This is a genomic window from Streptomyces sp. cf386, from assembly GCF_900103585.1.
Taxonomy (GTDB): Bacteria; Actinomycetota; Actinomycetes; order Streptomycetales; family Streptomycetaceae; genus Streptomyces.
Window position 1 is genome coordinate 1 of sequence record NZ_FNHV01000029.1, and the last position, 57,671, is coordinate 57,671.

The following is a 57,671-nucleotide window of genomic DNA, read 5'->3' on the forward strand; positions in this document are numbered from 1 at the left end:
CCCGCGGAGCGGGTAGAACCCTGCTGCGCAGGGTTCAAGAGAACCCCCGCGCAACGCGCGGGGGTTGACGGAGGGCCACCTCCCCGCTACGCGGGGAGGTCCGGCTCTGCGCTGCGCTTCGAGCCGAGAGTCCCTTCCGCTGCGCTTCAGGGACTTGTGAGCCTGCTGACGCAGGCTCACGCGGCCCCGGTTCCCGTGGCCTTGAGGGACCGTCCGCTGCGCTCCCGGCCCCGGCCCGCTTCGCGGGCAGCTGGCTATGAGGAGTTGGGTGGGGGTGTTTCCTTGAGGAAGAACTTTCTGGGAATCCGCATTCGGGGGTGGTGCCTCCCGGTCGGGAGATCACGGGGGTGTGGGGCCCAGACGGTGAAGGAGCCCGCGAGGTGTCACGCTGGGCGGCTGTCCGGTGTCGGCGCGGTGGGTGCGGCCAGCAGGCGGTCCATGCGGTCCTGGTAGCGGTGGAGGTCTTCGGCCCAGCCGGGGGCGAAGAGGTACCGCACGGTGCTCAGTGTGATCGCGGCTTCCCCTAGTCGGCTGACGGGGGCGATACCTCCGGCACGGACCCACTGGTCCCACATCACATCGTTCATCAGCACGGTCAGCATCTCAGTGTCGGCGCGTTCCAGGAGCAGTTTCATGAGAGTGGAGGAGGCCTTGGTGCAGGCGCGGACCGCTTCACAGAGCAGGTGTGCGTCCGCTTGCTCGAAGGCGCGGACCAGGCCGGGCAGTCCGTGCGCCAGTGGGGAGAGGGTGTGCAGGTCGGTTCCGGCTTTGTCGGCGGCGATGTGGGCGGCGGTGATCCGGTCGAGCTGCTCCGGTGGGCCGGTCCACACGCTGCGCCAGGCATCGGTGAGTTCTTCGGGGCTGACGTCGGCCATGCCGCCGGTCAGCAGCCGGGCGCCGATGCGGATCAGCGTGGGGTTGAAGGGGTTGGACACCGTGCGGGGTTCGGGAAGGGTGATGCCTCCGGTGCCGGCGTGGGTGCGCAGGAGGCCGTCGAGGTCCCGTCCGATGGCGCGCCGCCCCCGAAGCAGCTGCTCGGCGAGGTCCTGGCGGGCTTCGAAGGCGGTGTCGCTGTCGCCCTGCGGGATCTGGGCGAGGGTGATGCCCGCCTGGCGCAGGGGCAGTTGGATGGTCCGGATCAGGGCGTTGCGCAGCAGTGCGGCGGTCTGTTCGGTGTCGTCGATCGCCCAGAACGTCCAGCCGATCCAGCTGATGCCGCGGCCTGGCCTGGAGAGGGCGCCGAGCCATGCGGCCCGGTGGACGATGTCGGGGCGCAGCGCGCCGGTTGCGGGGTTGGTCCACTGGTCGGCCGGGGCCAGCCAGCGCTTGGCGCGCCAGCGTTCGAACTGGTGGGGGGTGGCGGTCAGTCCGCAGCGGTTGACCTCGGCGGCCAGGGCGAGTTCCGCGGCGGTGGGCGGGGTGCGGGTCACAGACGCCTCCGCGGTCCGGGCCGGCGATGGCGTAGAGGGCGGTCACCGTGGTGACGGCGCTGGTCCACTGCTGGCTCTGGGCGGCCAGCACGGCGGCGGCGGTCACCAGCAGCCACAGCAGGGCCCGACGGGCGGTATCCGGTCCGGGCTGTTGTGTTCTGTTCACGGTCGGACTCCTTTCGTGCCGGCTTCCCGGGGCGGGGGACGGCGCTTCTATCTGGTCACACGGGCCGGGCGTAGACGGGAAGAACTTCGCGGGGCATCCCCCGCAGGCGGGGCTGTGGCGTAGTTCGCAGTACGGCGCCGTGCTCTGCGTGAACGGTCCTGGTGGCGGGCGGGAGTTGCATCGTGCAGGGGTGGGGCGCAGGGCGCTTCCTTTTCGTGCAATCTTGTCGTTCTACGCGCGTTCTCTATACGACTTGTCCTACTTACTGGGTGCCTGACAGACTTTCAGGGCACGTCAGTGGTCTCGACGACCTGCCAGCCCCGTGCCGCCGTCGGCGGAGAGGGCGTGAGCCGTGCGCTGCGGATGACCCTCGTTTCTGGGGGGCTCTGGTGGCGCGCCCAGCCTCCGGTGGTGGACTCGAAGGGGCAGACGGTCTTCGCCGGTGCGCGCTCGGTGTGCGTGACGGTGACGGCGGCCCGTGCGGGTGCTCCCTGGAGAGGAGTTCCTGTGTCTCGGGTGCGTGTCGCACCCGGCAGGACCGCCGGATGCGTTCGTTCGCACCCGGGGTCATGAGGGCTTCCGGGAGAAGGACCGTCTGCTTCTGATGTCTGCCAGTAAGGCCCCTGAGGGGCCCTTCCCGTACCCGACCACCTCTGAGTGGGCGGAGAATCTCTACCAGGCCATCACCAACACGTGCGCGGCGGAGGGCTTCGCTCCCGTTCCCCGGCAGGCCGTGCTCGAGGCGCTCGCCCCGGCGCTCGGCCAGGGCGAGGCCAAGCGCGTCATCGAACGCCGGCGCGACGGCCGTGTCCTGCGCGCGACCGCCTACCACGTCGAGCAGCGCGGCACCGACGGGGCGCTACTGCTGCTGAATGTGGCCCTCCACGGGGCGGCGACGCTGCCCTGGGCCAACAACGACCGCACCCGCAGCGAGTGGCTGCACCCCTCGCCCGACAACCTGGCCCGCATGGAGGAGCTCGTCGACCAGCAGCGGGCGGTGGCCGAGTGGACCATGGCCCGGGAGCGGGCGAAGGGGGCCCAGCGCGCTCTGGCTGCGGCCGCGCCGCGGGCGGAGAAGGACGCGGCGGTGGCCGCGGTGAAGCATGCCGAGGACGAACTGGCCCGTGCGCAGCGGGAGCTGAAGGTGCGGGAGCAGGCGCTGGGCGGCCGGCGTCCGCTGCCGGTGGTGCGGGCCGTCGTCGAGGACGGGAAGCCGGCTGCCGCGCTCACCACGGAGGAGGTCCGTGCCGAGGTGGCCGGCGAGGTGCAGCGCTACGCCGTGGAGATGCTGCAGCGGCGGGCGCGGCTGCGTTCCTACGACCTCGCGGAGTCCCTGGTGCAGGAGGGTCAGCGGGAGCCCACCGTGGTGGTGCTGCAGCGGACCCCGGTGGTCGGCCGGGACGGGTCCCGGCGGCACATCTGGCGGGGACGCCAGGTCACCGGCAACAACCGCGCGGATGCCCGCCTGCTGGTCCACGGACTGGTGGCGCACCAGGTGCTGACCGGTGTTCCGCAGTACCTGCTGCGGCTGGAGGAAGAGGAGGAGAACCGGCGGCTGGTCCTGCTGGGTCTGGGCGAGATCCTGCGCCGGGTCAGCACGCTGCTCAACACCGAGTACGCCGACCCTGAACGTGACCCGGAAGGGCGGGCGGAGCGGGCGCTGCGGACCGCGCAGGTGCCCGCCCGTGTCGTGGTCGGCGCCAGGACGCCGGAGCGGCTGGAGGAGTCGCTGCGTCAGCTGAACGTGCACGACCATCTGCGCGGCCAGCTGAACTACGGCGACATGGACCGCAGCCTGGGACTGTGGTCGACCCTGGTCAAGGCCTACCAGGCCAAGGGCGTGCTGCGCGAGCTGCTCGCCCAGGAGGTCGCCCAGGGCCGCATCGGGGCCGGGGACCTGGACGAGGATGCGATCGCCGACGCCCTGGTCGGGGCCCGGCCCCTGGACGAACTCGCCGTGCTGCTGACTCCGGGCGATGAGGTGAGCCCTCTGACGCTGCGTGATGTCGCGGTCCGCTGCGCGACGGTGATGGTGTTCCCGCCGGTGCCGCCGCGCCCGGAGAACCTGCCGCCACGGGCCCACATGCCCACCGGCCGGTACTGGCCGGTGGTGCGCACCGCCCTGCAGGAGGCGTCGTGGGCCCTGTCGAGCACGGCCCGCACCGACCGCCGCACGGACGTGTGGGCGGCCGTGGTCGCCCAGCACTTCGCCCACCGTGGCAACCCGCTCGCCGCCCGGGGGCTGTTCACCGCGCGCGACGTGCAGCACGGCGCACGGCCGGACACGCGCAGCCTCGCTTCGCTGCTGACCGCCTGCCGCAAGGGGGACGCCGAGGCCTGGGAGACCCTGGTGCGGCGGCACCTGGTGCCCGGACTGATCAACTCGCCCGAGCCGTTCGTCACCGCCGGGCAGGGCTCCGAAAAGGGCGAAGACCGCAAGGGTGTGCGGCGGACCCCCGTCAACGCGGTCCAGGCACTGGTGAACGCCTACACCGCCCCTCCCCAGGGCGTGACCCGCGAGTTGCTCATCGCGTTCGCCGAGGCGGTCCTGCAGGCCCCGGAGCTCGCGCGTGGCTCCGGTCTCCTGCCGGGTACGTTCTGGGCGCCCGACGCGCACGGCAACCCGCGCGAGGGCACGCTCGCCGACAAGGGGTGGTACGACACGACCTTCCCCAAGATCGCGTCCTCCAGGAAGCGCAAGAGGGCTGAGCCCCCCGTGGACGACTCCGCCGGCGACGAGAGCGACAAGGGCGAGGAGAGCGGTACGACGACCGAGGAGCTCGATGAGGAGGTTCTCGAGGACGCGGTCACCCGCATGACGCGCCTGCGTTCGGCGCTCAGCTCCATGGTGAGCAGCAGCGCGGACGCCGTCGCCACCGCTACCGAGCAGATCGGCCTGCTGCTGGCGACCATCGAGGACGCGGTGCGGGCCCGTGAGGAGGCAGGCGCCGACGAGGAGCCGGCCGAGGTGCAGAAGTCGTACGTGAAGGAGCTGCGCGAGATCAAGAAGCAGTGCGGGGAGATCGTGGAGCTGCTGGACTCGGCCACCGTGGAGGTGACGTCGCTGTGAGCCTCGACTGCTGCGCGGAGCCCGTCGCCGGGCCGGTGGTCGATACGCGGGTGCTGCGTCACACGTGGACGGCGCTGGGCCGCCTCGCGCGCGGCGGCTGGCCTGTCCCGCACGGCCTGGAGTCCGGCCGGCGGGCGCAGACGCTCTCGGTTCTGGACGAGGTGCTCGCCGGGCTGTACCTGGTGGTCGACGCCGGTGGCCGGCTGAGGTGGCTGGGCAAGGCTCACCGCGACGGCGGGGTCGGAGCCAGGCTGCGCGTCCATCTCTCGCACCCTGAGCGGGCTCGGGTCTTCGCCGCGGTGTTCGTCGTCGAGGCCGACCCGTTCAGCCCGCCGAAGGCGATCGAGGCGGCCGAGGGCCGGGCCGCCGATGTGATCGGGCTGCGTGGCCGGATGGGCCCGCGTACGTGGCCCGTGGTCACCGAGGCGCAGTGGCTCGCCCTGGTCACTGCGCGGCCCGCTCAGCGGGTCGTCCGGCCCCGGCCGGACGGTGCCGACTCCGGTGGCCGGTCGGCGGGGCGAGCCTGACCAACCGTCTGGGCGGGTGATTCCTGGCTGTAGTCAACGACGGGCCGGAAAGCGCCCGCCCGGGCGGGCGGGGATGTGAACCGCCGCCCCGGTACGCACTGGGCTGGTGTGCCGGGAGTCCCTGTGTGCAAGGGACGGGGCCACTGGTGTGCGGCGCATGGAGAACGAGGGAGTCGGGACGGCTTGGTGCTGCCCGATGAGTGAAGGAGGCGGCCCGATGGCGCTGGATTGGGATCGGATCGGTACGGGGGACAGTGAGGCGCTGCTGCGGCCCCGGGACATCTACGCGGGGCTGGCCAGTCGGCCGTGGCCGTATCTGCGGCATGAGCAGGGCGAGGTGCTGGACACCTGGTTCGACCATCGGCGCGATGACCGTGATGTGGTGATCAAGCAGAACACCGGTGGGGGCAAGACGGCCGTCGGCCTGCTGATCGCGCAGAGCACCCTGAACGAGGGCATCGGCAAGGCCGTGTACCTGACTCCGGACAACTACCTCGTCAAGCAGGTCCGCGAGGAGGCGGACAGGCTCGGCGTGGCCACCACGGACGATCCGTACGACCCCGCCTTCATCGCCGCCCAGGCCGTGCTGGTGACGAACTACCAGAAGCTGATCAACGGCAAGTCGGCCTTCGGTGTCGTCGGGGACGGCAAGGAGCCGCTCGGTCTGGGCATCGTCGTCGTCGATGACGCGCACGCCGCGCTGGCGCGGACCGAGGACCAGTTCCGGCTGCGGGTGCCCGCCGGCCACGAGGCGTACGGCAAGCTGCTGGAGCTGTTCGCGCAGGACCTGCGCCACCAGTCGGCGAACGCCTGGGCGGAGCTGGAGGACAAGGACCCCACCGCGTTGGCGCCTATCCCGTTCTGGGCATGGGCCGGCAAGCAGGACGAGGTGCTGAGGATCCTGCGCCCGCACCGGGAGGAACGGGCCTTCAAGTTCGTGTGGCCGCTGCTCGCCGAGGTGATGCACCTGTGCACCGCCACGGCGACGTCGGCGGCGATCGAGATCAGGCCCTCGTGCCCGCCGATCGACCGCATCCCCTCGTTCGTGCGCGCCCGCCGCCGGGTCTACCTGACCGCGACGCTCGCCGACGACAGCGCCCTGGTCACCGACTTCGGTGCCGACCCGGCGCTCGTGGCCCAGCCCGTCACACCGGGCAGCGCGGCGGATCTGGGTGAGCGGATGATCCTGGCCCCGGTGGCCCTCAACCCGGACCTGGACGACGAGGCCGTCCGCGTGCTGGCCCGCCAGTTCGCCGACGGCGACCAGGACGGCGACGGTGTCGCCGAGGCCGAGCCGGTCAACGTCGTCGTGCTGGTGCCCAGCGACCCGGCCGCCGCAGCGTGGCAGCGCTACGCCGACCACATCTGGCATGTCGGCGACCTCGAAGCGGGCGTGAAGCATCTCCAGGCCGGCACCGTGGGTCTGGTGGTGCTGGTCAACAAGTACGACGGCGTCAATCTCCCGGCCGGTGCCTGCCGTCTGCTGATCCTCGACGGTGTCCCCCGGCCTCTGGACGGGGTGGAGCGGCGCGAGGCCGTCGCACTGGCCGACAGCACCGTCCGCCTGGCCAGGGAGATCCAGCGGATCGAGCAGGGCATGGGCCGCGGCGTGCGCGACGGCGAGGACTACTGCGCGGTCCTGCTGCTGGGCGCGAAGCTCGCCACGGCCATCCACGAGCCCCGTCACCTGGCCCTGTTCTCCCCCGCGACCCAGGCGCAGCTGAAGCTGAGCCGGGACATCGCCGGCCAGATCAGGGGCGAGGGGCTGAACGCGGTGCGCCAGGCGCTGCGGGCCTGCCTGGGGCGGGTGCCGCAGTGGCGGGAGCGCAGCCGGCGGGCGCTGGCGGAGGTGCGCTACGCCGAGCACGGAACGGTGCGGGACGAAGCCGTGGCACTGCGCGAGGCGTTCGATCTCGCGGCCACCGGCCGCACCCCGGCCGCGGCCGAACGGGTGCAGAAGGCGGTCAACGCCCTCGGCGACGGCGACACGGCGCTGCGGGGCTGGCTGCGGGAGCAGAAGGCCGCCTACCTGCACCTGACCGATCCCGTGGCCGCCCAGCAGGCCCTGGCCGGGGCGCTGAACGACAACACGTTCGTCCTGCGCCCCGTCAACGGCGGCGCCCCCGTCCAGCTCAAGGCGGCCGCGGTGCAGTCGCGCGCCGCCGCCGAGTTCCTGGCCGTTCAGTACCGCGACGGCACCGGCCTCAGGCTCGGCGTCCAGTCGCTGTTCGAGGACGTGGTGTGGGGCGAGGAGGAGCGCTCCGATGACGCCGAGCGAGCCTGGCAGCAGCTCGGACTGCACCTCGGGTTCGCCAGCACGCGCCCGGAGAAGCAGTACGGCACGGGCCCGGACAACCTGTGGGCGCTCTCGGCGGCGCGGCAGGCGGTCGTCGAGCTGAAGACGGGGTGCACCACCGACACCATCGCGAAGAAGGACATGGACCAGCTCGGCGGCAGCGTCCGTTGGCTCAACGACCACAACCCGGAGGTGGAGGCCGTGGCGGTCATGCTGCACCCCAGCCAGGTCAGCGACGCCCGGGCCACCGCGGTGCCCGGCATGCGCGTCGTCACCCCGCCCTTGTTCGAAAAGCTGAAGGAAGCCGTGACGAGCTACGCGGCCGCACTCGCCGGCAGCCCGGACCGCTGGGCAGACGAACAGGCCGTCCGCGACCAGCTCGCGCACCACAAGCTCACCGGCGACCGGTTCTTCACCACCTACGCCGAACCTGTGCGCACCTCGTGACCGCCGCCGACGTCGCGGACCCGCGGTGGCCTGCCGAGGCCTTCTGGCAGGACACCACCGGTTCGCCGGAACACGGCAAGGGACGCGCGGGCCGTCTGCTCTTGTGTGAACCCCCGTAGCCGTAGGGATGGCGTCGGCCGGAATCACGGAGGGCCGTGGACGGGGTGACAGCCTGTCAGCGGCATCTGGTGAACTGGCTGCACAGGGGCCGGGGGTGCTCTCTACGGGTCGCAGGGGGTGGGTGCATGGAGATTGAGGCGTTTTTCAGCAGCGGGGACGGCTGGGCCATGCCGTGGGTGCTCGATGTCGAGCTTATCGAGTCGCTGCGGTTCGGCCCTCCGGCCGGCCGCACCGACCTGGAGGTCGCCGTCGCGCTGACCCGGCTTCTGCACCACGACTTCGTCTCCCACGGCACCGACGGCAAGGGCAGGCACCTTGATGACGAGAACGTCCCCGTCGTCATCAAGGCCCACCGCGCCGTCCTGGAACGCCTCGCCCTGAAACCGCCCACCTGGCCGTTTCGGACGTTCGATGGGCCACGCGGCTTCGGCACCTACTGGCGCGACAACGACATGCGGGGCAGCTGGCAGGCCCGCCGGGACTGCATCGAGCAGATCCTCGGCCCGACCCGCGACGCGCTGGAGGACCTACAGGAGCTGGAGTACGAACGCCGCTTCTCCAAAGGGCCGTCGGGCACCTTCAAGAACCTGATCTTCGCCGCCGACGGCGCGAAACCGCAGATCGTGCTGCGCGACGCGGTGAACAACGACGTGGAGATCGTCCGCCACGCCGACACCTGCCTGGTCTACACCGAGCCCCTGCCGCCGCACGGGCTCACCTGGCGGCAGATGGTCGCCTGGTGGACGAACAACCAGCAGCCCGATGCCGACGAGAAGAGTGCCGCCGACGCCCTCTACCGGCGCCTTTACCGGTCGCTGGACTCGCCGCCCGAACAACTCCTCATGATCACCTACTGTGCTCGCTACGCCGAGGAAGGCGGCTTCGACCTGCCCGCGCTGATCCCGCAGGTCTACCTCCACTACGACCCCTACACACGGCGCAGCGGCAAGCAGTCCGGGGCGCTGTACCGGCAGCGGATGGATTTCCTGCTCCTGGCGCCGGACCGCTCGCGCATCGTCATCGAGGTCGACGGGGTGCAGCACTACGGCCGCCCCAACCCGCCCGACGAGCAGGGGCGGGTCTCCCATACCGCCGTGCCGAAGCTGTATGCGGAGATGGTCGCCGAGGACCGCCGGCTCAGGCTCGCCGGATACGAGATCTACCGCTTCGGCGGCTGGGAGCTGACCGGCCCGGCCGGTGAACAAGTCCTGACGGACTTCTTCACCGAACTCCTCGCCCGGCATCAGAAGCCGACCCCGTGACCCTAGCTCCGGGGTGAGATGACCTGACCGGTACTCGGCGATCTCACCGGCCCCTGCCCTCACGCGGTACGCCGATAGCGGGCCGCCCTGATGGGGCGCAGCCGCACGCCCGTTGTGTGTCCCTGCGTCGCGTGGTTCTCAGGCGGCGCGGGATGAGCAGGGCAGTCGCTTCCACGGGCCGGTGTAGGCGGCGCCGCATCCGGTGCAGCGGGCGAGGTAGAGGGCGGAGGCGGGGGTGTGGGCGGGCGCGGGCACGACCGGGTGGACGGCTCCCTCGATGACGGTGGCCAGGGCGCGCCATGGGGGCAGGCAGGTGCAGGCCGGCGGTGCAGCGGGCTCGGGGCGGTCGGTCATGAGGGCTCCGGCGCGGCCGGGGGGCGGGCGCGGCGGCTGTCGGGTGCGCGGCCGATCTCGCGGGCGACGGCGTCGATCTCACGGCCGGTGTAGGCGGTGCGTACGCCGGAGATCGACATGCCGCTGGCCTCGGCGAGGGCATCGAGTCCGTACGAGCGGCGGCCGTGGAACTCCCGGCCGTAGGCGAGCAGGTGGCGGATCTCGCGGTCGGCGGCCTCGCGGGCGGCGCGGGCGTTGCCGAGAGCGATCAGCAGGGGGTCTTCCTCCAGGTCGTCGCGCTGAGCCTCAAGGGCGAACGCGTAGTCCTCGCGGGCCTGTTCGGCCTGGGCGAAGGCGTCGGCGTAGAGCTCCTGCGGTGTGACGTCACCGGGCTGCGGCAGGGGGACGCGGATGGCTGCGAGGTCACCGATCAAATCCATGATTACGACAATCGCAAAAAATTGCGGTGAGCGCAATGGATTGAGGGGCGCCCTCTTCCGAACCGCTCCCCGTGCAGGACACTGGAGGACCAGGAAGCCGACCGTGCGGGAGGTGGCGTGCCCCGAGACCAGCGCCTGGTGCAGACCGCGGTGATGGGCAGCGCGGAGTCGGAGATACCCGCCCTGCTGCCGATGCAGGCCGACCAGGCGCGCGCGTTCCGGCAGGCCCACGCCGGGCAGACGTTCTGGTGCGGGCAGTGGCTGGGCGGCTGCCGGGGACGGCTGACGATCAGGACGCCCGCCGGCCGGGTCGCACACTTCGCACACCTGCCCGGACCGGAGCACGTGGTGTGCCGCAGGGCGTCGGTGGGCGTCTCCGGCGCCGACCACCTCTACATCAAGCAGCAGCTCCTCGCATGGCTGGCCAGCCAGGGCATCGTGGCCACCGCGCGCCTGCCCGAGGGCACCGAACGGCTGGGCGGCGAGGTCGTGTTCGAGCCGGGCGGTCACGGCTGTCTGCGGGTGCTGCTGGATGAGGACGCCGCGCTGCCCGCACCCGCGGACGGCACGCAGCTGGTGCTCGGTCCGCACGTCGCGCACGATCCGCACCGGCTCACCGTCGACGGCTACGTGCTGCGCATCCGCTGCGACACCGACAACACCGGGCGCCGCGTCATGATCGGAACCCAACTGCACGGCCACACCCAGTGGTTCAGCCTCGACGAATGCCATCTGAAGCCGTGGGGGCTGTCCACGCCCGCGGTCGAAGAGGTCCGCCGCCTGCGCAGCAGCAGCCGCCCTCTCGCCGCCTTCCCGCACCGCTCCACGCCGGCCCGCTCCGATGCCGCGGTGCGGCCGGTGGCCACGCCCCAGGCGGCGGACGACCACCACGAGGCGTTCGCGGCCCTGCGTAAGGCCGTCGAGGGTGAGCACAGCACCAGCGCACTGCGCCACTGCCTCACCCAGGCAGAGGCCGCCGCCCGCGGCGGCGCGAGCGCCGAGGAGAACGATCTGCTGCGCCGCGCCGCCGATCTGCTGCTGGCCAGGGAACGCGGGGTGGGCCTCAGCGCGCCATCCTCCCCCGCACCGCGGCGCGGCCGCCTCTCCCGTGCCGGACGCACGAGTCAGAGCCGCGCGGGGCAGGCGGCCGAGGCGGTCGCCGACCTCCTGGACACGCTCGAGCGACGCCGCAGTCACCTGCGTCCCGGCGAGCAACAGCGCCTGGTGGCCCAGCTGAAGGACAAGGCCGAGGAGGCCGGGCCCTGGCTGACCCGTCAGCAGCGCAGATGGATCAGCGCCTGGGACAAGCGCACCCAGCAAACACCCGCAGCGCCCAAGACCAAGCCGGCGACGCGGGTCTCCGTTGTGCCGGCGGGCGCCGCGGAGGCCCTCGCGCGCCCCGTGGCAGCTGAGCGGCGCACGCGCGGCGGCCCACGCCGCACGCCCGCTGCAACCGCTGCCCCCGCCGATGTCGACGCGGTGGCGGACGCCGCGCGCGACGTCCTCGAGCACACCGCCCGGCTCGGCGCGACCATCAGCTGGGACCGGCTGTGTGCGCAGGTCAAAGGACTGGCCGAGCTGACCGAAGTCCAGCAGCGCCAGGCCCTGAAGTCCGCGTCCCGCTCCCGCTCCGTCCAGCCGCTGGCAGCCCTGATCACCGCTGGTAACGGGACGCCGCACCCGCACTCCCGGCACCTCGCGGGGGTGGGCGACGGGCCGACCGCCGAGGCGGCCTGGCACAAGGCCGTGGCCGGCGTCCACGCCTCCTACCGGCCCAGCCGCCCGCCGCCAGGCGCCCGGCCGGGCGGACGCACCAGCTGACCGAGGCGCGCGGTGCTTGGTGACCTCTCGCGGTGAAGGTTGGCGGGCAGCAGGGCGCCGCGGGTCTGCTGCAGGCTCATCTGTGGGCCGCGGCTCCCGCTGCGCCGCTGGTGGCGCGTGCGCGCGGGGGTCCCGGGGCGGAGCGGGGCCCCTGCTCTAGGACGGGTGGTAGGCGGTCACCAGCAGTGTGTCGGCGGTGCGCGGCCCGCCGGTGGCGGGCAGCACGTCGACGGTGATGTCGGTGAATCCGGCCTCGTCGAGCAGCTTGGTCCACACATGCTCCTGCAGGACCCAGCGCCGCATCGTGGTGGCTTCGCCGTCCGGCGTTTTTGCCGGGATGCCGGCAGCCACCGCATCGGGCTGGGCAGGCGCCCCGCTCAGGTAGTGGGCAAGGGTCGCGAACACCAGCCGCCCGCCCGGCTTGAGCGCGGCGGCCGCCGCCGGCAGTACCTCGCGTGGGTCGGTGAAGTCCAGGGCACCGAAGACGCTGTACAGCACTTCGTACGCGCCGGTCATCGCCTGCAGGTGGGACACCGCGTCGGAGGCGACGATGCGCAGGCGGGGGGCGAGGTGGGCGTAGAGATCGGTTGCCATGGTGTGCTGAGCGGGCGAGGCGTCGATGGCGACGACCCGGCCCGGCTGGTGATGGACCGCCAGGTATGCTGCGTGCCGGGCTGTGCCGGCGCCGAGGTCGCCCACACAGCGGCCGGTCAGCTCCCCGAGGACCTCCGGGCCGGGCCCGCCGTTCTGGCCCCAGTTCCAGTAGAAGGTGCCGGGAACCGCGCGGTCACTGGTGGCGCGGGCGCGGCCGTAGTGGTGCCAGAGGTCTGCGGTACTGGTGGTCACCCGGCCCATCCTTGCGGCCGCTGCCGGGTCGCGGGCCGGTTCGCCAAAATCTCACCCGCGCGGTGCCATCGGGCCCCAGCTGTATGGCCGGGGCCCGAGGAACTCGCCGTTGCGGGGTGGTCAGTGTGAGTCGTTGCCGGGGTGGCACGGGCCGCAGTCGGCGGCGTCCGTCCACAGCGACAGGTCGACTTCCCAGCCGTCGGCGGCGACGATGTGGGCCGTCTTGATCACGGAGCCGTCGTTCTTCATGTCCACCTTGGGCACGTGGTGCAGGAACTGTCCGCCGTTGAACTTCTCGCACAGCTCGGCGTAGGCCACGGTGTCCAGGATGACCGTGTGGACGCCGATGTCGACGAGCTTGCTGGGCGCCAGTCCCAGCGACTCGCCCCGGTGGTTCATCGCGGCCAGCAGGTAGGCGTAGCCCTGGCCGAGGACCCGGGCGGCCATGACCGAGTCGTAGGGGTAGTCCCGCATGAGGAGCCCGACCTGTTTGTCCCACAGGACGGGCGGCACGACGTCGCGTGCGCAGCGGACCGGGCCGGTCGTCGGGTCGGCGGCCGGAGGGGATGCAACAGCGGCGTTGGTTGGCATGGTGTGCCTCCGATGGACAGTGCCCCGCGGCGCGGGGCGGTGCACCCAGCACAGCGCGCCGACCGGCCATGTGGTGATCAACTCTCGCTGTGTGCAAGGCGTTTGCATGGCGTGCAAACGGCCTCGACGCGGCAGGGCCGAGGCCCGTAGCGTGGAGGGCCCCTGTCTGTGCGGCGTGGGAGGGACGCGTGCCCGTTGACCCGCTCTGGAACAGCACGACAGCACTGCAGTTAGCCGCGCAGCGTCACCCCGGCGCGCTCATCCGGATCGGACGCCAGCACCATTGCTGGACGCTGGCAGTGCTCGCAGACCGGATCGGCTGCTCGCCCGCGACCGTCTCCCGTCTGGAGCGCCGCACCCGGATCGCCGACCTGGCCCTGGTGCACCGTGCCGCACGGGAAGTCGGCGTGCCCCGGCACATCCTCATGACATCCCTCGCGCCACCGCCCGCTACGGCAACGGCGGCCACTAGAGTGACGGCCAGTCAGCGTGACGTTGAGGAGGACCCCATGCGCCGCCGTACGCTGCTCACCGCCACAGCGGCCGCAGGCCCCGCCGCCCTGCTGATGGGCCTGGATGATGCCCTGGCCGACACCCCTGCCCCGCCCGGCGCCGGGCCGCTGGACGGCCGCCTGGCCAGCGCCCGCGCACTGTACGACCAAGGCGCGCACACACGGCTTCTCGCTGCACTGCCCGGCCTCATCGCCGACGCGCACCACGCCGCCGCCTCCCGCCGCAGCCTCGACCAGGCCCGGCTGTCCGCCGTGCACAACCTCGCCTCCGCCGTCCTCATCAAGCTCGGCTCCTACGACCGCGCCCGGCTCACCGCGGACCGGGCCCGCACCTGGGCCGAAATCTCCGGCTCCCCGCTCGCAGCCGCGGCCGCGGCACGGGAACTGGCCATCGTGCTGCGCCACCAGGACCAGCACGACACCGCCCAGCGCCTGATGTCCTCCACGGCCACCGACCTCGAGGCGACCGGCCTGCGCACCGACGCCACGGCCGCCGCCTACGCACAGATGCTCTGCACCCTGGCCTACACCGCCGCCCGCGGCGGACAGCGCACCGAGGCCCTGGCGATGACCGAGGAAGCCCGCCGCGCCGCCCACCGCCTGCCCCAAGCCGCTCCACCCGGCCGGCTGTTTCCCGTCAGCCCGGCCGCCGTCGACCTGTACGCGGTCGGCGTGCACTGGGCCCTCGGCGACGCCGGCGCCGCACTCGACGCCGGGAAGAACCTGCGGCCCAAACAGTTCCCGACCGCCGAGCGCAAGGCCCGCCTGGGCACCGACATGGCGCGCGCCTGGTGGGCCTGGCAACGGCCAGAACAGACAGCCCGCGCCCTGCTGGACGCCTACCGGGCCAGCCCCGGCGAGGTCCGCGACCGGCCCGCGATCCGCCGCATCGTCACCGAGCTCGGCGAGCAACACCCGCGCACCAGCGGCGTACGCGAGTTGCACGCCGCTGTGGCTCAGGCCAGCTGACGCCCGCACTTTAGGCTGCCCCGGCCGCTCGGGTACGGGTTGTGCAGATGTCCTGGTGTTCGTTACTGCCGAGCCGACCTCGAAGGAGCAGCCGGTCACACCGCCCATCCCGAGAGCCTCTCGCCGCTGCGTGGCGCTGGATCGATCCTGCTGACCACCCGGCACTGGACGGTGCGGTTCGTGTAATGGCATGGCACCCGATACCGGGTACCTGAACCTGCGGATGTTCGACCGGGACGGCTACCACATCGGCCGCCTGGCGTAGGTGGTGTGCGACGCCCACCGCACCGCCAGCATCAACAAGGCCTCCATCGACCCCAGCTACCAGCGCCAAGGCCTGGGACGGCGCATGATCCGCCAGGGTCCTGGCCAACGGCCCGGCTACAGCTCCCAGACCACCCACTCACGGCCGGCCGACGAGCCGCGCCAGCGCCGTTCTTCCTTGCCGAGCCGCTTGAGCTGGCGGCGCAGGGCCCGGTGGTTACAGAGTGGTGTCCTCCCACTCTCCGGGCTTGTCGTAAATCTGCTGCAGCAGTTCGGCGAAGCTATCGCTCTCCAGGAGAATGGCGTTGTACTGCAGCGGGATCCGCTTGTCGTTGATCACCGCGGTGGGGGTACCAGGCCCTTCGGGTTCCTTTGCTCCTCCGGCCTTCTCGTAGGCCTTCTGAGAGGCAGTAACGAAGCCGCGGTACTTCATGGATCTCACCGCCGCGTCGAACTCCGGGCCGCGCAGGCCCTCCACCTTGTCGGCCAGTCGCAGCAGGTAGGCGTCCGTGTAGCCGTCGATGCTCTCCTCGGGCTGGTTGGCGTAGAGCACCTCGTGGTACTCCACGAACTTGCCTTCCTCCAGCGCGGCGCGCAGCGCGTTGACCGCCTTCTTCGACCCGGTGCCGCCGACCCGGTCGTCCAGGAAGGAAGCGAGGGTGTACTCGGCTCTTGCCCAGCGGTCGAGCATCGCCTCCCTCAGTTGCGGACCGCCGCCGGTGGTCTCGAACTCCTCGCAGTACGGACAGCGGGGATCCTCATACAGGTGCACCTTCACCGGCGCGTCGGGATCGCCGACCGAGATGGTGATGCCGTCCGCACCGAGCCTTTCCGGCAGCACCTCAGCGCTCGCGAAGTCAGGCCCGTACTGCGCCTCTCGCTGCCCACACCCCACCATCACCAGCACTGCGGCCGCGCACACCACAGCCCACCGCCCCCACGCACCATGCGTCATCCCCTCCCCAGAGAACAGCGCGAGCCTAGATCATCCGTACGGCAATCGCACCGGCGAAACCCTTCACCAGGCCCGCCCTCGCAGGTGCTCTGTTGGCGCAGTCTCCGGCCGGACGGGCGCGCCTTCCACAGGCCCGCGCGACCGGCGCCGCCATATGTCTGGTGTGGCTGCGCACCTGGCCCTCATAGGCTGGATCACCGACTCGGCCATCCTGCTGGTCGGCGGCCAGAGCTGACGGCAAAGGCCGACCCGAAGGACGGCACCTCTACAGCGCCGCTGCAGGGGATGCCTCCTCGTCGGTCCAGTCTCCATCGAACAGCGACGCCACCAAGGCTGCGTGTTCCTGGGGCAGTTGGCCTGCGCGATGTACCGAACGGGCTTTGGCGAGCCAGGCTCCGATCCTGACCGTCTCGCCATCGACGCTGACTTCCTCACGGGCGGTGGGGGCGCGGCGCTCGCGGTGCAGGAATAGTTCGAGGATCTGCGCGGTCTGGGCGAAGGTGCGGCGGGAGCGGCGGGTGGCGGTCAGTGGGTGGGTCTGCGGGGTGAGGCCGATGGCGGTCAGCAGGTGCTGCTGCCGGAGGGCAAGGGTGTTCCAGCGGGTGAGTTGGCGGTGTAGCCAGCTGCCGATCTTCACGGTGCCCAGGACGCTGCTGTGGTTGAGCGCGGCTGGGTCGTTCCCGGCGGTTAGGTGTGCGCGCAACAGGTGGTATTTGCGGTGCCAGTCTGCGCCGTGGGGCAGCTGCCAGTCTGCGTCGATGGCTGCGAGGTCGGCGCTCCGGGCCGGGGCGAGCTCACCGCGTGCGGCCAGGGAGCGCTGCTCAGCGAGCCAGGCCCCGACGGGTGTGGTGGCGGGGGCGGCGAGGTGGCCGTGGGTGCGATGGTATTCGGCGGCGGCGGTGAGCCGGGCACGCCAGGCGGCGTCGTGCTTGTCCCACACCATGCCCAGGGCGTCAAGCTCGGCGATCCAGTCATCGTCGAGGCGGCCGGCCGTGCGGGCCTCGCGCATGGTGGCGATGAAGGAGCCGAGGGCGTAGCCGTAGGGGTCGGTGTAGTCGGCGGGGGCGTCGAGGTGGTGGTGGGTGTCGTGGTAGGCCTGGGCGGCGGCGAGTCCGGCGCGGCGGGAGCGGGAGACTGCCGTGTCGTGGGGGTTGAAGGAGGTGAGGTCGAGGGCGCGGGCGATGTGCTCGGGGTGGACGGTGAAGTCGAAGTGCCAGCGGTGCTGGATCAGGTCGCTGATCTCTTTGGGCAGGCGGTTGGCCTTGTCGGGGAGCCGTTCGAGGATGCGGTGGTCGTGGCTGGCTAGAGCGGTGCTGATGGCCCAGACCGGTTCGTAGGCGGTGCCGAGGATGTCGGTGGGGTCGGTGCCCGGGGGGATGTAGACGGGGATGACGAGGCTGGCGATCTTGCCGCTGACGGACAGGCGCAGGGCGCGGCCGAGGGCCTGGACGCAGCGGATGACGCTGCGGGTGGGGTCGGCGAAGACGATCGCGTCGACGCTGGGGATGTCGACGCCTTCGGCGATGACTTTGGCGTTGGTCAGGATGGCGCAGGATGAGGCGGCGAACTGGGCGAAGGTGTCCGCGCGTTGCGCGGAGGGCATGTCGCCGTGGACGAAGAAGACCTCGGGGCTGATGTCGGGGCCTAGGCCGGGGGCGTGGGCGCGCAGGCGACGCAGGGTGTGGGGCAGTTCGCGGGCGAAGCGCTTGGCGTCCTCGACGAGGTTGAAGTAGACCAGGACGCGCCGCTGCTGGTGGGTGGCCATCGCCTTGAGGACGGCCAGGTGCAGGGCGGTGGTGCGCAAGGCCTCGTCGGTGGCAGGCTGCTGGCCTGCGGTGGTGCCGGGGGCGGGCACGTTGAGGCGGGTGCGCAGAGTCTCGTCGGTGAGGGTGGGGACGATGATGCGGTAGTCCGCGACCCGGCCGTCTTCGATGGCCCGGGCAAGGGGGTATTCGAAGATCTTCTTGCCGTAGACCGCAGCGTTGTCCATGGAGTTGGAGCGGGCGTCGCTCCCCTGCGCTGCTGCAGTCAGGAGGCCGCGCGAGCGGGAGAGGTTCGCGGATTCGGCCAGCTCGGGCGCGGCGAAGATGCGCGGGGTGGCCGTCATGTAGAGGCGGCGCTCTGCTCGGATGCGGGTGGTGTCGTGGATGGCAGCCCACTTCTTGTCGGTCCGGCCGGCGATCCGGTGGGCTTCGTCCATGACCGCCAGATCGAAGGGCGGAACCTGATACGCGGTGTGCTGGGTGCTTTCGATCTTGTCGAGGGAGTCGTACGTGCACACCACCGTCAGACCGGGCAGCGCGTCGCGGCCGGTGCCGACGGCGGCAAGCAGGGAGGCAAGCAGGCGGTAGTCGGTGACCGAGGCGATGCGCGCCGCGCTCAGGGCGTCGTGGGCGGCCGCGTCCATGGAGGAGACAATGACGAGGGGCTCGTTGTGGCCGTCATGGCGGAGCGCCAGTGCGGTCTGCGCGGCCAGGTCGAGGGTAGGGACGACGAACAGCAGGCGGCGCGCCAGCTGATGGGCGGCGCGGCTGGCGACGAGAGTCTTGCCGGTGCCGGTCGCTGACACGTACAGGCCGCGGGTCCCGGGCCTGTTGAGGTGCTTGAGGATCTTGCGCAGGGCCTGCTGCTGGTCCGCGTGCAGGGGCAGGGGTTTGCGCCGCCTGCGGCGCGCTAGTGTGTCCAGTCCCAGAGCGTGCAGGTCCTGGGCGGTAGGTGCCAGGGGCGAAGGCGGTTGCATGGGCGGTCTCCGTGCGCTGCGCGGCAGGCCAGCGGGCAGGCGGTGTCACTTCGATTCTGTCAGCCCTCCCCCACTGGCACGGGGTGTCCCGTACGGCACAGGCGAAATCTCGGGGCGGCCGACGCGTGGTCAGGGCGTGTGCGGTGCGGGGGCCGGCTGCTGCGCCGGCACGGTCTGGGTGGCCGCGGGGGCGGTCTGTGCGGCCAGTTTGCGGTAGCCCGTGGCGGTGATGGCGTGCCAGGAAAGGTAGAAGCCGACGGCGGCCAGGACTCCCAGGATGGTTGCGGTGGCAAGGAGCAGGGGCCGGTGCTCGACGGGGTAGCGCCACAGGGCGAGATCGGTCGCCAGGGTGAGCAGGATGCTGTTGAGGGTCCAGCCGCGGCAGATCCTCAGGCGGGAGCGGGCGTAGTCGGCGCGGGCGGCTAACGCAGGGATCTCGGCCAGCTTGAGGCGGGCCTGGGCGTAGGCGGCGGAGGTCGGGAAGGACTGGGTTCGCAGGCGTCGGCGTGCCGGGGCGAGGACGGTGTCGGCGGCGCGGTCGATGAGGATGCCGAGGGCGTAGGCGAAGGCGAGGGCTGCGCCGGCGGCGAGGGGGGTGGCTGCTGCAGGGGCGAGCTGGCGGCTGTTGTCGGGGCCGGCGATGGCTGCGGCGAGGATGCCCAGGCCGGTGAGGAAGCCGATGCCGACGACGAGGACTTCGACGAACATGGCGGTGGCGGCCACGACAGCGGAGGGTTCGGGCTGCGGCGGTCGGGTCACAGGTGGACACTCCAGATCTCGGCCATGTCGCTGAGCATGGTGTCGGGCAGTTCGTCGTCCCAGACGCCTCGTAACAGCATCTTGGCGGTGGTGAGGCGCTCGAAGATGATCAGGCTTTCCGGCTGGCTGGCCAGTATGTAGCGGCCGTGGGTTAAGAAGAGCTCGCTCGTGGGGCCGTAGTCGCGGTACGCCTCTTCGAGCTGCTGACGGTACGCTTCGGCAAACTGGGCTAACTTGTTGGGATAGTCGGGCTCGTGCTCGACGGTGTCGATCAGGACGTCGACGATGTCTTCTGACAGGTCGCGCCGGTAATCGTGCGCGGTGAACGTGCGGTACAGGAACTCTGCTTCGGCCAGGAGTCGGTTCGTGCGGGTGAAGTCGGGGTGCTGCGCCAAGACGTCTACCCCCCGTTCGACCTCGAGGTCGTACAGTTCGACCAGGGCGATCAAACGGTACAGCGACCTACTGACATCGCGGGGTACGTCGGTGGTGCCTGTTTTGTAGAGCAGCCGGTGGGACATACGGGCCCACAAGTCGGTTGCTTCGGTGCGGATTTGGATCTCGCACTCGTAAGGCCGGCCGTCGCCGTCCCTGAGGTCGCACGCGGCAAGCACTTGGACGTGCAGGCGGGGGTACTGCAGCGTGTACTGGCCCTCGATGTCCTCCTGCTCTCGGTAGTCCTGGGGGCCTCCGACCAGTGTCAGGTTGTCCTTGACGACCTCGAGGGCCTTGTTGAGGAAGCCTTTGTGCTGGACGGTGATACGGACGCCTGCCTTGTCCGTGATCTCCGTCCAGGGGTCGGCGTATTTCTTGTGGTACGCCTTGGTGACGAAGCTGCCGGTCTCCTTGGCCCGTGAGGTCACCTCGCAGGTGATGTGGGCGCGCGCGGCCTTGCGTCGCAGAAGGGCCGCAGTGAGCTGTGCCGCCTTCCGGATGTTGGGGAGTTCCGCCTGGTACCGGTGGAAGGCGTCGTTGACCACGCTCACCCGGTGGAATCCGCCCTGGGCGCTTGGCCGTCTGTCTGCGGGGCGTCGGGTTTGCGGGCGCTGTAGTGGCTGCGCGTGGACGTGATCTTGCCCCTGACGGTGACCGTGGACGTGCCGTCGGGATGTTCGTCGATCTTGATGTCCTCACGCACCCGCCTGACGGGCGCGACAATGGAGATCCCGCTCGCGAAGCCGATCTGCAGTTCGCTGAGGCGCGGAGCCACCCGCTCGATGTCCTTGTCGAAGACGGTCGTTGGGACGTCCTTGCTGGCCAGGTAAGTGAGGAAGTTGTCCTGGTCATGGAGGTCGAGGTGATCAGCGGCGAAGGCGGTCGGATCCAGGGTCGCGGTGTTGGAGCGCAACTCGACCAGGACAGCCATCAGATAGTCGACGCTCTTCTCGGGATCGTCGACCCGCTTGTCGACCCAGTCCACTGCTGCCTCGTGAAACTCCTGGGTGAGGCGCTTGGGATCCTCTTTCTGCCGGCAACCGAGGAAGGCCTGCAGCCAGAACTGCGCCATCTTGCCGGCCAGTTGCTTGTCAGCCGCCCACCCCTCGATGGGCCCGTCCTCGGGGACGCCGTCGACACAGAACAGAGCAGCCTTGTAGATCTTGTTGTGCTCCGTCATCAGCAGGTCGGCGAAGTAGCTCATGTCGAAGGTGCGCTTGCCCTCGACGAGAACGTCCTCAGCCCGGAGCCCGCCCTCTTGCTCCAGTTTGACGATGAGCAGCGCCCGTTTGCCAGCCAGACGTGCGGCAGCCACGAGGAGGAGTCCGGCCGGGCTTCTCCCCTTTTGGCTCTCAAAGAGCAGTTCGGCAAGGTCGACGGAAACGTCCACCAGCTCCCGCTGCTGGGCGAGGTACTCGTAGATACGGTCCGGCACGGTCGACTTTTTCACTTCAAGCTCTTCTACGACCGGGCGTCCGTGCTTGGTGAGCACGCCACGGAAGTTGGCCTGGATCTTGCCTCGCACGTCCTCGCCGAGCTGGCACACCGCTTCGCTGAGCTTGAGCTGTGCTGGTACCGGGTCCGACCGCTTGCGCTGCGGGACCAGGTGAAAGATGGCCTCGTCTACGACAAGTTGAGCGAATTCGCCTGACATGACCCACCCCGTGAATCCTTGCGCAGAAGCCCAGTGGCTGAGCATCAACCGCATGTCCGCGCCGCGTCGGAGTCGACGGGCATGTGTGTTGTTCCTCGCGGCGTGAACGCCTGCCCGACACCAGGCTGCTGACCCTGTGTCAGGCTGATGCGGTCATCGTAACGGTGCGTGCACGACCCCGAGGGCGTTTGCCGGGCAGATATGCGACGAGTCATCAGATTGACTGAAAATAGATGAACCTTGTGCCAAATATACGCGTCCGCCTCGGTTGCCGTGAACCCGCGGATCTCCCGGCAGCACCGCGTGCCACAAGGGCCGGCACTCTCGGTCATCTGCGCACCGGAATCACTCCCCCGCTTGCCGTGGGGCGGGGTGCAAGGCTCCCGGTTCTGAGGAAGCCGGGTCAAGGAGGCGCGTGAGTACGGCGTCGTGTTCCTGGTAGAGGACGCGCCCAGTCGCCTGCAGTTGTGCGGCCAGCGCGGGATCGCAGCTGTTCGGCAGGGGGCCGAGGGGGGCGGCGGACGGCAGGTCACCTGCCGCGCGCACGAGGGCAGCGTCCATGGCGACGAGTTGTGCACCGTAGGTCTGCTGCACGGTGGCGGCGATGTGCAGACCCGCAGCATCCAGGTCTCCTGCGTAGTACAGGGGAACGCCCTGGTCGACTGCGAGTTGGAGTAGGACATGGTCGACGGCACGGAGCTGGCCGCTGGTGCAGGCCATGGGCTGGGTGCTGGCGCTTTCCATCGCGGCCTCGAGGACGGAGGGGTTCTCGACGACGGTCAGCGGGTGCGGTGCCAGCCGCGGTGGGGTGCGGGTGAGGTCGAGGAGGTTGAGGGCGACGGGGGTGATGGCCTCATTGAGGCGGCGGTCGATGGGGCCGTGGCCGAGGGCGCGGACCTGGTGAAGCAGGACGGTGGCGGAGAGCCGGTCGGCGATGATGCCGTGCTCGGCGAGCAGGGCGCGTATGTGGTCGGGGCGGGTGGGTTCCGGACGGTCGGCGAGCTCGGCGAGGGCGGTGATGAGGCGTTGTCCGGGTCCGGTGGCGGGATCGAAGTAGTGCGGGTCGCCTGCGTGGTCGTGGGCGAGTTTGGCAAGGGTGCGGGGTGGTGTGTGCGGGAGGTGGCGGGTGATGGAGGCCAAGGCGTCGATGAGGCGACGCATCCCGGGAGCGGTTTCTTCGTCGGTTCCTGAGGTGAGCCTGGCCCGTAGTCCGGGCAGGTGCGGCAGCTGCTTCTCGGCGTGGCGGACCAGTTCCTGGCGCAGTTCGGCAGCGGCGAGGCGGCCGTGCCTGCGGTTGACGACTGCGCGGCCCACGGCGTCCTCGACCAAAGCCTGCAGGGTGTCTGTGGTGAGGCCGAGGGCGTCCAGGAGGGGGTGCAGCGGCACTGTGACGCCGCGGTCGGTGTGAGGGACGCGGGTGCGGCCGCGTCGGCGCTGGGCGGATGTGTCGAGCCATGACTTCAGGGCGGCCACCGCGCCGGGCGTGAGGCCGGGCACGGTGACGGTGGCGATGTCGGCGGGGGCGCTGCCGGCGCTGAGGCGGTCGTGGATGGCCTGCCACAGCGGGGTGAGTTCCGGGTCGGCGGCGAGGATGGTGTGGTCGGCGGTCATGGGGTGTCCTGGGGCTGCGGGGCGGGCACTTCGAGGGTGAGGGGCTGGGGTTCGCCGTGGCCGTGCCACAACCAGGGGACGGTGATCCGGCGTCGGCCGGCGGTGACGACTTCGTGGACCATGGCGCGCTGGGTCTCTCGTTTGATCAGGGGGGTCATGGACGGGGCGGTGGCGAGGACGTCGAAGTCCCAGGAGCGCAGCAGGGCCAGGATCTTGCGTAGGTTGCGTTCGTCGAAGGCTGCGTCGATCTCGTCGATGGACAGCAGTCGCGGGCCGGCGTAGTCGCGGGCGGAGTACATCGACCAGGCGGCCGCCAGCAAGGGCAGCATGGTGGCCAGGCGCCTCTCGCCGGTGGAAAGAGCTTCCAGCGGGTTGGAACGGGCGGTGATTTCGCGGAACTTCTCCTTGCCCGCGGCCTCGAAGGAGGCGTGGGTAACGGAGATGGTCCAGTCGTACCAGCTGCGGTAGTCGAAGGTGTGGGCGACGCGTTCTGCCCAGGGTTCGCCGGCCTTTTCGTCCATGCGCTGGCGCAGCGCGTCATACATCTGCTCGAAGGTGTCGTCAGAGGGCGGCTTGCCGATGAGTTCCACCATGCGCTGCGCCTCGGGGTTGTCACGGACGTCCCATTCGACCTGGACGCCGACGTGGGCCACGCCCGTTCGGACGTCCTTGAGGGTGTCGTGGATCCGTGCGACCAGCTCGACTGCTGCTTGCCGGCGTAGCTGGATGTCGCGCTGGAGGCGGGTGAACAGGCTTGTCTTGAGGACCTGCTTGATGTCGACGCGCAGGTCGTCCTCGAGCTGAGCGGCGGTGGCTTTGAGGTCCTGGACGGTGGTGGGGACGTCTTGGCCTCGCACCACGGCGGGATCGGCGACGAGCGCACGCCGCCAGGGGGTGTCTTCGATGCTCTCCAGTGTGACCTGCCGGTCGAAGCCGGCCAGGCCGGTGCTGGCCTTGCGGGCCGCGGTTTCCAGCAGGGCCAGGTCGCGGTCGCGCTGCCGTTCCAGGGCGGTGCGCCGGTCGGTGCCGCCGGGGGCGTCGGTGAGCAGGCGCCTGGCCCAGGCCAGGCCTGCGGTGAGGTTGGCGGGGCGGCCGGCGGTGGTGGGCAGGTCGTCGGGGACGTCGGCGAGGCGCTCATCGACCAGGCGGCCGAGCCGGGCCATGCAGATGTCGCGGTTCTTCTCGGCGGTCTCCCGCTGCGGGGCGATCCACATCAGCGTGGCCTGGGCGGCGCTGGCTTGCTTGTCGGCTTCCTGCTGGCGGCTGCGGCATTGTTCGGCGCGGGCCTCGGCCTGCTTCAGCCTTTCGTCCGTGGCGTCCCGGCGGGTCAGGAGCTCTCGGTATTCGGCGCCGTGCAGGGCGCGCATTTCGGCGACCGTCGCGGCTTCCTCCTCGGCACGTCGCTGGGACCGGGCGGCTTCCTGCTCGGCCCGGGTGTGGCGTGTGCGGCGCTCGGTGCCTTCCTGGTGGTCACTGTCTGCCCGTGCGAGGAGGTCGGTGACGCGCTGGGCGGCCGGGGCCCAGGCTTGGATGTGGCCGACGAGTTGGACGGCGGTTTCGCGGCGGGCGTCGAGGTAGTCCGGTTCGGTGCGGAGCATGTCGCCTGCGGGCAGGGCTGCTGCGCGGTTGAGCGCGCGCAGTGCCTCGCTGACGGCTTTGGAGGCGTCTTCGTGGCGGCTGGTGGTCTTGAGGGCTTCGGCGCGTGCTCGGTTCAGGTGCTGCTCGGCTGCGTCTTCGGCCGTGTGGGCTGTCTCGGCGGCTTCGATCGCCTGGTAGGGGAAGGCTTCGTGTTCGGTGTCGGCGGCTTGCTGGGCAGCAGCGGCGCGGGCGCGGGCGTCTTCGCTGGCTTGGGCGGCGGCCGCCTGCTCGGCCGCGGTCTCTGTGGCGGCTTGGGCCGCTCCGGCGGCGCGAGTCTCGCTGGCGCGGGCGTGTTCGTGGGTGAGGGCAGCGGTGGAGACGGTCGCGGTGCGGGTGGCCGCGGCTGCCGCGAGTTCGGCCAGGATGCGCTCCAGAGCCCGGTCGGCGTCGGCCAGCGCCGTGGCGGTGCTGTGTTTGAGGGCGTCGGCGGCCGCGCGCCGGTCGGCGGCCTGGCGCCGCGCGTCGTCGACGCAGGCGGCGGGCGGGAGGCTGTCGCGTTCGGCGGCGGCCTCGGTGATGTCCTGGCGGCGACGCGATAGGCGTCCTTCCGCCTGCGTGAGGGTGCTGTGGGCAACGGCCAGGTCGTCTTCGAGGCGCCTGACGCGCTGTTGGCGTGCCCTCTCCCGTGTGGTGCGGCCGATGAAGGCGGCCCGGTATCCGGCGGGAGCGCTGGCGGTAAGGACGCCGTGGGCCAGCCGGCCGGTTGCCGGGTTGCTGCCGGGGGCGTCGAGCGGGATGGCTGAAAGGATCTCGCGGACCCGTGCGGTGTCGATGGCCGGGGTGTCTTCGACGACCAGCAGGTCGGCCAGCGTGCGCCCCTGGGCAGCGGGCATCGTGGGAGTAAGGGTGAGATCGCCGTCGCATACCCGGCCGTCAGGGGTGACGAGGGCGTCCAGGAGGCCGGCCACGAGGAGGGCCCCCTCCAGGCGGTCGGCGTCTGCGGCACCCAGGCCGGGAGCGAAGTCGACGAGTGCCCACAACGGGACGCTGTCGCTGTCCGTGCGGGTGCGCCAGGCCGGAGGCGACGGGATCGGTGCGGACTGCTGGGCCTGGTGCAGCTGTTCGGTGAGGGCGCTGACGGTTTCGGTGACGGCCTGGGCCTGCCGGGCCGCTTGTTCGGCCTGGTGTTGGAGCCGCGGTGTGGCCTGGGCGTGTGCACGCACCGCCAGCAGGGTGAGGTCGGCGGGCCGCAGGGCGTGCAGGTCGGCTGCCAGTGCCGTGGGATGGGGCAGGGGGAGATCGTCGGCGGATAGGTGGGTGAGGCCGTCGCGCCAGGCGTGTACCTGGCCCAGCCAGTCGCGGACCGACTGAAGGGCGGCCGCATCGGCTCCGGCGTGGGCCTGTTCGGCAGCGTCGAGCGCAGTCTGGGCGTCCCGGCGGGTCTGCTGGTTGGCTCGGTGGGCCTGGGCGCGGCGGTTCTCGTCGGCTTCGGCCTCTGCGTGGGCCTGTTCCAGGGCGGCTTCGTGTGCAGCACCGGCTTCGTCGGCGGCTTCCCGAGCGGCGGCATGGTCGATGCGGGCCTGGTCTGCGATGCGGGCTGCGGCTTGGGCAAGAGCGCCGTCGGCAGCTGCCTTCTGTTGGTGCCCGGGGAGATCGATGCGGGCGCGGGCCGCAGCGGCTGCGGACGCAAGCCAGGCGGTGAGCTGGCTGGTGTCGGTGCGCTCTTCCATGTCGCCCGGTTCGGTCAGCTGCGGCGGCAGCGGACCGAGCAGCGGCGCGGCTTCCTGCCACTCCTGGAGGCGGGCACAAAGCTCCTCCTCAGCGCGTCGGCGGTCACGGGTGGCCTGGCCGGCCGCCTCCCGGCGAGTATGTTCCGCATCCTCAGCGGCATGCTGTTCGTCCGCGGCGGTGCGCTGGTTGCCCTGAAGGTGCTCGTAACTGCGCAGAGCCCTGTCGACGGCCTGGATCTGGCGCTGGTGGTCTTCCGCCCAGGCCAGCGGGTGACTGCACAGCCATGCTGTGTCCAGCACGGCGTCGGCGCCCGTGCGTGCCGCGGCCAGAGCTGCCGATGCTGTCATGAGGTGTTCGCAGGCGGCCTGGGCCCCCAGAGCGGAAGCAGTGGTGCGCAGGTCACCGGAGATCCGGGTGAGCTGGGTCTGAGCGGCCTGGGCATCGGTTCGGCTGCTTGCGGCCTTGCGGTCAGCCTCGTCGGCGTCGGTACTGGCTGTCTGCGCACGCTCGGCGGCGGCTTCGGCCTGGGCGGCGAGGTCGCGAGCACGTTCCTCGTGGTGCGGCAGTTCGGCGCCGGCATGTTCGCTCAGCAGCGCCTCGTCCGCGGACAGGTGCCCCCGGGTGCGGGAGATGTCGCTCTGTACGTGGTCAAACTCCTGGGCCGCCTCCTTCGATGCCTGCTGGGCGGCATCCAGCTGGTCGGTGGCCTTCTTGAGGTCGCGGGCATGGTCGTCGAACTCGGTGTTGGCTGCCGTCAGGGCGGCGGCTTCTACCTGGGCCACAGTGCGCAGGTAGCGGCGGTAGCTGCGGTCGGTGCCATCCAGGAGCTTGGCTTCCTGGCGGGTGCGCTCCAGTTTGTCTTCGAGTTCGGAAATGCGCTCCATCGCCTCGGCGACCTGGGTGAGGTTGTCGGTGTCGAGGGCGGGCAGGGCATCGGTGAGGACCTGCCGCATCCGGGTGGGTGAAATGGCTTCAGCTGTACGCACACTGCGCAGGGAACGCAGCACAGCGAGAAGGGCCTCGAACTGGACCTCGTTGAGCGGGGCGAACAGCCGGGTGCGCACGTTGTGGCGGTAGGAGCGCTCGTCTTGAGGAGTGAGCTTGGTCAGTGAGCCTCGTAGGGCTTTGGAGTTGGTGAACATCTCGCCCTGGCAGGCGGCCAGTTGACCGGCGAGCGCGTCCAGGCCGACGGGCTCACGGTCCTGTTCCAGTATCAGGTCGGTGCCTACCCGGCCGGGGGCAAGGAAGAAGGCGCGGTGCATGTCGCCTGCGGTGGCCCGCAGCCATAGGCCGGTGGTCATGTACTGGGTGGTGCCATCGGCCTGATCGTGCAGGCCGTACTCGAGCCACCAGATGCCGGTGCGGTCTTCCCGGTCGTTGAAGTCGGTGTGGCGGCTGGTGAGGGTGCCCGCAGCCTTACCGGACACCGACAGGGCGGTCTGGGAGGTGTCGGCGTCGAGCAGGACGGTGACCAGCATGGAGGCAGTCAGGGACTTGCCGGATCCGTTGGGTCCGACCAGGGCGAGCCAGCCGTCGGAGAAGTACAGCTGTTCGCTAGCCCACGCCCAGGAGTTGACGATGCCGGCGCGCGTGGGCTGCCAGCGACCTTCGGCGGTGGGGGTACCGACGACCGGAGCGTCGGCGTTCGTCAGGCTCAGGTGCAGGGCGGGGTGCTCGGTGGTCATCCGTCGACTCCTTGCTGAGCCTGGTGAGCAGCATCGGGTGTGGAGGTGGCGTCCGCTGTGGCGGGCGTGAACAGAGGTATCGCGGGGTCGGTGGGCGCGGTGCCGGCCGGGGAGGGTGGCGGGGCGGGCTGGCGGACGCGGACTCGCCACAGGTGCACCCCGGGCGTGGGCAGCCAGGTATCGGGGTGGTCGGGTCCGGAGGCAAGCAGGCCGGCGCTGGTCAGTTCGGCGGCCGCGGCGTGGGCCAGGGCGGGCAGGCGTTCGTAGGAGGCGGCCCAGCGAGGCTGGCGGGCTCGTACCTGCGTGAACAGTTCCGTGATGTCGGTCAGGGTCAGCGGTGCGGTGGGATCGTCGCGGCCGGGAAGGGTGGCCAGAAGGGCCAGGGCTGCCTGGCGTTCCATGCGGCGGCCGTTGGGAAAGTCGATGCCGCTGGACTGACCGCTGGGGTCGGTGACCTGCCACCAGTCGCGGCGCACGGTTGCGGTGAGCCCGAGGGCGGCGACGGCGTTGAGGGCGCGTTCGCGTCCGGTCAGCGTGTGCAGGTACGGGGTGGTGTCGGTGTCGTCGTCGCGAGGGTCCGTGGCAGGGTCATCGACCAAGCGGCGGATGGCGTTCAGGCGCCGTTGCTCCAGCGTGGGGGCATCCCCTGCCGTGTGGGCGGTGTGGTCCAGGAGCGATTCGGCGGACAGGGCCGCGGCATGCTGGTGGGGTGCCAGGCCGTCGAGTTGCAGCAGGGTGGGTGACAGTGAGGAGAATTTGGTGGCGAGGCGGTCTCGGGAGGCCGTGACGACGAGGTCGCCGTCCTCCTCGGCCAGGACACGGTCAAGGTCAGCGTCGACGGTGACAGTGCCTTCGGCGACGAGGATCTTCAATGCCTCGCCCAGGCTCTGGCGGTTGTGACGCGCCTGCTGCTTGCTGACGTCATCGCCGACAACGACCGGGAAGTAAGGCAGTCGCCCGTCGGTGGTGTCGGCCGCGCAGACCTGCGCGATGGCCTGCATGAGCTCGCGCACACTCATGCGCGGGCGGCGCCACAGCTGTTCGCAGGCCAGGCAGATGAGGATCATCACCAAGGTGCCGGCCAGCGGCTGCTTCTCCCGTACCAGCCTCGGGCCTCGGTCGGCCGGCACGTCCTGGCGGCGTTTGTGCAGCCGGATCAGACCGGCGACCTCATGGACCTCCAAGGTCCAACCCAGTTCCGTGCGGAAGAACTCGGCCAGCGCCGGGTGGCCCTGCAGAGCCACCCGGTAGTGCTCAGGCTCATCTTCGATGGTGAGCCGGCCAACCCGAGCAAGCAGGCGGGCGCTCGCGCGCAGGTCGGCGTCGAGCAGCAGAGTGTCGCTCATGCCACGCTCCACTTCTGCCCGGCCGCCCCGGACTCGGCTGGGCGGTGCACAGAGGATGAGTGGCCCTGAGGGGTGACCGACAGCCGCAGGTCGGGCCCGGACAGGTGTCCTTCGGCCAGTTCGACAGTGACGGTGACGTGGGGCCGGCCGGGGCTGACGGTGACTTCCAGGCCGGCCTGGTCGACGGCGGCCCGGCCCATCCCGTCCCGCTGGTCGTACTGGCTGAGCGCGATTTCGACGGCGTTGAGCAGGATCAGCGCCGCCTCAAACGGCAGTTGGCCAAGGTAGTCGAGACCGACCTCCCCGTCGGTGGTCAGCAGCTCGGCCAGATAGCGGCGGCGCTGTCCAAGTGCCTGTGCCTTGGCGTGGGCCGCGGCCCGGTCGGCGGTCGTGTCGGGAACCTTGCGGGGCCGTCCGGTGGTCCGCCCGTGCCGCTCGTGTTCCCGCAGCGTCACCTCGACCTGGTGACGGCCAGTGCCGGACTGGGCGGGAGTGCCATGAGCGACGTCCTCCTCGCCGGCACCGATGACCGCGTGCCAGGCGGACCAGTCCCCGAAGGCAGCCGCGTAGACGCGGCGGGCTTCAGAGTCGTCCGGCTGACGGTACAAGCTGTAGGCAAGGGCCCTGAAGTCGACGCCCAGGTCGCTGCCGCGCCGGCGGGCCATGTAGCGGCGGTCGATGGCGACGAGGAGTGTGTGCACGGCGCCGCTGGCCGAGTCGATCAGCCGGTGCACGGTGCCGTCCGGTTCGAACCATGCCTCCAGGTCCTTCAGGCGGCGGATGCGCTCGTCGATCCAGTGCTGCTGGTCGGCGGCGTCCAGGAGGCCCGCATGCTCGACGGCTGCTTCCACCGTGCGGGCGAATCCGGCCGCGCGCAGCTCGGCGAGTGCCCTTTCGACGCGTGGCAGCCCGCGCCCGTATTCGCGGGGGAACTGGCGCAGGGCCTCCACCACCCGGTCGCGGTTCTCGCCGAACACGTCGTTGTCCGTAACATCGGACTGCACCATCTTTGCCAGTGCCGCGTAGAAGTCCGCCGTGACCCGCTGCAGTTCGTCGATGCGGGTGCGCACGTTCTCCAGGTCGCCCGGAAGCCGGCCGTGGTCTTCCTTCAGGTGTCCGAGGATCTCCCGCAGGGTGTCGTGCACTCCATCCAGTAACCGGCTGGGCAGTTGCAGGGCGCGCACGACGTCGACGACGGCGGTGCGCACGGCGGCCACAACGCCGCGTCCGCGCTGGGTGAGTGCCCACGCCTCCTCGCGCGCCGCCAGGCCTTGCAGGCTGCGCAGCGGAGCCGCGTAGTCGTGAAACGGCTCGGCGAACTGCCACTCCTGCAGCCGGTCCAGCAATGTGCGTAGTTCAGCTTCCGGCAGCGGGTCGTGGTAGCCAACCGCCTTCAGCTGCGCGGTGATGTCCGACAGCGTCGCCATCGGCCCCCGTGTGGACAATTCCTCCAGAGCAGCAAGCAGCGCCAGGTAGCGCTCCTTCACCAGTCCCTCGGGCATCCCGAACACGTGCCAGTCCCCCGGCACGACCTCCTGCCACCACATCCGCGAACGCAAGACCATCTCCCCCCTGCAGACCGACGCCTCTACGTTTCTTCGCTTCCTGGACCCGCTTTGAAAGCTAGACGCCGCCACTGACAACACCTGCGGCGATCTCAGGAATTCTTGGATTTCGACTACTGTCCAATGACTCGAATCCACGCCCCTGGCAGTGCGGTCGAGTATCTGATGCAAGCCTGAGACTGACGCCTCCGACTCGTTTGCCCACCTGGCTGAACGAGTGGCCGGGACTACCCTTGACCTGCCACTACATGCATTCCAGACGGACGATCGATAGTCAGAGAGCCGGAATCACAGGCTTCGGGAAACAGCATCAGCCGTCACGCCGACACCAGTCGAATCAAGTCATAGTTTCTGCAGAGAAGCGGCTACTCACACCAGAAGAAATCGAACACGCATTCCACACGGAAAGCTTCGAGTGCGTGTTCGGATTTCGGCCTTGATCACGCCTGCAGCTCGGCAAAAACAACCGGTCGTTGAAATAGCAGGTTTTACACGAGAGCCTGCCGGCAAGACCTGATGCGCCAACAGGCAGCAGGGGTACCCCCGCCATCCGCAGCTCATCATCAGGCTTGAGGCCACGGGCCTTGCTCCTTGTCCACGCATCCCGGGAGGCCAACCCTGCGCTGATCGGGCTGGAGCGGCTACGAGTCGATCGCTTGGCGTAGATCTACATAACAGCGCAGCCGGACTCCGGGCTGCCCTACATCCTGGGTCGTCTTTTCTGCTGTTGCGGTTGCCCATCGTTCGGCGAGCACCCGCTGGAAGGCCTTGGCAGTCGCGTCGTCTGCAGCCGCGACATCGACGACGATCAGACCGGGCTCACTCACGTGTATCTCGTTGATCGGATCCATACACCGCCCCACGCCTGCAAAAGCTGCCGCGGTTCTGCTGACCCAGCGCCATCACCCGGCCGAGTGAGTCATAGCCCGGTGGCGGGCGGAACGGGAGGCCCGGACCTGACTCCTGGCAGACGGCTGTTTGAGGGCCTGTCGCAGACCGGGGCAGGACCGGGCCCCCTGTGCGACTTTCGGCCCGTGCGAGTGAGTCGATGGCATATCCCTGGCACGTCGGAGATCGGGCTCGTTTCGAAGATCACTGGTGGCGCTACCGCCGTCGGCCCGTCTGTCCGCCGGCCGCCAGGCGCTGCTGATGCTGGCGCACCTACGCCTTGGGCACACCTACACGCAGCTCGCAGCCGGGTTCGAGGTGGGCGTGAGCACGGCGTACCGCTACATCACGGAAGCCATCGATCTGCTCGCGGTGCAGGCGTCCAACCTCGCCACGGCGGTGACGGCCGCCTCGGCAAAGGCGTTCGCGATCCTGGACGGGACGCTGCTGCCGATCGACCGGATGGCCGCCAACCGGCCCCTCTGCTCCGGCAAACACAAGAAGCACGGCATGAACGTGCAGGTCATGGCGGATCCATACGGGAAGCTGCTGTGGGCCTCACACCGAGGAGGGCCTGGCCTGCTGGGCGGACAAGGGGCTACCAGGGCGCGGGCGGGCACTGTGCGGGTCCCCTTCCGCGGCCGGCGGGACCGGCTCTCGGCAGGTCAACGCGCGGTCAACACCGCGCACGCACGCATCCGGGCCCTCGCCGAGCAGGCCATGGCGGCCTTGAAGACCTGGCGCCTGCTGAGGAAACTCCGCTGCAGCACCACCCTGATCACCAGCCACGTCCAAGCCGTCCTCACCCTCCACCTGACCTGCGCAAACTGAGGTTGGCAAAGGCTCAATTCCTCGATCCGAAGCGGGCGACGACCTCCGATCGAGTGCCCTATCACGCGCGTACGCTGTGCGTACGCCTAATGTACGCCATGCATACGCGATGTGTACGGTTCATGGGATAGAGTGAGGGCGGAGGTGTTCCATGTCCGAGCTGTTCGACGCGGTCGACGCGCTGGTTGCGTCCCGGTCGCCGCTTCCGCCGCCGACGGAGCGCAAGCGCCTGCGCCAGGCCCATGCCCTCACCCTGGACGAGGTGGCCGCCGCCCTGGATGTGCGGCGGGCCACGGTCAGCGGCTGGGAGGCGGGCCGGAGCGAGCCGCGGCCGCCGGAGCGGGAGGCGTACGCCCGCATGCTGAAGCAGCTCGCGCAGCTCTACCCCGCCACCGAAAGCACCGCCGAGCCGCAGCAGGACGCCCCGGCGCCGGCGACGTCCACCGGCACGCCGTCCACGGGGCCTGCGGGGGAGGCACTCGGCGTTGCGGCCGTGACCGCGTCCCGCACCGCCCCGTCCCCTTCCTCCGCCGCTGCTCACACACCGGCCGACGCATCGCCTCCGGCGCGGGCCGTACGGCCGTCACCCGTGTCGCGCCGTCCGGGCGCGGAGAAGGCCGCCCCCGCCCACACGCCCACGCCCGGCGGGTCGTACGCGCACGGTCCGCTGCTCGTCCTCGACGCCAACGCCGAGCGCAACGTCACCGGTTACGGCATCGGCGGCCTGATCCTGGACGTACCCGCCAAGTCGCTGCCCGCCCTGGTGGAGTGGGCACTCACCGAGGCACAGCTGGGGGCCGAGAAGCTGCACGGCTCGGGCAAGGACGGCGACCCGCTGCTAGTGCTCACCAAAACGGCATGCGAGCGCTACGGCCTGCCCGGAGTACTGTCCGAGGCCGAGCGGCTCCCCGGGCGGCTCCCGGAGGGACACAAGGTCATCAAGCAGCTCCAGCGCGCCGACTGGCAGCTCACCAAGCGAGGACTGGGGCCCTGGGCACGGATCTACCGCCCCGCCCAGGGCAGCCGTCGGCAGTGCGTACAGCTGTGCATCCCTTCCTGGCACGCCCTCGACGACCGCGCCTGGGGCCACGCAGCCCAGCTGGATCCGGCCGAACTCGCCCGGGTGCTGGGCGTGTACGCGGCCCGGGTGATGACACCGGTCGGCTCCACCGCCGTCACGGGGCTGCAGCTGATGACTGCGCTCAACCCACCGACCCGCGCGAGCGAGCCGGACGCCACCGGCAGACGGCACCGCGAGCACCGGCCCGGGTCACTGGGAACGGAGCCGATGGACCCGGCGCCGTGCGAGGCGACCGACGGGCACCCGGTCCTGGCCCACCTGCCCCGCTTCCACGTACGCGGCCCCGGCGAGAGGCTGTTCGAGGAGGCCTACGACTGGGCACGGGATATGACGGATGCCGAATGCATGCAGCGCTACCTGGTCGGCATCGACGTGAACCTGGCGTTCGGCGCGGCCGCCAACGGCGCGGTCATCGGCCTGGCGTCGCCACCCGTGCATGCCACCAACCCGGTCTTCGACCCAGCGGTGCCCGGCTCCTGGCTCGTCGACCTCTCCCACGTCGACCTGTCCCGGGTGAAGATCGGCAAGCAGTGGCACGACCTCGACGGCCACCTGCTGCCCAGCCCGTTCACCCCGACCGGCGAACGCCCCGAGGGCCTGGCCTGGTACGCCACCCCCACGGTCGCGTACGCCGTCGAGCTCGGTTACGACGTCGCCCCCGTCGAGGCATGGGTGCGCCGCGAGAGCGGCCGGTTCCTGGACAGCTGGTACAAGCGGCTCCGCAACGCCTACGTCGACACCATGGCGGACCTCGGTGTGGGCGAGAAGCTGTCCCCGCAGGAGTTCCTGAAGGCGATGGACGGCTACAAGCAGCGTGATCCGGAACTGGGAATCGTCGTGGACGCCGTCAAGATGACCGTCAAGGGCGGCATCGGCAAGCTGCAGGAAAAGGCGCGCGGCGGCGGCTGGAAGCCCGGGCAGGCCTGGCCCGCCCTCGCCCGGCCGAACTGGCGCCCGGACATCCGGGCAGCCGTCATCTCCCGGGCCCGCACCAACATGCACCGCAAGATGCTCAACCTGGCGGCGGCCACCGGACAGTATCCGGTCGCGGTCCTGTCGGACTGCGCCGTGTACACCGCCAACGGGCCCAGCCCGCTGGATGTCCTGCCCTACGGGGACGACGGCAAGACCGTGCCGGGCTCGTTCCGGCTGGGGGTGTCGCCCGGGATGGTCAAGCACGAGGGCACCCAGAGCGTGCTGTGGGGTGCCGACGTGCTTGAGCGGCTCGGCGCCGACGGCAAGGTCGCCAATCTCGCCCGCTACATCAAGACCGGCGAGGTCACCGCCAAGGACACCGGAGAGTAGGAGAGCAGGCGGCGATGGTCACGGTCGCGGAAGAACTCGACAAGGCGGTGCAGGGGGCGTTCACGCGTCCTGTCCCCAAGTCGGCCGGGGCGCAGATGCGCTACCTCGTCAAGCAGCACGGCGGCAGGACGAAGCCTGTCGCCGAGCTGCTCGGCGTCAGCCAGCGCACCGTCGAGCGGTACGTGAACAACCAAATCAAAACCCCCCGGCCGCAGCTCGCCGACCGCCTCGAACGCGAGGTCCGCGCCCGCTGGCAGCCGCAGATCAGGGCCAGGGCGAAGCAGGCCGCGGCCACCACAAGCGGCATCATGATCGATGTCCAGGCCCGGTTCGGCTACACCGCCGCCCCCGGCACCACCGACCAGGCCCGCGTGCGGCACCTCACCCTCGCCCTGCCGCCCCGTCACGCCGCCCGTCTCCTCGAAGCGCAGGAGGCCGGTGTCGACGAAGACCGGCTCCGCGAGATCGCCGCCGAAGCCCTGGGCGAGGTGTACTTCCGCGACAACGGCCGCCGCGCCCACGGCCTCGAAGTGGAGCTCACCGACCTCCTCGACCTTGAGTTCGAGCTGTAAGCGGTCGTGTCCCACCGCGTGGGTGTAGCGCCGCGACGCATCGGCTCCTTAGTAGGGTCGGGGACTGGCGCGGTGGCTTCCGCTCCGTTTCCAGCCCCCGCCGCTTCAAACCGTGCATGCAGTTCTCCCGCACACGGCTTTCCGACATCGTTCACCGACTGGCATGCGCCGTCGCCCAGCGTACGTTTCCAGTGAGGCGGTAGACCCCGAGCCGGGTGGTCCACTCGTAGGTAAACCGGGTGGTCCAGTTCCGGCCTCGGAGTCTGTGTTTCCGGCTGGCGAAGATGGCCAGCCGTTCGTGGACGTAGCCGGCGACCGCGTTGATTCGGAGTTCCCGTTGCGGAAGTACGCTGCCCAGCCCCGCAGCACGGGGTTGAGATCGGCGACCGCGGCGGACACGGGCCGTTCGGTCTTCGAGCGGGCGGTGGCCGCGCGGACCTTGTCCCGCAGCACGCGCATCGCTCTGGTCGAGGGCCAACGACGCAGGTAGAACCTGCCTCGCCATTTCCACGATTCGACCTTCCGGTGGTGGAAGCCGAGGAAATCGAAGCCCTGCTCACCCCGAGTGAGGCAGGTGATGCCGGATTTCTCGGGGTGCAGTCGCATCCCGAGCTGTTCCAGTACCCTCGCCGCCAACTGCCGGGCCTGCTCGGCCCGTTGTCTGGTCGGCGACAGGACCACGAAGTCATTGCAGTACCTCACCAGCACTCCCAGCCGGCGACCCTCGTCCTGCCACGCCTTGTCGAGGACATGCAGGGCGACGTTGGCCAGCAGCGGGGAGATCGGTGAGCCCTGCGCCCTGCTGTGTGCGGACGGCCCGACCCGGACGCCGGTGGAGTTGTCGCTGCTCGCGACACGACGGCGAGCTGCTCGACAGGCTCCCGGACACCTTCGCCGACGATCGTGAGATGCAGTCGTCCGCCTCTTCCGCCTGTACGTCTACAGGGGCTCTGATTCTCCTCGCCGCACGCTCGCCCATCCCGTCTCCCCCGTGCGGGGACGTCTTGCGCCGGGCTGCGGAGCCGGCCACCCCGCAGGCGGAGCTGGCGACGGAGAGTACCTGCAGCGCCGTGAGCGCGGGGTCAGCCGGTGTCATCGGCACGGCGCGGTTGCCAGTTCCCCCGTTCGCGCCACTCATTGAAGGGGGCGACCCCCGCCAGGCCAGAGTGGACTGCCGCCAGGCCGTCGGCGAAGTCGGCCGCCAGCGTGGTCAGCATGTCCATGAGTTCACCCTGGGGAAGTCGCTCCCACTCCGGGTCCGGTACCCACTGTGTTCGCGAGGCGCAGTGGATGGCCACGGCCCCGCCTTCCGCGCGGAAGGTCAGCGTTCTCTCGATGCCCTGGGAGTAGAGGTCGATCTCCACCTCCCGATGTGCCCTCAGCCCCGCGAGCAGATCCGGGAACTGCTCCATGAACGCGGACAGGTCGTACGACACGTCGAGCGGCCACTCTGGCGTGCCGAAGCCGCTCATGTGGAAACTGCCGTCCCCGGCCTCGGCGAGAGCTTCGCACGCCTCCATGACCAGGGTTTCGTACTCCTCGTCCGGTTCCGAGGGAACCGGGACGCTGGCGGGGGCGCCCCTGTGTGCGGGTGGGCGGAACGATACCGAAAAGCTCATGCCCTCAAGTTTCCTATGCCAGGTCAACGACCGGGTATGCCGTGCGGTAGAGCCCGCCCGGGCCAGGGACGAGGGTGGCCGCCCGGGCGGGGACGATGGTTCCGTCCGGCATGATCACCTGTCCGAGCCCTTCTGGGATGCGCACCCTGCGGGGGCCGGAGCCGGGTACGTGGGTGCTGCGCAGGAACTGCGCGGCGGCGTCGTTGTCCAGCCATTGGCCCTGTTGGTTGCCGGTGTTGCGGGCGCGGTCGGTCAGCTTCTTCGTGTTCTTCGCGCCTGCGCCATGGGTTTTGAAGCTGTGCCCGAAGGTCTTCACGCTCTTGGCCGACCAGTTCACACAGTCTTCGTCACTGGCGGGCCGCGCCGCAGGCCAGGTCGACCGTTTGTGGTCGGCCAAGGCTGCGGTGTACCGGACTTCGTGGACGCCGCCTCGGACCGGCTCCTCGAGGATGCCGGGGATGTGGTGGGTCGCCCCCGAGGCGCCGCGGGAGGCGGAGCAGTTCGCGCCGTCGCGTTCCTGCCGCACCTTGTCGACCAGCCTCTTGACCTCGATCGTCGCCAGGGCGCGGGCTGTGATCAGGGTGTCGGCGCGGTAAGGGACTTGATACTGAACCGGGCGGCCGCCGCTGGCCCGGGATCGGGCCCTTGCCTCGGCCTTCTTCTGCGCCTCGACCGAGGCGAAGGTGGGACCGGCGCCAGGATTGGAACAGGACAGGTTGCCGGAGACGCTGGTGCTGGTGACCGCGAAGGAGCTTTGCGGGCTGGTGCACTGGCCTGCGGGCCTGCCGTCGATGCTGAAGGAGGCGGTCATCACTGCGGTGACCTTGCCGTCCACCAGACGGCTCTTTGCGCTGGTGGTGATCTGCCCGGCGAAGCTGTTCCTGGCCGTGCACCCGCCCGAACCACAGTGCACCGTTCCCGAACCGCTGAGGTTCAGGGTGATGCCACTGTCGGTGGCGTTGTTCAGCTCTTTTGCCTGCTTCTCCAGGGTGTCGAACATGGTGTCGGCGGCATCCCCGGTGACGGGCGCCAGGTCCAGGCCGTCGGAATCGCTGCCCTGGAGTGGGCCGTCCGTCACCTCGGGGGTTTCGGAGGGATCCTCGTCCTCGGCGGCTCTCTGGGACATGGCGTGAGCGAACCGGACCGAGGACGGCTCAGTCTCGCCACCGGAGGCCCCGGCCGGCCAGGAGAGGCCGTAGGGCTCCAGGCGCAGCACCCGGTGGGGCTTCTTCTCACTGACGAGCAGTCGACCCATCGAGGTGTCCACCGCGAGGGCGGGTGTGCGGTTCACCGTGGGTGGCTTCGCAGATTCGCTGGGGGCAGGCGTCTTCTCCAGCGCGTTCAGGGCCTGGGAGAGCTGGAGCGCCAGCAGGGCCGGGGACGGCCTGCGTTCGACGATCTCCTTCGTATCGCGGACGTCGCTCTCTTCCGCGGCCGTCCATGTGTCAGAGGCTTCGGAACCTTGCTGCGTACCTTGCCGGGTGAAGGTCCTGCCACCGATGTGCAGGATCTCGCGGTCAAGTCCGCCGTTGCCCAAGCCGCTGGTACCGAAGCTGCTGCCGGAGGCGGTGACCGTGATGTCCCGCTTCATCAGGCCGGCGGCGGAGTCCTCGTATCGCAGGCCAGGAGAATCGGCCAGCACCGTCACAGCCTGCCGGAACGGTCCCAGGTCCCGTTTGGCCTCCGGCTCCTTGGAGCCCGAGGTGTTGTTCCAGACCAGCAGCCCGGCCAGCAGCGCGGCGATCAGGACACCGGCGCCGCCGAACAGCAGGAGGCGCCTGCGCCGCTCGGCGGACGGCAGTCGTTGTCCCTGCCCGCCCGGCGGCGGAAAAGGAGGGCCGTACAGAGGGCCGTGGGGAGGGTAGGGCGGCGGTGAGAAGGGTGCACCCTGCTGGGGCGGGCCTTGTGGTGGTGGCCCAAACGAGCCGGGCGGAGAGGCGTATGCGGAGTACGGAGGTGGGGCGGCCGGAGGGACTGGGAGCGGCGGCCCGAAAGTGCCGGGCGGCGGGCCGTCCGGGGAATCCTGCTGTGGCTGGCCCGTCGGGGGCCGGTGTGCGTCTTCGTGCTCCGTCAAGGTGATCCCCCGTGTGGTCTGCGGGCCGCCGTCTCTTTGAATGCGGGACCGTTGCGCCCTGACTTTCATGGCCGCCGAGCCCGGAACGGTGCCTCGGCGGCGGCAGGATTCGATCGCTGGGAACAGTGTGGAGGTGACGCAACGTCACGCGCCGCTGCTTTCCGGACAACCGGTCCTGGACGCGTCGCGGGCCTCCCCGGGGCTGGCCCGGTAGGCGTCCAGGAGGGCCACTTGCCACGCCCACCATGCCCGCGCCATGTCCGTGCCCAGGCGGGCCTTGCGCTCGGGGGTCGGGAACTGCTCCGGGCGCAGGTTCCCGGCGTCCAGGGAGGTGCCGACGTCGGCGAGCGCCCAGTGCACGCCGACCGTGTACAGGTCGACGCGGCCGGGCTGATGCTGAACAGACGCCCCGGCGGAACGGCCGGGGCAGCCGGCGGGCGACACGGCGGGCTTCCTCGGTCATTGCCAGAGCCTCCGCGCGCCCGCGGCCCGCCGCGGGCGGCGGTGTAGGCGAGGGTGCACAGCATCTGCGCTTACGCGGTCTCCGCGGCGTCGCTCCACAGCCCGGTCGCCTCCAGGTCGGCGGGCTGCGGAGCTCATCAGGCGCTGGGCAGCATCGTGTTGGTCCTGGTCGCGCAGCACAATCGCCAGTTCCCGCGCGGCGGCGGCCGCTGCGAGCGGAGAGCCGGGCGCGCCCGTAGGAGCCAGCCTTGATTAGCACAGCGGAGGTGAGGCTGTACGCAGAGGAGAGCCGGGCTTGGTCCAGCGCGCTGCGGGAGTTGGTGCCCTGGCGGGCGTCCGCAGCGAGGTCGGGCAGCAGGTCCACGAGCCGTGCGTGGGAACTCTCCGGCCCCGCCTGCCGCGGAAGTGGCATGCACGGACGAGCAGTTGGCTGCTGGCTGCTGGCTGCTGGTGTTCGACAACGCCGAGCTGTCCGACATCGCAGTCCACTCGATCGGCGCAATCGCCCCACTTTGACAAGCATTTCTCGTGAGAATCAATGCCAACGAGGCGTGAATTTCCTTTACTTCGAAGAATATTAGGCATGAATGCACAACATCCTCAGGAGCGAACACTCACCCGATTCACTCTTTCGAGTGTGACGTGCCTCACAGTCGCGATGGGTCAATCGGCCATCTGCCGTTGGAATGGGTGAAGGAAGACGTATGCCTGCGTCGACCTGACGGGTCCGCCGCCGCCGCTTTGGGAAGAGCCGAAGGCGGCGGACCCAAACTCCCCGTTCGGGTGACGCGAGTTGTGCGATAGCTCACGCCAACCGCTCTCGGGCTCAGCCTCTTTCGGCCAGCGTGGCCCGCTCAGCAGCGCGTTTCAAGCTTGCCTCTGACCTGTCAGAGGCCTGCCTTCCTTCCGTGACAGCCGTGCTGCGCTCTTGCAGACTTCACCCAACCCGGGTCCAAGCAACGGCTCTTCCCACCACGCGGCGGACCCATCAGACACGACGCAGGCAAGAGGTAACGCCCATGGGCGATAAGCCCCAGACGGACGCAGCGGCTCAGGCCGCATGCGTAGAACACTCACGACCGTGGAAGCGCCACGGTCGTCGCGGAATCAAGATCACGATCATCGTGATCGAGGTCCTGCGGGTCATCCACGGCGACGCGCAGTGGGATTCGCCCCTCGAGGGCGCTCTCGCGGCCGCCATCGCACTCCTGCTCCTCGAAGCCGTCTACGACATGGTGCGCTTCGTGATCAGTAAGGCTTCGCAGATGGTGCCTGAGCGCGTCGTCCTCGACCGCAGGAGGAACGGCCGACGCCGCATCTCGTTCGGCTGGTAGTCGTGCGCACCCGTGAGAACACCGCTGTTGCCCCGCACGCCACCGCGTGCGGGGCAACAGCCCTGCCTGCGCAGCACAAGGCGAGTAGTGCCCACCGGTACCTTCCTCCCGAGCAGCGCAGCGCACCCGCTGACGCGCTGCTCGAACAGGCCGCCGCTGACTTCCTGCGCGACAAGGACCAGCTACGGGGTTACGTCAGGCGTCACAGCGGTGCCGACGCGGCCACGACCGAGGACCTGCTCCATCAGATCGCCGAGAAGTACATGCGGCGCGTGCAGCAAGAAGGCCCGGTCGAGACGCCGAGCCGCTACCTGGTCGCCGTCGCCAAGAACACCGTCACAGACCACTTCCGCACCACCACGAGGCGAGCCGAAGTGCTGGCCAGCACCAGTGACGACCTGGAGTGGTACCTCGATCTGGAGTCCTCCGCAGAGGAATCCGTCTCCGCATCCACGGAAATGAGGGAACTCTGGCTGAAGATCAGAAGTCTTCCCCCGCGGATGCAGACGGTGCTGGTGATGTCCTACATCGAGGGCCTACCGACCGACAGGATCGCCCGGCATCTGGGGACGTCGTCCACAGCCGTGATGCAGATCCGGCGCCGGGCCGTGAAGAGGCTGCGCGCGATGTACGACGCCCAGCGTTGTCTCTGATCTCGGGTGAAGACGTCATGGTCACGAGCCCGAAGATCATCGGCACCATTCCGATCACCGCACGCCTACCCTACGGAACCAGAAGCCAACTGGAACACCTAGTGCCCTTCTTCAGAGCCGAAGCCGCACGAGCCAGCGCCTTGCCCACGGCTCCCGTCAAGGGCATGAGTCGGCAGGTGGCAGCCTCCCGCCGGTCGCGCTGGAAGCAGGAGATGCAGCAGCTGCGCCGCGCCGGCGAGCTCACCGACACCGTCATCGCTCTGGTCACCGGCGGCCTTGTCAAGGAGATCGCTGGCCGCGAGTGGGACCGGGAGTGGCCCGATCCTCCGCACCAGGCCTACGGCGGGCGGTGGCCGGGCTCCCCGGAAGGCGCATGGCCCGAGAAGCTGACCGTCGACCTGCCCGGCGACCTCGTCCACATCGTTCGCGCTGCATGCTGGAACACGTCGAAGGAGGGCATCTGCCAGCTGTACAGGTGGCATGAACGTCACCCCGCAGCACGGCCCCACTGCCGCACCCGCCCCGGATGCACCGCAGAGGCCCTCGCCGAGTACACCCAACTCACCTCCAAGATCATCACCCCAGGCGTGATCTGGCGGGCCGCTTTCGCCCACGGGATCCACACCGCCGAGGCCCGACACCAGATGCCCGCCCCCGTCCTGATCAGCACCCAGGCGACAGCACCCAGACAACGCTCCTCTACCTCGCGACCAGGCATGAAGGCCGAAATCACAGGGAGGGCCTGAGCCGGAGGCCACAGACAGGTCGATGGCGTATGAGCCCGGCGCGTAAGCACGCCACCGCCCACAAGCCACTACTCAACGTGTACCCGTGCGACTCGAACGGTGTGACTCACCACCCTGGCAGGCGAGGTGATGCCGAATCCCTTACTGACCGAATGGCCGCAGTTCAGCCGCATCGACCCTGCACGGCTCGCCACCCGCACAGCAAACCCGAACGTGATCGACGGACGGGGGACGCTCCACGCGGACACCTGGCGCAAAGCCGGCTGGACCTGCCGAGCCCTCGGCCGCCCCTGAGACCCGGCCCGGCATGCAGGGCCAACAGCAGGGGCGTAAGGCGACCGGCCCGTCGCATCCACTGCGGTTTGGCCGGCTGGACGCACTGCGCATCCATGGCCCGGTCTCAACTGCCCCTGGCCAGCTGAGACCGGGCAGCTCGCCGCAAGCGGGCCCTTCGGCGATGCCGCCGGCCTCGCCGACGCCCCCCTCATCACCCGCACCGACATCGCCCGCGCCTAGCAGACCACGGTGCTCGGTCACAGCGGTATGGCCGGGCCGCGAAGAAGGGGACGACGGCATCGTCGGCGGTGGCCAGGGGAAGGGCATGCACGTGACTGAAGTGGTGACGCTCGTAATCTCGATCGTGTCCCTGTGCACCTCGATATCGGTGTTCTACTGGCAGCGTCGGCATGGGGACTTCGACCTGGCACGCCTGCTGCATGCCGACCTGACAGGCGGCGAGGTGGCCAAGGCCCGTGATGTGCTGGGCGCGCTTGTGCACACGCCTGGCTCGATTCGCGACGATGTTTTTCCTGAGGTGCGGACCGCGTACTTCACGCTCCTGTGGTGTTTCGAGCGGCTCTACGCCGGGCGCAGGGCCATCCAGGACGGCGGTACGGCCAGTCGGCGCCCGCTGCGCTTCCTCGACCGGCTGATCAGCAGTCAGCTGGCGTACTGGGCCGTGAATCTTCCCCGCGTACGGGGCGAACTGGAGCGGCGCCTGGGGCCGATCGAAGACGAACAGTCCCTGTGGGCTTTCGAGGAACTCAAGCGCAGCGTCCTGCCCGCCCGGCAGGAACCACCGCATACTTGAGCTCCACCGTCGGAACCGCAGGGCGTTTCGTTTCTCCGGTATGACCTTTCCACCCACACGGGCGGCGCCTGGGGGAAATTGCTGATCACGCCCCATTCCGGGTGGCTATCAACGGCACATGGTCAACGCTGTCCTGCGCGGCCTCGCAGCCGTCGCCCTCGCCGTCCTACCCGCCAGCGTCTCCGCCCCTGCCCACGCCGCGGAGACCCTGCCACTGGCCGAAGCCGTCGCCGGCCTGCCCGTGGCCACCGAGTCCCGCGACGGTTACAGCCGTGACAAGTTCCGCCACTGGAACACCGGTGACGACCCAGCCGACGGCTGCAACACCCGCGCCGAGGTCCTCATCCATGAGGCGGTCACCCCGCCCGCCGTCGGCCCCGGCTGCCGCCTGACCGGCGGGAGTTGGTGGTCGTACTACGACGCCATCGTCGTGACGTCAGCGTCCGGACTCGACATCGACCACATGGTGCCCCTCGCCGAAGCATGGGACAGCGGCGCATCGGCCTGGACCCCACAGCGTCGGGAAACGTACGCCAACGACCAAGGCGCCGAGCCCTCGCTCGTCGCTGTCACCGCACGCTCTAACCGCAGCAAAGCCGACCAGGACCCGGCTGAATGGCTGCCACCCGCCACCGACGTCCACTGCCGGTACCTCGCCGAGTGGGTGGGCACCAAGCTCCGCTGGGACCTGGCAGTCGACGATGCCGAGCTGGACGCGTTGGAGGACATGGCCATGGGCTGCCCCGGCCAGACGGTGACGTACGAACCCGCCCCCTGACTGAGCATGCCACCGGCCTCGCCGTCCCCGTACCGGCAGTGAGCGGCGGCCGGTGGCCGTTCCGCAGCGCGGATGCGCACGATGCCGGGCCGTTGGCTAGAGCCGAACTGCTCAGGAAAGCGGGGACGGCCTGCGGGGCGGAGGCAGCGCGGACAGCAGCTCCCACAGCGGCTGCGATCCCGAGGACCAAGAGCCAAGCAGCTGGCGGTCAACGAGGTGCAAGCGCTGCTGGCGAGCGAAGTCACGGCCAGGCTGGGTGATCCTGCCGTTGGTCACCATCACCACCACATCCGCCTTGTGGACCGGGCGTCCCGTTCCGTTGAGCACCTGCAGCTCCGGAGTGCCCACGGCAGCGCCCCGCTCGCCGTGTCGGCGGTGCTTGCATTGGATCACCCAGCGGCGCCCCAGCGGGTCTGTCGCTTTCACGTCCGCCCCGAGATCTCCTTGCCCGCCGACCTGGACGGCGTCGGTGCAGCCGTCCCGGCGCATGAGGTCCCGGATCGCGTATTCGAACTGCCGGTGGGAGAGCGTGTCCAGCTGGGCCAGCCCGTAGCGCAGAGCACGCGCGTGGCCCCGTTCCCACTGCTCGCGCTGTGCCCGCTGCTGCCACCACCCGATGCCGCCTACAACGGCGAGTACGGCCGCGATGAGCAGCAGCCACCAGTGTGCGAGCAGCCAGTTGACCACCGTCACCACCAGGCTGACTGCCGCCACCACGACCACGCACAGGACGACGAACTGCGCATCCTGTTGCTGCCTGCGGCGGTTGGGGCGCCGGGCGGACCTTCGCCGGGCCGGTGGGCGCCGGGTCATCGTTCACCGCCCAGAGCGGAGAAGTCGATCGGGTACGACACACTCGGTGTGGGTGCCGGCTGCTTCAGTGCGGGGATGTCGAACTTGACCGGGTACGACACCGTGGGGCGCGGCACAGCTGTCCTCGGTGCGCTGTTGGTGGAGTGCTCGAAGCGGATCGGGTACGTCACGGGCGGCTCGGGCGACGTGGTGTTCGCTCCGTTCGTCGTTGAGGCGTTGCCGATGCCGAGTACGACCAGGCCGACGATGGCGAAGGCGGTCATCTCCCGGCGCGCGCCCGGCGCCCATCGAGAGTGTCCGCGTACTGGTGTCCCGTCGGAGCGCACGTACGGCCGGACGAATGGCAAGTGGTCCTCCCTGGGGCGATCGTGATGTCATCCCCGCCATGCTGACTCCTGGCACTGACAGTCGATCACCAAATGGGTTCCAACTCCTCTGATTCGGCGGCAAGTTCAGGTCACCGTCTGCAGGTCTTACGGCAACTGGACGCTTGCGTCACCCAACCTTTTGCCGCGTTCACCGGCGGCCGAGGCACGCGTCGCCGGCAGCTGTTGGAGGCAGCGTCACCAGGGACAAGGGCAAGCGGCCGGGCCTTCGTAATGCGCGGCGGAGTACCGCTTGCGTAATTGGCGCCTGCTCGGGCAGATGGTGATGGAATCGGCCATTTCCGGGCGATGCAATGTTGCGGCGAGCGAGGGGGGGGGTGTGCCGCAGGCTGGGCACCCTTCGCGGGTGAGAGCTGCAGGCAGAACGGGTTTGCAGTGTTGGGCCTGGCTCGGCTGCCTTGGCTGGGTGACTTCCGCGACCGGGCGGCCTGTGGCGAGCTGAGCCTGCGTCAAGCCCGCCTGGTTTTTCCGGAGAACGAGCGAGCCGGGGGCGAAAGGCCTGCGCTGAGCGCGGATCGGCCATGTCGCCGAAGTGATTTGGCTGCGTTTCGCCTGGCTTCTGGACAGCCCATGGCCCACCTGCGGCCGGCGCCTGGATCCGTATCGGGGCTGATCCTCTGGTTAGGTCCGCGTCACCTGCCGGCCACCCGGTGACGCGAAGACCCCAGAGGACCATCCGGGCAGGTCAGGCGCATTCGTGCAGTCCGAATGTGACCTGCAGCACGGGGGATTGACCAAATTGAGTAACTCCACGTTAACTCTGCGCATCCTGTGGAAGTCTTGTGGCTGGAGTGGACGCCGTGAATTTGGGGTGGGGTGTGGCGCCCGCGTTGAGGGGGCGAAGAAGTCGTGGTGTGTTGCTGGGTGGTTTGGCCACCGCGCTGGTCTTGTCGGCGCTGCCGGCAATGCCGATAGCGGAAGCCGCGCCGCTTGCAACCGCAGAGGCAGAGTCGGGGATGGTCGACGAGTCGACTGCGTTGGCGCAGGCGCAGGCTTCGGGTGCGCCAGTGGAGGTGACGGCGGACCGCACGGAGTACTCCACAACACATGCCAATCCGGACGGCACGTTCACACTTACCCAGTCCTCGACACCTCAGCGCGTCAAGGAGGACGACGGTGGTTGGGGAACTGTCGACCCGACGCTGGAGCGTCGGCCCGATGGACGCATTGCTCCCAAGGGCGCTGCGGTCGACCTGTCCTTCTCTGACGGTGGTTCGGGAGCGGACATGCTCCGCCTGGGCAAGGACGATCGGTCGGTCACCCTCGGATGGCGTGATGCGCTTCCCAAGCCGACTTTGGACGGGGCCACGGCAACCTACGCCAACGTCTTCGACGGTGTGGACTTGCAGTTGACCGCTACCGCCGAGGGCTACCGTGAAGTGCTGGTCGTCAAGACCCCCGAGGCGGCGGAGAACCCCGCGCTGGAGCAGGTGGAGCTCGCGGCATCCGGGGACGGACTCACGGTGGTACCAGGCGCCGGCGGCGGTCTGCGCGCCCTTGACGAGGACGGAAACGCGGTCTTTCGCGGTCCCGCGGGACAGATGTGGGACTCCGCCGGCGATGCGGAGTCAGGTCCCCAGACCCAACTCTTCACTGCCGACACGGGCGTTGCGGCCAACGGCGAACCGCAGAACGACCCCTCACAGCCCGATGCGGGCGATGCCAGTGCCGTACTGCCGGTGCAGGTGAACGACGGCACTGTGGCCGTGCAGCCGGACCTGGAGTTGCTGCGCGGTGAGGACACCGTCTACCCGGTCTACATCGACCCCTCCATCGGTCTGGGCGCCCAGGAGCGCACGAAGATCTCCTCCGACGAGGACGAGTTCTGGATGTTCGAGGGCGACAAGGGCGTCGGCAAGTGCGGAACCGCGGACGGCTACTACTGCGGCGGCGGTTATGTCGATCGCATGTACTTCGAGTTCGCGCCGACAAAGCTCTCCGGCAAGTACGTGCTGGACGCCACCTTCCGCGCTCGGGAGACGTGGTCGTTCAACTGCGACCCGCACTGGGTCGACTTGGAGCGCACCGACAACATCTCCGAGGCCACCAACTGGCCAGGGCCTAAGCAACTCGACCAGATGGGCGACCGCTACATCTCCGCAGGGCGCGGCAGTCTGTGTGCCCCAGACCAGCCGGATGCCTGGATCGAGTTCAACGACAACCCGGACGAGTCGGACGAGAACCTGAAGAACACCGTCCGTTCCTTCGCGGACGGCAAGATCAATCGTTTGACGCTGATGCTGCGGGCCAAGGACGAGGGCGATCCGCGGGCCTGGAAGCGGTTCGACGACAATGCCGAACTGCAGGTCACCTTCGCGTACAAGCCTGGTGTGCCGACGGATGTTGGTCTCATCCCGGGCAACGGCACGACGGCGTACTGCAAGAAGTCGTCGTCGGATCCGCTGATCGTTACTCGTAAGGACCCGATGGTGCAGGCTCGGGTCCAGACGCAGGTCGAGTCGCACAAGGGTGATGAGGAAGGCTCTTTGCAGGCCGAGTTCGTCGTGGAGCGTGGTGACGACGCCGCTTGGCACCAGGTGTGGACCGGGCACTCCCCCGATACTGGCTGGCACCCGGACGGCACGCTGGAGAAGCTCCGTACCAGCGAGCGCGCCGACGGCGGGCTCTACCGCTACAAGGCCCGTACTCAGTCCCACTGGTCCTACAGCGGCAAGACCGGTGACCTCTGGTCCTCCTACAGCCCCTGGTGCTACTTCAAGGTCGATTCTTCGGCTCCGAAGGAGCCACGGATTACTTCCGTTTCCCCGTACACCGAGTGCGCCACTGTCTGCGAAGGCAAGGGAGGTCCGGGCGTGCCCGGCACCTTCACCTTCGAGCCCAATACGGCGGACATCAGGTCCGGCAAGACCGATGTGACGGCCTATGAGTGGAAGCTGCTGAACACTCCCGCCAAATCGGTTTCCGGAAGCCTGAAGGTCACGGTCTCGAACGTGACTCCGCCGCTGGCGGGAACCCAGGTTCTGTCGGTACGGGCCAAGGACGTCTACAACCGGTGGGGCGCCTACCAGGAGTTCATCTTCAAGGTGGCGCCCGCCGAGGCTGAAGTTGGCCGCTGGCACCTTGACGGCGTGCCGGACTCCGGAGTGATGACGGCCAAGGACACCGCTACCGTGGGACCCCGTCATGACGCGACCCTGGTGGGAGCCGACGGGACCGGCTGGTCGACCAGAGCACGCCGCGGCGAACTCGACTACTCGCTTCGCCTGAACGACGACACCACTGATCCCGCAAAGCAGACCGGACATGCGGCGACGGCAACCCCTGCCATCAATACCCAGGAGTCGTTCACTGTCTCCGCCTGGGTGCAGTTGTCCAACGCCTCAGCCAACCGGGCCGTGCTGTCCGCGCCTGGCACCAACGGCAGCGCGTTCACGCTCTACTACTCCGCTTCCTATAAGAAGTGGGTGTTCAACCGCACGGACAAGGACCTCACGAGCCCGGCATACATCCGGTCCCTGGCTGACCGTGAGAATCCGCCACTGAACGTGTGGACGCACGTGGCAGGCGTGTTCAAGACGGAAGGCGACGATGACCTCCCCGACACCGACCCGACCAACGACACCATCCAGCTGTTCGTCAACGGCCAGCCCCAGGGCCAACCGGTAATTCTGTCCAAGGCAGCGTCCACCTACACGCCATGGACCTCCAACGGGGGACTGCAGTTCGGTCGCGCCAAGGCGGGTGGCAGCTACGGTGACTACCATTTCGGCCTGCTCGATGAAGTCGCTGTGTGGCAGCGCTCCCTGGACCCGGCGGAAATCGCGGACGAAGCCAAGCTCATGCAAGACGGTGTGCCGGCCAACGAACTGGTCGCCCAGTGGGACGCCACAGCGGCCAAGGGCAGCCAGATCGCCGAGAGCACGGCCTACCCGCTGCCGGCGCTGACGCTGTCGGGTACCGGCGCAACCCTGAACGAGGAGGACAACGCTCTGTTCCTGGACGGGACAGCTGGGTACGCCGCGGCCGCGGGGCCGGCCATCGACGAGAGCGGCTCGTTCACGGTCTCGGCGAACGTCCGCCTGGATTCGACTGTCCTCGGAGCCAAGCCGGTCGGGTACCAAGCACAGGTCGCTGCCCAGCGCATGGGGGGCGAGTCCTCCTGGGCTCTGTGGGTGATGAAGCCCGAAGCGGGCGTCTACCAGTGGAAGTTCACCCGCACGGCGGTGGGCGCCGATGGCAAGGTCACCCAGAGCGCGGAAGTGCCGGCCGCGGATGTGGCAGCGACCGACACCTGGGTGCAGATCACCGGCACCTTCGATGCGCAAGAGACCTGGGAGTGGACCAACCCCTCCGACGGCGCGACAGAGACTCGCTACGGCAAGCTGCACCTGTACGTCGGCGAGTACGACCAGCCCTCCGAAGGGGCAGCCGGCTTCACGACCCCGCAGCAGGGCAGCGGCGAACTGAGCCTGGGCCGCGGAACCACCGCCAACAGCACCGGCAACTATCTGCCCGGCGGCCTTCAGAAATTGCGGATCTGGGCCGGAGCCATGACCGCCGACCAGGTCCGCTCGCAGGTCCTCGCCACTCCCGACAACATCTGACGCCCCCTACACCGCTGCCGGGTGGATGCGCGTGAGCGCCACCGCCCGGCAGCGGTGACGGGTCCGTAGTTCCTCCCCCTTGCCCTTCCTTTCCGTTCTCAACGGCACGCGCCGGCGGGCTCCTGCCCCGGCGCCGCACAGGAAAGAAACACATGATTCCCTTTGGCATACCTCGCCCCGGTCCGGGCCGCAGGGGTGGGACCAGAAGGCTCTGGTCCCGTCACCTCGCCGCGGTCACCGGTCTGGTGATGCTTCCAGGCCTTCTAACCCCAGTAGCCTTCGCCGCAAAGTCGGATCCGCTCGGCGCCCCCCAATTGAAGGAGCCCCGATCGGCCAAGGTCAGCCCGTTCACAGCCAAGGTGAACAAGAAGACCGCCGCCGTGGTGCAGAAAACAGCCGAGGCGGACCGAGCGGCATCCGCACGCGCTCGCCACGACCAGCGACGGCAGGTCACCTGGCCGAAGGCCGGAACGGTGACGCTCGCCATTCCAGGCAAGGGAGCCGCCAAGGGCACGCCCGGATCACTGCCGGTCACGGCCGCCGCACCCGCCAGGGGGACTGCAGCAAAGTCCCTCACCGTCGAGGTACTGGGCCAGAAGGCATCCGCCGGCTTCGGCGTCAAGGGCGTTGTCCTCAAGGTCACTGCGCCCAAGGGTGGCGGCAAGACCCGCCTCAGCGTCAACTACTCGGCATTCGCCTCCGCTTACGGTGGTGACTGGGCCGGCCGTCTGCGCCTGTTCCGCCTGCCGGACTGTGCCCTGAACGAGCCGTCGAAGGCCAAGTGCCGCAAGCGCACGGAACTGGACTCGGACAACGACCGGGCCAAGAGCCGCATTTCGACGCCGCTGAGTCTGGCATTCGGCGGAGAGCCGATGATGCTGGCGCTGGCAGCGGGTGCACAGTCGGGAGCCGGAAACTACAAGGCGACACCGCTGGCAGCCTCTTCGACCTGGGAGGCGGGCGGTTCGTCGGGGTCGTTCACGTGGTCGTACCCGCTGCGGGTTCCTCCGGCTGCGGCGGGACCGCAACCCGATCTGTCGATCTCGTACGACTCCGGCAGTGTCGACGGACGTACGGCGAACACGAACAATCAGGGCAGCCAGATCGGTGAGGGCTTCGACCTGACGTCGTCGTACATCGAGCGTAAGTACGGCTCCTGTGACGACGACGGCCAGACGGACAAGTACGACCTGTGCTGGAAGTACGACAACGCGTCCCTCGTGTTGAACGGCAAGGCGACCGAGCTCGTCAAGGACGACACCTCGGGCAAGTGGCGCCTGAAGAATGACGACGCCTCCACTGTCACGCACTCGACGGGCGCCGACAACGGCGACGATGGTGACGACATCGTCGCCGGCCAGGGAGACGGCAAGGGCGAGTACTGGACCGTGACCACGGGGAGCGGCACTCGGTACGTCTTCGGCCTCAACAAGCTCGACGGAGCGGGCACCGATGACCGCACCAACTCGGTATGGACCGTCCCGGTCTTCGGTGATGACGACAAGGAGCCCGGCTACAGCAGCGGGTCGTCGTTCTCCGGCCGTGCCAAGACCCAGGCCTGGCGCTGGAACCTCGACTACGTCGAGGACACCCACAACAACGCCATGTCGTACTGGTACACGGCCGAGCAGAACAACTACGACAAGCTGGGCGACGACACCACCGGAACCGGCTACACCCGCGGCGGTTACCTCAAGGAGATCCGCTACGGCCAGCGTGCGGGTGCCCTCTTCTCCGGTTCCCCCGCGGCCTCTGACAAGGTCGTCCTCTCGTACGCCGAGCGCTGCGATTCGTCGATCAGCAACTGCGACTCGCTGACCGAGGACACCCGCGACAACTGGCCGGACGTGCCGTTCGACGCCATCTGCAAGGACGGCGACAAGTGCACCGGCAACACCGGTCCCACCTTCTTCACACGCAAGCGCCTGACGGGCATCACCACATACGCGTGGAACGCGGCTGCCGCAACCCCGGCCTTCGAGCCGGTGGACGCTTGGACCCTCAAGCAGCGGTACCTGGACCCGGGTGACACCGGTGACTCCACGGATCAGTCGCTGTGGCTGGAGGAGATCCGCCACACGGGCAAGCGTGGCACCGATCTGACTCTGGATCCCGTGACATTCACGCACGAGATGCGGGCCAACCGCGTGGATGGCAAAACGGACAACATCCTGCCGCTCCACAAGCCGCGCCTGAAGACGGTCACCTCGGAGACCGGCGCGCAGACCATCGTCACCTACCTGAATGCCGACTGCGTTGCGGGTCAGGCCAAGCCGAAGGCCGACACGAACACCAAGCGCTGCTACCCGGTGTACTGGTCGCCCAACGGGGAGAAGGAGCCGATTCTCGACTGGTTCCAGAAGTACCCGGTCAGTTCGGTGTCCACCACCGATCCCCGTGGCGGCTCGGAGGCGGTGCAACACGCCTACCAGTACTCCTCGGACGGTGGGGCCTGGCACTACAACGAGGACCCGATGACTCCCGCCAAGGAGCGCACCTGGTCCATCTGGCGAGGCTTCCAGAAGGTCACCCACCTCGTGGGCGTCTCGACAGGCACCCAAAGCAAAACGGTCACCGTCTACCTGCGCGGCATGCACGGAGACCGCGTCCTGGGCTCGGACGGCAAGACCCCGGCCCCGGACACCCGAAAGACCGTGATGGTTTCCGGCATCAAAGCCGGCGCGATCAACGACTCCGATCAGTACGCCGGCTTCGCTCGCGAAACCGTCACCTACAACGGCGACACCGAAGTCACCGGCACGATCAACGACCCCTGGTCGAAGCGGACAGCCACCCAGCACAAGTCCTACGCCGACACCGAGGCCTACTACGTCCGCGCCGGCGCCACCCACACCCGTACCAACATCACCAGCGGCATCGCTCCAAGAGACCGTGTCCGCACCGTCGAGACCACGTATGACGACTACGGGATGGCCTCCAAGATCGAAGACCGTGGTGACGACGCCGACAGCAAAGACGACAAGTGCACCGTCAACACCTACGCACGCAACGACGCCTTGGGTATCAACTCGCTGATCTCCCGCGTCCGCGTGGTGGCGAAGCTGTGTCCGACATCGAACGCCGACCTTGACCTGCCCGCGGACTCGTCCCGGCCCGGCGACATCATCTCCGACACGGCGACCGCCTACGATTCCAAGATCTACACGAGTACGCAGACGCCGACCAAGGGCGAGGCCCAGTGGACGGGCCGGGCCAAGGGCTACGCCGCAGACGGCACCCCGACCTGGCAGAAGATCGCCACCACTGACTACGACGCCCTGGGCCGTCCCACGTTGGTCAAGAACGCCAACGACCTGCCCGTATCCGCCACCACGTACGCTCCGACCGCGGCCGGGCCGCTCACTGCGACGGTCGTGACAGACGCCAAGCAATACGGCACCACGACCAAGGTGGACTTCGCCACCGGCTCCCCGCTCAAGGTCACCGACCCGAACAGCAAGATCACTGAATCCGAGTACGACAGCCTCGGCCGCCTCACCAAGGTGTGGCTGCCCAACCGTCTCAAGGCGCTGGGTAAGACTCCGAATTACGTCTACGACTACAAGGTCACCAATGCGGACATGTCCTGGGTGTCCGCCGGCACTCTCAAGGGCGACGGCTCCGGCTACAACACCAGCTACACCTTCTACGACTCGCTGCTGCGCACCCGCCAGACCCAGTCCCCGACCCCGCAGGGCGGCCGGCTCATCTCGCTGACCCTGTACGACACACGGGGCATGGCGGTCAGCCAGCAGTCCGACATCTGGGACAGCACCACACTGCCCAACACCGAGCCGGCGGAGCCCTCCGAAGGCCAGGCCCCGATCCAGACAGACACCACCTACGACGGTGCCGGGCGGGCCATCAAGGCGGTGACCAAGACCAACAGCGTCACCCGCTGGACGATCGACACCACCTACACCGGTGACACGGTCAGCACGAGTGCTCCGGCAGGAGGCCAGGCGGCAGCGGTCGTGACTAACGCCCTCGGCCAGACCACCGAGCGCCTCGAGTACGCAGGTCCCAAGCCGACCGGCACGCCGTACACCACCACCAGCTACACCTACACGCCCTCCGGCCAGCAGGGCACGATCACTGGCCCTGACCAGGCCAAGTGGTCCTACGAGTACGACCTGTTCGGACGCCAGACCGCAGCCGCCGACCCGGACAAGGGCCGGTCCACGATCGCGTACAACACCCTCGACCAGGTCACCAAGACCACCAACGCCAACACCACGAACAACACACTGCTCTACGAGTACGACGACCTCGGCCGCAAGACCGGCATGTGGCAGACCGACAAAACGGATGCCAACAAACTGGCGGCCTGGAAATTCGACACACTCGCCAAGGGACAGCTGGACACGTCCGTCCGCTACGACGGCGGACTGGCAGGCAAGGCCTACACCCAGAAGGTCACCGCTTACGACAACCTGTACCAGGCCACTGGAAGCCAGTTGCTCCTGCCCGACACCGATGCACTGGTGACGGCGGGCGTGCCCAAGACGCTGTCCTTCACCACGGGCTACAACCTGGACGGCACCGTGAGCCAGTCCAGCGCACCTGCGGTGGCAGGCCTCGCGGCGGAGACCGTCTCCTACACCTACAACACCCTTGGGGGGCAGCTCACTGCGAAGGGCACTACCGGCTACCTCCAGGGCGCTGCCTTCTCCCCCCAGGGCGACCTGCGTCAGCTCAGCCTGGGCATGGACGGCACTACGTCCGCGAAAAAGGCGTACATCACCTGGAGCTACGAGAACGGCACCCGCCGCCTCACCCGAGCCCAGACCACGGACGACGTCCACAGCTACCCGCTCCAGGACCTGAATTTCACCCAGGATGACGCGGGCAACGTCACCTCCATCTTCGACACCACCACCCTGGGCGGCACGGCCAAGGCCGACTCCCAGTGCTTCGCCTACGACGGCCACCGCCGCCTGACCGAGGCATGGACCCCGAAGACCGCGGACTGCTCCGCCTCCGGCCGCGTGATGTCCAACATTGACGGCGTGGCTCCGTACTGGACGTCGTTCACATACAACGGGGTCGGCCAACGCACGACGGAAACGCGGCACGCGTCCTCGGGTGACCAGCAGCTCACCACGTACGCGTACAACGAATCGACGGACACCAGAGCGCACACGCTGGACAAGACGACCGGTTTCCGGTCCGGTAGCTATAAGTACGACAGCAGCGGTAACACGATCACCCGCCCCGGTCCCAGCGCCGAGCAGACGCTGACGTGGAACAGCGAGGGGGAGCTGAGCAAGCTCGTCGAGAGCACGAAGGAGACCACCTACCTCTACGACGCGGGCGGCGAACTGCTAATCCGCAGAGCCAAGGGCGATGGCGACACTGTCCTTTATGTGGGCGGCACGGAGGTACGCCTGGGAGTCAAGGGCACGACGAAGACGCTTTCCGGAACGCGTTACTACACGGCCAACGGCCAGACGATCGCCGTGCGCACGGCTGTGTCTGGCACGACGGGCACGAAGCTGAGCTTCCTGGCCGCCGACCACCACGGCACGTCGAGCGTCGCTCTGGATGCGAGCACGTATGCGGTCACCAAGCGCTACAGCGCGCCCTTCGGCGAGTCACGCGGCCCCAAGGCAACCACGTGGCCCGATGACAAGGCCTTCCTGGGCAAGCCGGCCGACGATTCCACTGGGTTGACCCACGTGGGGGCCAGAGAATACGACCCGGGAATCGGACAGTTCATCAGCGTCGACCCACTCCTCGAGGTCGACAAGCACCAAACCCTCAACGGTTACAGCTACTCCGTACAGAATCCCCTCACCCACTCCGACCCCAGCGGACTAGGGCTCGGTTGCGGAGGAGCCGGTGGCGCCCAGGAGGCCTGCCCGACCCGCCCTGACGGCACGCCGGGCAATGGGAGCCCCAACGAAGCCGTCGACTATTCCAAGCCGTACGTGCCACACCCCTGTAACAGCAACTGCGGGACGGCGAGCACCGACAGCTCCGGGCAGACCATGTGGAACAGCGACGGCCAAGTCCTGGCCTGCGCTTACGGACGCTGCGTCGGAAATGTCGATGTCCAACTGAACCTGGGAAACAATCGCGATACCTTCCACGGTCCGCAACCAGAACTCACCGCCAAGGAATTCATTCGGTGGCTCATTGAGGGTCCTGTATGTAATCCAGGATATCCTTGCGAGAACATGTCGATCGGAGTTGTTCCGGTCGGCCCGGGTCGCCCCGGGCCGAAGGGTCCGGGTGGGCCAGAGGCTCCTCTCTCCAAAGGTCGCGTGCAACAACTGAGTGGGGACGCGTACGAAGTGTCTCTAATGAACCGCTTCGGCGGCAAGCCAGGTCCGGACGGGAAGCCCGGGTTTAAAGTAGGGAAAAGGCAATTCGACGGCCGCTACACCCCTGAAGGGTCTGCCCGCGAGGTGTGGTATGAAGCAAAGAGCGGAAAATACTGGGAGCGCCTGAATGGGGACGCGGACGAAATGCTCAGATTCAAGTCGAAACTTGGCGAGTCGCGTCGCATAGCGGTGGAGAATGGCGCAGACTTCCGGGTGGTCTCCGAGAATCCGATCCCGCAGAACATTCAGAATTACTTCCAGAAGAAAGGGTTTGAATGGGAGGTTGTCCCGCGAGGATAGGGTGAGTCGGTAGGCATGACGGATTCCGGAGGGATGCCAAAACGCATCCCTCCGGTAGGCGCGACTGGGAGGATTACCCATGAGCAGGAACATCGGTATTAAATTCCACTTCGATGGCACGATTTCTGCGCCAGATATTATTGGATCGCTCGTACGGGGCGGCTGGAGATTGGACGACGGTGGACGCATTAGCTACCTCGTGGAGTCCGATATGACCGATTGGGAGAACGAGGCACTCAGTGCCGAGTCTGCCGTTATTGGCGAGATGGAGAAAGCGCGCCAATCCCACGGAGCCTGCGCCGTCATCCTCACCTGGGAGGCGACGGGTGTCGGAGGCTCCTTCCTTTTGTCGTCTGCCGGCCATAAGCTCTTGCTGGACCCTAGGGTGGATACCGTCTACCGCCAAGATATTGACGACTATGTCGACTTTGAATGGTATCTCGCCAGGATCCTTCCCGCAGTCGGAACGCTTGGACTAACCGGCTACGAGATCTCCGACCTGCCGTATTAACTAATGGAACACGAGAACTCGGCCTGGCCTTCACCGGGATCGCCGCCGCTCTGATCTGCTCCCGCCCACTGGACAGAGCGCCCGATTCACACGGAGCCGAGAAAGCCCGGATCAACTCCATCGAACTGTCGGCATGATTCCCGAGCAACGCCAAGCAGCTCTCTCATGGGCACAGCGCGACGGC

Annotated in this window: 39 protein-coding genes and 1 pseudogene (1 of these 40 running past the window's edge); 18 read left to right on the forward strand and 22 right to left on the reverse strand. The window is 69.0% G+C overall.

What is annotated here, in order from left to right; all coding sequences use genetic code 11:
* Window positions 1-383: 383 nt before the first annotated feature.
* Window positions 384-1,430: a hypothetical protein gene (locus tag BLU79_RS42630; protein ID WP_093911430.1), complete on the reverse strand. Its 1,047-nt coding sequence runs from the start codon at window positions 1,428-1,430 to the stop codon at window positions 384-386.
* A 770-nt stretch (window positions 1,431-2,200) separates the two neighbouring features.
* Between BLU79_RS42630 and BLU79_RS42635 the strand changes: the two genes are divergently transcribed.
* From BLU79_RS42635 to BLU79_RS42650, 4 genes are all read left to right on the forward strand, one after another.
* Complete coding sequence (locus BLU79_RS42635) at window positions 2,201-4,666, forward strand: hypothetical protein (RefSeq protein WP_093911431.1); 2,466 nt, start codon at window positions 2,201-2,203, stop codon at window positions 4,664-4,666.
* On the forward strand, window positions 4,663-5,193 hold the full coding sequence (locus BLU79_RS42640; protein WP_093911432.1) for a hypothetical protein: 531 nt from the start codon (window positions 4,663-4,665) through the stop codon (window positions 5,191-5,193). Before BLU79_RS42635 ends, BLU79_RS42640 begins: the two co-directional genes overlap by 4 nt.
* Before the next feature lie 217 nt (window positions 5,194-5,410).
* Window positions 5,411-7,936 carry a DEAD/DEAH box helicase family protein gene (locus BLU79_RS42645; RefSeq protein WP_093911433.1) on the forward strand — a complete coding sequence of 842 codons (2,526 nt, stop codon included), beginning with the start codon at window positions 5,411-5,413 and terminating at the stop codon, window positions 7,934-7,936.
* Window positions 7,937-8,181: 245 nt separating this feature from the next.
* The gene (locus tag BLU79_RS42650) at window positions 8,182-9,318 is read left to right on the forward strand and encodes a hypothetical protein (RefSeq protein WP_093911434.1); all 1,137 of its coding nucleotides are present in this window, start codon (window positions 8,182-8,184) and stop codon (window positions 9,316-9,318) included.
* A 138-nt stretch (window positions 9,319-9,456) separates the two neighbouring features.
* On the opposite strand, the gene BLU79_RS42655 is transcribed toward BLU79_RS42650, so the two are convergent.
* Together BLU79_RS42655 and BLU79_RS42660 are read right to left on the reverse strand one after the other, a co-directional pair.
* Window positions 9,457-9,672 carry a hypothetical protein gene (locus tag BLU79_RS42655; RefSeq protein WP_093911435.1) on the reverse strand — a complete coding sequence of 72 codons (216 nt, stop codon included), beginning with the start codon at window positions 9,670-9,672 and terminating at the stop codon, window positions 9,457-9,459.
* Entirely contained in the window at window positions 9,669-10,091 is a 423-nt protein-coding gene (locus BLU79_RS42660; protein ID WP_143052570.1) for a hypothetical protein, read from the reverse strand. Before BLU79_RS42660 ends, BLU79_RS42655 begins: the two co-directional genes overlap by 4 nt.
* A gap of 117 nt (window positions 10,092-10,208) precedes the next feature.
* Between BLU79_RS42660 and BLU79_RS42665 the strand changes: the two genes are divergently transcribed.
* Entirely contained in the window at window positions 10,209-11,912 is a 1,704-nt protein-coding gene (locus BLU79_RS42665; protein WP_093911437.1) for a competence protein CoiA family protein, read from the forward strand.
* Window positions 11,913-12,068: 156 nt separating this feature from the next.
* Here BLU79_RS42665 and BLU79_RS42670 read toward each other — a convergent pair whose 3' ends face one another.
* Together BLU79_RS42670 and BLU79_RS42675 are read right to left on the reverse strand one after the other, a co-directional pair.
* Window positions 12,069-12,767 (reverse strand): class I SAM-dependent methyltransferase, encoded by a 699-nt coding sequence (locus BLU79_RS42670; protein WP_093911438.1) that lies wholly within the window; start codon window positions 12,765-12,767, stop codon window positions 12,069-12,071.
* 111 nt (window positions 12,768-12,878) lie between these two features.
* Entirely contained in the window at window positions 12,879-13,349 is a 471-nt protein-coding gene (locus BLU79_RS42675; protein ID WP_093911439.1) for a glycine-rich domain-containing protein, read from the reverse strand.
* Between the two features lie 188 nt (window positions 13,350-13,537).
* Here BLU79_RS42675 and BLU79_RS42680 point away from each other — a divergent pair, with 188 nt between their 5' ends.
* Window positions 13,538-14,830 carry a helix-turn-helix domain-containing protein gene (locus BLU79_RS42680; RefSeq protein ID WP_093911440.1) on the forward strand — a complete coding sequence of 431 codons (1,293 nt, stop codon included), beginning with the start codon at window positions 13,538-13,540 and terminating at the stop codon, window positions 14,828-14,830.
* Window positions 14,831-15,311: 481 nt separating this feature from the next.
* On the opposite strand, the gene BLU79_RS42685 is transcribed toward BLU79_RS42680, so the two are convergent.
* The 10 genes from BLU79_RS42685 to BLU79_RS42730 all read right to left on the reverse strand — a co-directional run bounded on the left by BLU79_RS42685 (window position 15,312) and on the right by BLU79_RS42730 (window position 32,004).
* Complete coding sequence (locus BLU79_RS42685) at window positions 15,312-16,049, reverse strand: DsbA family protein (RefSeq protein ID WP_093911441.1); 738 nt, start codon at window positions 16,047-16,049, stop codon at window positions 15,312-15,314.
* A gap of 265 nt (window positions 16,050-16,314) precedes the next feature.
* On the reverse strand, window positions 16,315-18,789 hold the full coding sequence (locus BLU79_RS42690) for a DEAD/DEAH box helicase (RefSeq protein ID WP_093911442.1): 2,475 nt from the start codon (window positions 18,787-18,789) through the stop codon (window positions 16,315-16,317).
* Between the two features lie 129 nt (window positions 18,790-18,918).
* Window positions 18,919-19,548, reverse strand: a complete 630-nt coding sequence (locus BLU79_RS42695) for a hypothetical protein (protein ID WP_093911443.1) — start codon at window positions 19,546-19,548, stop codon at window positions 18,919-18,921.
* Window positions 19,545-20,534, reverse strand: coding sequence for a nucleotidyltransferase family protein (locus tag BLU79_RS42700; RefSeq protein ID WP_093911444.1), 990 nt, complete (start codon window positions 20,532-20,534; stop codon window positions 19,545-19,547). The genes BLU79_RS42695 and BLU79_RS42700 overlap by 4 nt, the downstream gene beginning before the upstream one ends.
* Window positions 20,531-21,637: a nucleoid-associated protein gene (locus tag BLU79_RS42705; protein WP_177001404.1), complete on the reverse strand. Its 1,107-nt coding sequence runs from the start codon at window positions 21,635-21,637 to the stop codon at window positions 20,531-20,533. Before BLU79_RS42705 ends, BLU79_RS42700 begins: the two co-directional genes overlap by 4 nt.
* Before the next feature lie 345 nt (window positions 21,638-21,982).
* A complete protein-coding gene (locus BLU79_RS42710) occupies window positions 21,983-23,248 on the reverse strand; it encodes a DUF2399 domain-containing protein (RefSeq protein ID WP_218137836.1) in 1,266 nt (421 codons plus the stop codon).
* On the reverse strand, window positions 23,245-28,242 hold the full coding sequence (locus BLU79_RS48700) for an SbcC/MukB-like Walker B domain-containing protein (protein WP_093911494.1): 4,998 nt from the start codon (window positions 28,240-28,242) through the stop codon (window positions 23,245-23,247). Before BLU79_RS48700 ends, BLU79_RS42710 begins: the two co-directional genes overlap by 4 nt.
* Window positions 28,239-29,588, reverse strand: a complete 1,350-nt coding sequence (locus tag BLU79_RS42720; protein WP_218137837.1) for a DUF2398 family protein — start codon at window positions 29,586-29,588, stop codon at window positions 28,239-28,241. The genes BLU79_RS48700 and BLU79_RS42720 overlap by 4 nt, the downstream gene beginning before the upstream one ends.
* Complete coding sequence (locus BLU79_RS42725) at window positions 29,585-31,147, reverse strand: DUF2397 family protein (RefSeq protein ID WP_218137838.1); 1,563 nt, start codon at window positions 31,145-31,147, stop codon at window positions 29,585-29,587. Before BLU79_RS42725 ends, BLU79_RS42720 begins: the two co-directional genes overlap by 4 nt.
* Window positions 31,148-31,794: 647 nt before the next feature.
* Entirely contained in the window at window positions 31,795-32,004 is a 210-nt protein-coding gene (locus BLU79_RS42730) for a DUF6207 family protein (RefSeq protein WP_093911447.1), read from the reverse strand.
* Between the two features lie 268 nt (window positions 32,005-32,272).
* Here BLU79_RS42730 and BLU79_RS42735 point away from each other — a divergent pair.
* The 3 genes and pseudogenes from BLU79_RS42735 to BLU79_RS42745 all read left to right on the forward strand — a co-directional run.
* A pseudogene (locus tag BLU79_RS42735) lies at window positions 32,273-32,872 on the forward strand (transposase family protein); the annotation flags it as partial.
* 151 nt (window positions 32,873-33,023) lie between these two features.
* The gene (locus BLU79_RS42740) at window positions 33,024-35,258 is read left to right on the forward strand and encodes a telomere-associated protein Tap (RefSeq protein WP_093911448.1); all 2,235 of its coding nucleotides are present in this window, start codon (window positions 33,024-33,026) and stop codon (window positions 35,256-35,258) included.
* A 14-nt stretch (window positions 35,259-35,272) separates the two neighbouring features.
* Window positions 35,273-35,830, forward strand: a complete 558-nt coding sequence (locus BLU79_RS42745) for a telomere-protecting terminal protein Tpg (protein WP_093911449.1) — start codon at window positions 35,273-35,275, stop codon at window positions 35,828-35,830.
* 105 nt (window positions 35,831-35,935) lie between these two features.
* On the opposite strand, the gene BLU79_RS50180 is transcribed toward BLU79_RS42745, so the two are convergent.
* The 4 genes from BLU79_RS50180 to BLU79_RS50185 all read right to left on the reverse strand — a co-directional run bounded on the left by BLU79_RS50180 (window position 35,936) and on the right by BLU79_RS50185 (window position 39,967).
* Window positions 35,936-36,613, reverse strand: coding sequence for a group II intron maturase-specific domain-containing protein (locus tag BLU79_RS50180; RefSeq protein WP_371132058.1), 678 nt, complete (start codon window positions 36,611-36,613; stop codon window positions 35,936-35,938).
* 299 nt (window positions 36,614-36,912) lie between these two features.
* Entirely contained in the window at window positions 36,913-37,449 is a 537-nt protein-coding gene (locus BLU79_RS42760) for a hypothetical protein (protein ID WP_093911450.1), read from the reverse strand.
* Window positions 37,450-37,462: 13 nt separating this feature from the next.
* The gene (locus BLU79_RS42765) at window positions 37,463-39,523 is read right to left on the reverse strand and encodes a hypothetical protein (protein WP_143052571.1); all 2,061 of its coding nucleotides are present in this window, start codon (window positions 39,521-39,523) and stop codon (window positions 37,463-37,465) included.
* Between the two features lie 144 nt (window positions 39,524-39,667).
* Window positions 39,668-39,967 (reverse strand): hypothetical protein, encoded by a 300-nt coding sequence (locus tag BLU79_RS50185; RefSeq protein ID WP_177001405.1) that lies wholly within the window; start codon window positions 39,965-39,967, stop codon window positions 39,668-39,670.
* A gap of 1,142 nt (window positions 39,968-41,109) precedes the next feature.
* On the opposite strand from BLU79_RS50185, the gene BLU79_RS42775 reads away from it, so the two are divergent.
* The 6 genes from BLU79_RS42775 (at window position 41,110) to BLU79_RS42795 (ending at window position 44,586) form a co-directional block, all read left to right on the forward strand.
* Window positions 41,110-41,319, forward strand: coding sequence for a hypothetical protein (locus tag BLU79_RS42775; protein ID WP_093911452.1), 210 nt, complete (start codon window positions 41,110-41,112; stop codon window positions 41,317-41,319).
* A 2-nt stretch (window positions 41,320-41,321) separates the two neighbouring features.
* Complete coding sequence (locus BLU79_RS42780) at window positions 41,322-41,972, forward strand: RNA polymerase sigma factor (RefSeq protein WP_177001406.1); 651 nt, start codon at window positions 41,322-41,324, stop codon at window positions 41,970-41,972.
* A complete protein-coding gene (locus tag BLU79_RS42785; RefSeq protein ID WP_143052572.1) occupies window positions 41,963-42,718 on the forward strand; it encodes a hypothetical protein in 756 nt (251 codons plus the stop codon). Before BLU79_RS42780 ends, BLU79_RS42785 begins: the two co-directional genes overlap by 10 nt.
* Before the next feature lie 129 nt (window positions 42,719-42,847).
* Window positions 42,848-43,012 carry a hypothetical protein gene (locus BLU79_RS47680; protein WP_177001407.1) on the forward strand — a complete coding sequence of 55 codons (165 nt, stop codon included), beginning with the start codon at window positions 42,848-42,850 and terminating at the stop codon, window positions 43,010-43,012.
* Between the two features lie 307 nt (window positions 43,013-43,319).
* Window positions 43,320-43,808 carry a hypothetical protein gene (locus BLU79_RS42790; RefSeq protein ID WP_093911455.1) on the forward strand — a complete coding sequence of 163 codons (489 nt, stop codon included), beginning with the start codon at window positions 43,320-43,322 and terminating at the stop codon, window positions 43,806-43,808.
* Window positions 43,809-43,926: 118 nt separating this feature from the next.
* On the forward strand, window positions 43,927-44,586 hold the full coding sequence (locus BLU79_RS42795; RefSeq protein ID WP_093911456.1) for an HNH endonuclease family protein: 660 nt from the start codon (window positions 43,927-43,929) through the stop codon (window positions 44,584-44,586).
* 111 nt (window positions 44,587-44,697) lie between these two features.
* Here the strand turns inward: BLU79_RS42795 and BLU79_RS42800 are convergent, their stop codons facing one another.
* Together BLU79_RS42800 and BLU79_RS42805 are read right to left on the reverse strand one after the other, a co-directional pair.
* The gene (locus BLU79_RS42800) at window positions 44,698-45,399 is read right to left on the reverse strand and encodes a restriction endonuclease (RefSeq protein ID WP_093911457.1); all 702 of its coding nucleotides are present in this window, start codon (window positions 45,397-45,399) and stop codon (window positions 44,698-44,700) included.
* On the reverse strand, window positions 45,396-45,662 hold the full coding sequence (locus BLU79_RS42805; RefSeq protein ID WP_256333685.1) for a hypothetical protein: 267 nt from the start codon (window positions 45,660-45,662) through the stop codon (window positions 45,396-45,398). The genes BLU79_RS42800 and BLU79_RS42805 overlap by 4 nt, the downstream gene beginning before the upstream one ends.
* 1,079 nt (window positions 45,663-46,741) lie before the next feature.
* On the opposite strand from BLU79_RS42805, the gene BLU79_RS42810 reads away from it, so the two are divergent.
* From BLU79_RS42810 to BLU79_RS42820, 3 genes are all read left to right on the forward strand, one after another.
* Window positions 46,742-50,350, forward strand: coding sequence for a laminin G domain-containing protein (locus tag BLU79_RS42810; protein WP_093911459.1), 3,609 nt, complete (start codon window positions 46,742-46,744; stop codon window positions 50,348-50,350).
* A 152-nt stretch (window positions 50,351-50,502) separates the two neighbouring features.
* Window positions 50,503-56,976, forward strand: a complete 6,474-nt coding sequence (locus BLU79_RS42815; RefSeq protein WP_093911460.1) for an RHS repeat domain-containing protein — start codon at window positions 50,503-50,505, stop codon at window positions 56,974-56,976.
* A 79-nt stretch (window positions 56,977-57,055) separates the two neighbouring features.
* Window positions 57,056-57,487 (forward strand): hypothetical protein, encoded by a 432-nt coding sequence (locus tag BLU79_RS42820; protein ID WP_093911461.1) that lies wholly within the window; start codon window positions 57,056-57,058, stop codon window positions 57,485-57,487.
* Between the two features lie 86 nt (window positions 57,488-57,573).
* Here the strand turns inward: BLU79_RS42820 and BLU79_RS42825 are convergent, their stop codons facing one another.
* Window positions 57,574-57,671: the 3' end of a DUF2625 domain-containing protein gene (locus BLU79_RS42825; RefSeq protein WP_093911462.1), read on the reverse strand. Its footprint extends 631 nt past the window's final position; 98 of the gene's 729 nt are visible here — the last part of the coding sequence; the start codon falls outside the window, past its right edge — the gene reads right to left on this strand; it ends in the stop codon at window positions 57,574-57,576.

What these genes read in the sequence shown, in the direction of transcription:
- BLU79_RS42650 (WP_093911434.1), top strand. Translation starts at nt 8,182, where the DNA reads ATGGAGATTGAGGCGTTTTTCAGCAGCGGGGACGGCTGGGCCATGCCG.
- BLU79_RS42740 (WP_093911448.1), top strand. Translation starts at nt 33,024, where the DNA reads ATGTCCGAGCTGTTCGACGCGGTCGACGCGCTGGTTGCGTCCCGGTCG.
- BLU79_RS42660 (WP_143052570.1), bottom strand. Translation starts at nt 10,091, where the DNA reads ATGGATTTGATCGGTGACCTCGCAGCCATCCGCGTCCCCCTGCCGCAG.
- BLU79_RS42820 (WP_093911461.1), top strand. Translation starts at nt 57,056, where the DNA reads ATGAGCAGGAACATCGGTATTAAATTCCACTTCGATGGCACGATTTCT.
- BLU79_RS42760 (WP_093911450.1), bottom strand. Translation starts at nt 37,449, where the DNA reads ATGAGCTTTTCGGTATCGTTCCGCCCACCCGCACACAGGGGCGCCCCC.
- BLU79_RS42815 (WP_093911460.1), top strand. Translation starts at nt 50,503, where the DNA reads ATGATTCCCTTTGGCATACCTCGCCCCGGTCCGGGCCGCAGGGGTGGG.
- BLU79_RS42800 (WP_093911457.1), bottom strand. Translation starts at nt 45,399, where the DNA reads ATGACCCGGCGCCCACCGGCCCGGCGAAGGTCCGCCCGGCGCCCCAAC.
- BLU79_RS42795 (WP_093911456.1), top strand. Translation starts at nt 43,927, where the DNA reads ATGGTCAACGCTGTCCTGCGCGGCCTCGCAGCCGTCGCCCTCGCCGTC.
- BLU79_RS42645 (WP_093911433.1), top strand. Translation starts at nt 5,411, where the DNA reads ATGGCGCTGGATTGGGATCGGATCGGTACGGGGGACAGTGAGGCGCTG.
- BLU79_RS42635 (WP_093911431.1), top strand. Translation starts at nt 2,201, where the DNA reads ATGTCTGCCAGTAAGGCCCCTGAGGGGCCCTTCCCGTACCCGACCACC.
- BLU79_RS42655 (WP_093911435.1), bottom strand. Translation starts at nt 9,672, where the DNA reads ATGACCGACCGCCCCGAGCCCGCTGCACCGCCGGCCTGCACCTGCCTG.
- BLU79_RS42710 (WP_218137836.1), bottom strand. Translation starts at nt 23,248, where the DNA reads ATGACCGCCGACCACACCATCCTCGCCGCCGACCCGGAACTCACCCCG.
- BLU79_RS42790 (WP_093911455.1), top strand. Translation starts at nt 43,320, where the DNA reads ATGCACGTGACTGAAGTGGTGACGCTCGTAATCTCGATCGTGTCCCTG.
- BLU79_RS42685 (WP_093911441.1), bottom strand. Translation starts at nt 16,049, where the DNA reads ATGACGCATGGTGCGTGGGGGCGGTGGGCTGTGGTGTGCGCGGCCGCA.
- BLU79_RS42720 (WP_218137837.1), bottom strand. Translation starts at nt 29,588, where the DNA reads ATGAGCGACACTCTGCTGCTCGACGCCGACCTGCGCGCGAGCGCCCGC.
- BLU79_RS42670 (WP_093911438.1), bottom strand. Translation starts at nt 12,767, where the DNA reads ATGGGCCGGGTGACCACCAGTACCGCAGACCTCTGGCACCACTACGGC.
- BLU79_RS42730 (WP_093911447.1), bottom strand. Translation starts at nt 32,004, where the DNA reads ATGGATCCGATCAACGAGATACACGTGAGTGAGCCCGGTCTGATCGTC.
- BLU79_RS42690 (WP_093911442.1), bottom strand. Translation starts at nt 18,789, where the DNA reads ATGCAACCGCCTTCGCCCCTGGCACCTACCGCCCAGGACCTGCACGCT.
- BLU79_RS42810 (WP_093911459.1), top strand. Translation starts at nt 46,742, where the DNA reads ATGGTCGACGAGTCGACTGCGTTGGCGCAGGCGCAGGCTTCGGGTGCG.
- BLU79_RS42745 (WP_093911449.1), top strand. Translation starts at nt 35,273, where the DNA reads ATGGTCACGGTCGCGGAAGAACTCGACAAGGCGGTGCAGGGGGCGTTC.
- BLU79_RS42675 (WP_093911439.1), bottom strand. Translation starts at nt 13,349, where the DNA reads ATGCCAACCAACGCCGCTGTTGCATCCCCTCCGGCCGCCGACCCGACG.
- BLU79_RS42805 (WP_256333685.1), bottom strand. Translation starts at nt 45,662, where the DNA reads ATGACCGCCTTCGCCATCGTCGGCCTGGTCGTACTCGGCATCGGCAAC.
- BLU79_RS47680 (WP_177001407.1), top strand. Translation starts at nt 42,848, where the DNA reads ATGCCGAATCCCTTACTGACCGAATGGCCGCAGTTCAGCCGCATCGAC.
- BLU79_RS42705 (WP_177001404.1), bottom strand. Translation starts at nt 21,637, where the DNA reads ATGTCAGGCGAATTCGCTCAACTTGTCGTAGACGAGGCCATCTTTCAC.
- BLU79_RS48700 (WP_093911494.1), bottom strand. Translation starts at nt 28,242, where the DNA reads ATGACCACCGAGCACCCCGCCCTGCACCTGAGCCTGACGAACGCCGAC.